This window comes from Candidatus Methanoplasma termitum, from assembly GCF_000800805.1.
GTDB classification, from domain to species: Archaea; Thermoplasmatota; Thermoplasmata; order Methanomassiliicoccales; family Methanomethylophilaceae; genus Methanoplasma; species Methanoplasma termitum.
This window is the reverse complement of sequence record NZ_CP010070.1, coordinates 518,151-575,821: the sequence shown is the minus strand read 5'-3', so window position 1 is coordinate 575,821 and position 57,671 is coordinate 518,151. Positions and strand designations below refer to the sequence as shown.

General features: G+C 51.7%; 45 protein-coding genes and 2 tRNA genes (2 of these 47 cut by a window edge). 26 read left to right on the top strand and 21 right to left on the bottom strand.

What is annotated here, in order from left to right; genetic code table 11:
- Positions 1–2,220 carry the 5' portion of an adenosylcobalamin-dependent ribonucleoside-diphosphate reductase gene (locus Mpt1_RS02650; protein WP_048111835.1) on the bottom strand. 42 nt of this gene lie to the left of the window's left edge, so 2,220 of the gene's 2,262 nt are visible here — the first part of the coding sequence; its start codon is at positions 2,218–2,220; its stop codon lies beyond the left edge, outside the window.
- A gap of 876 nt (positions 2,221–3,096) precedes the next feature.
- Here Mpt1_RS02650 and Mpt1_RS07250 point away from each other — a divergent pair.
- From Mpt1_RS07250 to Mpt1_RS02615, 7 genes are all read left to right on the top strand, one after another.
- A complete protein-coding gene (locus Mpt1_RS07250; protein ID WP_052399254.1) occupies positions 3,097–8,805 on the top strand; it encodes a beta strand repeat-containing protein in 5,709 nt (1,902 codons plus the stop codon).
- Complete coding sequence (locus tag Mpt1_RS07855; RefSeq protein ID WP_052399253.1) at positions 8,784–9,719, top strand: hypothetical protein; 936 nt, start codon at positions 8,784–8,786, stop codon at positions 9,717–9,719. The genes Mpt1_RS07250 and Mpt1_RS07855 overlap by 22 nt, the downstream gene beginning before the upstream one ends.
- Before the next feature lie 57 nt (positions 9,720–9,776).
- Positions 9,777–15,179, top strand: a complete 5,403-nt coding sequence (locus Mpt1_RS02635; RefSeq protein ID WP_048111831.1) for a beta strand repeat-containing protein — start codon at positions 9,777–9,779, stop codon at positions 15,177–15,179.
- Positions 15,180–15,243: 64 nt separating this feature from the next.
- Positions 15,244–16,968 carry a hypothetical protein gene (locus Mpt1_RS02630; RefSeq protein WP_048111829.1) on the top strand — a complete coding sequence of 575 codons (1,725 nt, stop codon included), beginning with the start codon at positions 15,244–15,246 and terminating at the stop codon, positions 16,966–16,968.
- Positions 16,969–17,383: 415 nt separating this feature from the next.
- Positions 17,384–18,082: a proteasome subunit beta gene (locus tag Mpt1_RS02625; protein WP_082007229.1), complete on the top strand. Its 699-nt coding sequence runs from the start codon at positions 17,384–17,386 to the stop codon at positions 18,080–18,082.
- A 51-nt stretch (positions 18,083–18,133) separates the two neighbouring features.
- Entirely contained in the window at positions 18,134–20,038 is a 1,905-nt protein-coding gene (locus Mpt1_RS02620) for a beta-CASP ribonuclease aCPSF1 (RefSeq protein WP_048111823.1), read from the top strand.
- A 13-nt stretch (positions 20,039–20,051) separates the two neighbouring features.
- Entirely contained in the window at positions 20,052–20,585 is a 534-nt protein-coding gene (locus Mpt1_RS02615) for a UbiX family flavin prenyltransferase (protein WP_238603157.1), read from the top strand.
- 251 nt (positions 20,586–20,836) lie between these two features.
- Here Mpt1_RS02615 and Mpt1_RS07750 read toward each other — a convergent pair whose 3' ends face one another.
- Both Mpt1_RS07750 and leuS read right to left on the bottom strand, forming a co-directional pair.
- A complete protein-coding gene (locus tag Mpt1_RS07750) occupies positions 20,837–20,968 on the bottom strand; it encodes a nucleotidyltransferase family protein (protein WP_148305806.1) in 132 nt (43 codons plus the stop codon).
- Positions 20,969–21,130: 162 nt separating this feature from the next.
- Entirely contained in the window at positions 21,131–24,001 is a 2,871-nt protein-coding gene (gene leuS / locus Mpt1_RS02610; RefSeq protein ID WP_048111819.1) for a leucine--tRNA ligase, read from the bottom strand.
- A gap of 331 nt (positions 24,002–24,332) precedes the next feature.
- On the opposite strand from leuS, the gene Mpt1_RS02605 reads away from it, so the two are divergent.
- Both Mpt1_RS02605 and Mpt1_RS02600 read left to right on the top strand, forming a co-directional pair.
- Positions 24,333–24,689, top strand: a complete 357-nt coding sequence (locus Mpt1_RS02605; protein WP_048111817.1) for a ribbon-helix-helix domain-containing protein — start codon at positions 24,333–24,335, stop codon at positions 24,687–24,689.
- An 87-nt stretch (positions 24,690–24,776) separates the two neighbouring features.
- Positions 24,777–25,490, top strand: coding sequence for a hypothetical protein (locus Mpt1_RS02600; RefSeq protein WP_052399252.1), 714 nt, complete (start codon positions 24,777–24,779; stop codon positions 25,488–25,490).
- Positions 25,491–25,729: 239 nt separating this feature from the next.
- Here Mpt1_RS02600 and Mpt1_RS02595 read toward each other — a convergent pair whose 3' ends face one another.
- The gene (locus Mpt1_RS02595; protein WP_048111815.1) at positions 25,730–26,314 is read right to left on the bottom strand and encodes an indolepyruvate oxidoreductase subunit beta; all 585 of its coding nucleotides are present in this window, start codon (positions 26,312–26,314) and stop codon (positions 25,730–25,732) included.
- Positions 26,311–28,122, bottom strand: coding sequence for an indolepyruvate ferredoxin oxidoreductase subunit alpha (gene iorA, locus Mpt1_RS02590; RefSeq protein ID WP_048111813.1), 1,812 nt, complete (start codon positions 28,120–28,122; stop codon positions 26,311–26,313). Before iorA ends, Mpt1_RS02595 begins: the two co-directional genes overlap by 4 nt.
- A gap of 494 nt (positions 28,123–28,616) precedes the next feature.
- Here iorA and Mpt1_RS02585 point away from each other — a divergent pair, with 494 nt between their 5' ends.
- The 4 genes from Mpt1_RS02585 to Mpt1_RS02570 all read left to right on the top strand — a co-directional run bounded on the left by Mpt1_RS02585 (position 28,617) and on the right by Mpt1_RS02570 (position 31,186).
- The gene (locus Mpt1_RS02585; protein WP_048113707.1) at positions 28,617–29,405 is read left to right on the top strand and encodes a KilA-N domain-containing protein; all 789 of its coding nucleotides are present in this window, start codon (positions 28,617–28,619) and stop codon (positions 29,403–29,405) included.
- Between the two features lie 125 nt (positions 29,406–29,530).
- Positions 29,531–29,613 (top strand) — tRNA-Leu (locus Mpt1_RS02580).
- A 142-nt stretch (positions 29,614–29,755) separates the two neighbouring features.
- Positions 29,756–30,700: a TDT family transporter gene (locus Mpt1_RS02575; RefSeq protein WP_052399251.1), complete on the top strand. Its 945-nt coding sequence runs from the start codon at positions 29,756–29,758 to the stop codon at positions 30,698–30,700.
- Positions 30,701–30,703: 3 nt separating this feature from the next.
- The gene (locus Mpt1_RS02570; RefSeq protein ID WP_048111811.1) at positions 30,704–31,186 is read left to right on the top strand and encodes a pyridoxamine 5'-phosphate oxidase family protein; all 483 of its coding nucleotides are present in this window, start codon (positions 30,704–30,706) and stop codon (positions 31,184–31,186) included.
- A 12-nt stretch (positions 31,187–31,198) separates the two neighbouring features.
- Here the strand turns inward: Mpt1_RS02570 and Mpt1_RS02565 are convergent, their stop codons facing one another.
- The gene (locus Mpt1_RS02565; RefSeq protein ID WP_048111809.1) at positions 31,199–31,882 is read right to left on the bottom strand and encodes an alpha/beta fold hydrolase; all 684 of its coding nucleotides are present in this window, start codon (positions 31,880–31,882) and stop codon (positions 31,199–31,201) included.
- Positions 31,883–32,069: 187 nt separating this feature from the next.
- Between Mpt1_RS02565 and Mpt1_RS02560 the strand changes: the two genes are divergently transcribed.
- Genes Mpt1_RS02560 through Mpt1_RS02550 form a run of 3 tightly spaced genes read left to right on the top strand, consistent with a single transcriptional unit; the run spans position 32,070 to position 34,892 of the window.
- Positions 32,070–33,182 carry an ABC transporter substrate-binding protein gene (locus Mpt1_RS02560; RefSeq protein ID WP_048111806.1) on the top strand — a complete coding sequence of 371 codons (1,113 nt, stop codon included), beginning with the start codon at positions 32,070–32,072 and terminating at the stop codon, positions 33,180–33,182.
- A gap of 4 nt (positions 33,183–33,186) precedes the next feature.
- Positions 33,187–34,131 (top strand): ABC transporter permease, encoded by a 945-nt coding sequence (locus tag Mpt1_RS02555; protein ID WP_238603141.1) that lies wholly within the window; start codon positions 33,187–33,189, stop codon positions 34,129–34,131.
- A complete protein-coding gene (locus Mpt1_RS02550) occupies positions 34,128–34,892 on the top strand; it encodes an ABC transporter ATP-binding protein (protein WP_048111804.1) in 765 nt (254 codons plus the stop codon). The genes Mpt1_RS02555 and Mpt1_RS02550 overlap by 4 nt, the downstream gene beginning before the upstream one ends.
- Positions 34,893–34,922: 30 nt before the next feature.
- Here the strand turns inward: Mpt1_RS02550 and Mpt1_RS02545 are convergent, their stop codons facing one another.
- Genes Mpt1_RS02545 through Mpt1_RS02535 form a run of 3 tightly spaced genes read right to left on the bottom strand, consistent with a single transcriptional unit; the run spans position 34,923 to position 37,785 of the window.
- Positions 34,923–36,554, bottom strand: a complete 1,632-nt coding sequence (locus Mpt1_RS02545; protein ID WP_048111802.1) for a methylamine methyltransferase corrinoid protein reductive activase — start codon at positions 36,552–36,554, stop codon at positions 34,923–34,925.
- Positions 36,551–37,201: a hypothetical protein gene (locus tag Mpt1_RS07240; RefSeq protein WP_052399249.1), complete on the bottom strand. Its 651-nt coding sequence runs from the start codon at positions 37,199–37,201 to the stop codon at positions 36,551–36,553. The genes Mpt1_RS02545 and Mpt1_RS07240 overlap by 4 nt, the downstream gene beginning before the upstream one ends.
- Positions 37,198–37,785 (bottom strand): CobW family GTP-binding protein, encoded by a 588-nt coding sequence (locus tag Mpt1_RS02535; protein ID WP_048111800.1) that lies wholly within the window; start codon positions 37,783–37,785, stop codon positions 37,198–37,200. The genes Mpt1_RS07240 and Mpt1_RS02535 overlap by 4 nt, the downstream gene beginning before the upstream one ends.
- 129 nt (positions 37,786–37,914) lie before the next feature.
- Here Mpt1_RS02535 and Mpt1_RS02530 point away from each other — a divergent pair, with 129 nt between their 5' ends.
- From Mpt1_RS02530 to Mpt1_RS02520, 3 genes are all read left to right on the top strand, one after another.
- Positions 37,915–39,270, top strand: a complete 1,356-nt coding sequence (locus Mpt1_RS02530; RefSeq protein ID WP_048113698.1) for a cobyrinate a,c-diamide synthase — start codon at positions 37,915–37,917, stop codon at positions 39,268–39,270.
- Between the two features lie 226 nt (positions 39,271–39,496).
- A complete protein-coding gene (locus Mpt1_RS02525) occupies positions 39,497–40,279 on the top strand; it encodes a methanol--corrinoid methyltransferase (protein WP_048111798.1) in 783 nt (260 codons plus the stop codon).
- A gap of 2 nt (positions 40,280–40,281) precedes the next feature.
- Positions 40,282–41,697: a methyltransferase MtaB domain-containing protein gene (locus tag Mpt1_RS02520; RefSeq protein ID WP_048111796.1), complete on the top strand. Its 1,416-nt coding sequence runs from the start codon at positions 40,282–40,284 to the stop codon at positions 41,695–41,697.
- Positions 41,698–41,813: 116 nt separating this feature from the next.
- On the opposite strand, the gene Mpt1_RS02515 is transcribed toward Mpt1_RS02520, so the two are convergent.
- The 4 genes from Mpt1_RS02515 to Mpt1_RS02500 all read right to left on the bottom strand — a co-directional run bounded on the left by Mpt1_RS02515 (position 41,814) and on the right by Mpt1_RS02500 (position 44,374).
- Complete coding sequence (locus Mpt1_RS02515; protein WP_052399247.1) at positions 41,814–42,365, bottom strand: epoxyqueuosine reductase; 552 nt, start codon at positions 42,363–42,365, stop codon at positions 41,814–41,816.
- A 237-nt stretch (positions 42,366–42,602) separates the two neighbouring features.
- Positions 42,603–43,691 (bottom strand): SPFH domain-containing protein, encoded by a 1,089-nt coding sequence (locus Mpt1_RS02510; protein ID WP_048111791.1) that lies wholly within the window; start codon positions 43,689–43,691, stop codon positions 42,603–42,605.
- A gap of 45 nt (positions 43,692–43,736) precedes the next feature.
- Positions 43,737–44,186 (bottom strand): NfeD family protein, encoded by a 450-nt coding sequence (locus Mpt1_RS02505; protein WP_048111788.1) that lies wholly within the window; start codon positions 44,184–44,186, stop codon positions 43,737–43,739.
- A 111-nt stretch (positions 44,187–44,297) separates the two neighbouring features.
- Positions 44,298–44,374 (bottom strand) — tRNA-Ala (locus Mpt1_RS02500).
- A 109-nt stretch (positions 44,375–44,483) separates the two neighbouring features.
- Here Mpt1_RS02500 and Mpt1_RS02495 point away from each other — a divergent pair.
- Entirely contained in the window at positions 44,484–44,768 is a 285-nt protein-coding gene (locus tag Mpt1_RS02495; RefSeq protein WP_202965158.1) for a zinc ribbon domain-containing protein, read from the top strand.
- Positions 44,769–44,777: 9 nt separating this feature from the next.
- Here Mpt1_RS02495 and Mpt1_RS02490 read toward each other — a convergent pair whose 3' ends face one another.
- The 5 genes from Mpt1_RS02490 to purB form a co-directional block, all read right to left on the bottom strand.
- Positions 44,778–45,194 carry a C-GCAxxG-C-C family protein gene (locus Mpt1_RS02490; RefSeq protein ID WP_048111786.1) on the bottom strand — a complete coding sequence of 139 codons (417 nt, stop codon included), beginning with the start codon at positions 45,192–45,194 and terminating at the stop codon, positions 44,778–44,780.
- Positions 45,195–45,602, bottom strand: coding sequence for a hypothetical protein (locus tag Mpt1_RS02485; protein ID WP_148305805.1), 408 nt, complete (start codon positions 45,600–45,602; stop codon positions 45,195–45,197).
- A 25-nt stretch (positions 45,603–45,627) separates the two neighbouring features.
- Complete coding sequence (locus Mpt1_RS02480; RefSeq protein ID WP_048111781.1) at positions 45,628–46,305, bottom strand: TetR/AcrR family transcriptional regulator; 678 nt, start codon at positions 46,303–46,305, stop codon at positions 45,628–45,630.
- An 84-nt stretch (positions 46,306–46,389) separates the two neighbouring features.
- Positions 46,390–46,572: a hypothetical protein gene (locus Mpt1_RS02475; RefSeq protein ID WP_048111780.1), complete on the bottom strand. Its 183-nt coding sequence runs from the start codon at positions 46,570–46,572 to the stop codon at positions 46,390–46,392.
- A 2-nt stretch (positions 46,573–46,574) separates the two neighbouring features.
- A complete protein-coding gene (purB, locus tag Mpt1_RS02470; protein WP_048111778.1) occupies positions 46,575–47,942 on the bottom strand; it encodes an adenylosuccinate lyase in 1,368 nt (455 codons plus the stop codon).
- Positions 47,943–48,097: 155 nt separating this feature from the next.
- Here purB and Mpt1_RS02465 point away from each other — a divergent pair, with 155 nt between their 5' ends.
- The 6 genes from Mpt1_RS02465 (at position 48,098) to yjjX (ending at position 54,286) form a co-directional block, all read left to right on the top strand.
- Positions 48,098–49,687: an ankyrin repeat domain-containing protein gene (locus Mpt1_RS02465; protein ID WP_048111777.1), complete on the top strand. Its 1,590-nt coding sequence runs from the start codon at positions 48,098–48,100 to the stop codon at positions 49,685–49,687.
- A gap of 150 nt (positions 49,688–49,837) precedes the next feature.
- Positions 49,838–50,887, top strand: a complete 1,050-nt coding sequence (locus Mpt1_RS02460) for a coiled-coil protein (RefSeq protein ID WP_052399245.1) — start codon at positions 49,838–49,840, stop codon at positions 50,885–50,887.
- A gap of 215 nt (positions 50,888–51,102) precedes the next feature.
- Complete coding sequence (locus tag Mpt1_RS02455) at positions 51,103–52,455, top strand: signal recognition particle protein Srp54 (RefSeq protein ID WP_048111775.1); 1,353 nt, start codon at positions 51,103–51,105, stop codon at positions 52,453–52,455.
- Positions 52,456–52,459: 4 nt separating this feature from the next.
- Positions 52,460–53,050, top strand: a complete 591-nt coding sequence (gene trmY, locus Mpt1_RS02450; protein WP_048111773.1) for a tRNA (pseudouridine(54)-N(1))-methyltransferase TrmY — start codon at positions 52,460–52,462, stop codon at positions 53,048–53,050.
- A 32-nt stretch (positions 53,051–53,082) separates the two neighbouring features.
- Complete coding sequence (locus Mpt1_RS02445; protein WP_048111771.1) at positions 53,083–53,289, top strand: DUF2116 family Zn-ribbon domain-containing protein; 207 nt, start codon at positions 53,083–53,085, stop codon at positions 53,287–53,289.
- Positions 53,290–53,329: 40 nt separating this feature from the next.
- Positions 53,330–54,286: an inosine/xanthosine triphosphatase gene (yjjX, locus tag Mpt1_RS07420; RefSeq protein WP_148305804.1), complete on the top strand. Its 957-nt coding sequence runs from the start codon at positions 53,330–53,332 to the stop codon at positions 54,284–54,286.
- A gap of 15 nt (positions 54,287–54,301) precedes the next feature.
- On the opposite strand, the gene Mpt1_RS02435 is transcribed toward yjjX, so the two are convergent.
- The 3 genes in view from Mpt1_RS02435 to pheT are tightly spaced (at most 60 nt apart) and all read right to left on the bottom strand, a layout consistent with a single transcriptional unit that may run on beyond the window.
- Entirely contained in the window at positions 54,302–56,551 is a 2,250-nt protein-coding gene (locus Mpt1_RS02435; protein ID WP_082007226.1) for an SEL1-like repeat protein, read from the bottom strand.
- Positions 56,552–56,611: 60 nt separating this feature from the next.
- The gene (locus tag Mpt1_RS02430; protein WP_048111763.1) at positions 56,612–57,079 is read right to left on the bottom strand and encodes a peroxiredoxin; all 468 of its coding nucleotides are present in this window, start codon (positions 57,077–57,079) and stop codon (positions 56,612–56,614) included.
- Positions 57,080–57,081: 2 nt separating this feature from the next.
- Positions 57,082–57,671 carry the final stretch of a phenylalanine--tRNA ligase subunit beta gene (gene pheT / locus Mpt1_RS02425; RefSeq protein ID WP_048111761.1) on the bottom strand. It continues 1,066 nt past the right edge of the window, so only the last 590 of its 1,656 coding nucleotides appear in the window; the start codon falls outside the window, past its right edge; its stop codon occupies positions 57,082–57,084.

The window sequence follows — 57,671 nt, the reverse complement described above, 5'->3', positions numbered from 1 at the left end:
TCCGCCCTGGAATTGCAGCTCGTCGCCGCATTTCGGGCAGGGGTTGATGACGGCCCTGGTCTTTGCTACGGTCTCTTTCTCCGCCTCAAAGGATATGCCCTTCACTTCTCTCTGCATCTCCGCGTTCATATCGAGAAGCGCCCAGCCCACCGCCATCGGGCAGCACGATCCTTTGCTGGTATCTCTTTTCGTGAATGTTCTCACGACATACGACGGACACGAGCCGCAGCTCTTCAGCTGATCCACGATAGAGTTGATGTCGCAGCCGCTCCTCGCGGCAAGCGATATCATCCTGGATAATCCGATCATGAAGTTGTTGCATCCTCCGGTGGAGCCCTTGTTCAGGTATGCCTCCAGGAGTTCGCCGCTGTGGGGGTCGAAGAACGCTGTGCAGTGTAGGCTTCCGCATCCGGTCATAAGTTTCCTCTTCTTTCCGACCACATCATCGGCAACGTTCTCAACAAATCCTCTCTTTTTCTTCTTTCCGTTGCCGTTACCGTTCTCGTGCTCGTCCGTCTTCTTCTGTTCCTTTTCCGCCTTTTCTGCGGAAAGTATGCCGAGACGCTTGCATCCGTCCCTGAACACGGTCACTCCTTTGCAGCCTATCTGCCAGGCATACAGGTATAGGTCGTATACCTCGTTCTCCGGGAAATCAGCGGGAAGGTTCACGGTCGAACTGATCGATGCGTCAATGTGCATCTGCCAGGTCCCCTGCTGATTCAGGCGCTGTTTGTAATCCAAGTTCTGAGCCGTGACGAAGAAACGCGGAAGAGCCTTTTCGTCGGTCACGCCGTGTTTGTCCATGTACTCCTTTACTACGGGAGTATACACCTTGTAATACTCATCGCGGTCCGAGAGGGAGACGGTCCTTCTTTCGTATGAGTTGGCGAATATGGGTTCGATGCCGCCGGAGATCCCGATCATCGTCGAAAGTGTTCCGGTCGGTGCGATCGTAAGCAGCTGCGAGTTCCTTACCCCGTACTGTTTTACCAGTTCTCTTGTTTCCTCGGAAGTGTTCTCCAAGAAATAAGGGGAGCTCATGATCTGCTCGATGTTGCATTTAGGGAATTTCCCTTTTTCTTTGGCGATCAGCGCGGATTCCCTTATCGCGGCATCCGCCATGATGAACCCGAGCATGTGGCAGAAATCCATCGCTTCCTTGGTCCCGTACTCCAGCTCCATCTTGATCAGCATATCAGCAAGACCCATTATCCCGAGGCCGATCTGCCTCCAATCCCTGACGGAGTCCCTCTGCTCCTGCAGCGGGTGAAGAGGCAACCCCTCTTCGAGGACATCGTTCAATCCTCTCACGCATATTCCGACGGTGCGTCTGAAGTCCTCCTCGTCGAATTCCCCCTCCTTAACGAAAACAGAAAGATTCATGCTTCCGAGAAGACAGCTTCCGCCCGCCGGCAGAGGTTCTTCCGCGCACGGGTTGGTACCCGCGAAATGGTAATCGGGGAACTCGCTCAAAAGGTTCCACGATTCGATGCGGTTCCAGAAAAGACATCCGGGCTCGCCGTAATCCCAGTTCGCATAACACAGTTTTTTGAAGAATTCATATGCGTTGAGATTCTTTTCCACCTTGTCCTTTGTCTCCGGCCTCATGAATCTCTGTACGAAGTTCTTCTTTTCCCGAACGCAATCCATGAACTCGTCGGTCACCCGGATGGACATGTTCGCTTTCGTCACTCTGTCGACATCGGTCTTGACACCGGTGAATTCTTCGAGATCGGGATGTTCGCAGGAGAGCGAGAGCATAAGCGCCCCCCTCCTTCCGTGCTGCCCGATCAGACCAGTCACCATTGAGTACAGATCGGTGAACGATACAGCACCCGATGTCTCGGATGCGGTGTTGTTGATCTTCGCACCGCGCGGAGCAAGCTTGGAAAGATCTATCCCCACGCCTCCGCCGTAGCTGAATGTTCTCGCAAGTTTCCCGGCGCATTCGAATATGGATTCTATCGAGTCCTCGGGCGGCGTCACGACGTAGCAGTTCGAGAGTGTTATCTTCAGTCCGGTCTTGTGAAGGCCTCGGTTTGCAAGTATCCTTCCCCCGAACAGGAACTTTTTCTCGACGATCATTTGTCTGATGTCAGCGTTACCGTCGCTGACGCGATCCAGCCAGTGTTCGAACGTTTCTCCGTTGTAGCAGTATTTCTTCTGCCAAATATCTATACCGAGTTGGTTATCTTCGCCCAACCATTCCCCTATTTCCATGTGGTCTAACTCCCATCTTAAAACAGGATGACGTTCACCATAATTAAACCTCCCAAAGTTGGATGGATCGATTTTTCCGTTCCCGAAAAACAGTATAAAAAGCTGTTACAAAACCAGATGTTTTCGGTAGTTATTTTTACATTTTTTTGCCGCCTTCTCCGGCTGCGGCGGCGGAGCGGAAGTACGTTATGCGGCGTCCTCAGTATGGCGGAAGCGCGGACCCAAATGTTGTTGCCGTCAATAACGACGCAGAACCGGACCGCAGCCCGCCGCAAAACCGGCCATATCGATTTCATATATGTAGGATATATATTTAATAGTATGTTTTTGATACTATGTTGACAAAGATATAGGTGTATGAGAAATGTTTATTATGGTCTACTTAATGTGCGGGTCGGAGAGAGGAGGAGACTCTGATAGGGGGTTTACAATCGGTGGAGGGGGAGCCATGCTTCTTACCTGTTTTGCGGCATAGTGACACGGCGGTCCCGCCGAGTCATAAGGCGCACAGTTATATTTCCGTAAATACGGAAGCGGGGACTGTCGGCAAAGAGGAAAATCTAAGCGTGATCAAGGAGGAACACATCGTTCCTGAACCGCTCAGGCGTACGGCTGTACGGCAGATTTTCGAATGGTTATTCTGTCTGTATGTTCTTTCCCGTCTCGCATCGGATATCTTAAGACCGTCATGCGAGCGCCGAACGGCCGCGATACTGCGGCCGGCGCACCCGCCGAAAGCAGATCATAGTATTACATTACAAAGGGTCGCGATGACCCTTTTTTTACAAAACCTTTTCCACAAAGATCTTATGCGAGACCGGCCGCGTATGCCGGTGTTTATTTCTTTAAAAACATTAAGTGGGGAGTTGTTTAATTATGGTTCAAACAGGTAGGGGAACTGGAAGTAGGATAAAGGGCCGCTCTGCCGTAAAATACGGCATGCTGGCGCTCATTGTGATGATAATGGCCGTAACGGCTGTTTATACCGTGAGTCACTCGGATGACTCGTCGGCGGCCAATTATCAGATCAACTTAGATGTTGCCGGGAACGGCACCGGTTACACATTCAACGGGTCGGCGCTTGCCTTCACTACTTTGGCGAACGGAAACACATATGAGATAACACAGACCACCACGACATCTTTGTCGCGAACCATCACTTTCGCTACCGGCGTGAACACGACCGTGACCTTCAGTAACATCACTATCACAGGAAATGTCACCTTACAGGGCAGCGCTACGGTGAATCTGCTCATCAGAGGGACAAATACAATCAGCGGATCGATCTTAGTACCTACTACGACAACTCCCGCAGCGGTAGCATCGATAATCATTGACAGCGCATCTGTGCCCGGCAGCACGAACGGCTCACTTGCGGTAACGGCAAACACCTCTAACTGTGCAGGCATCGGCGGCAGCGGCACTACTGGTACCATACCCGGCGGAAATATAACCATCAACGGCGGCACCGTGACTGCGAGGGGTATCAATTCATCAACGGGTATAGGTACCGGCGGTACCACTATAAGCAGTGCCGGGACCATTACCATCAACGGCGGCAGCGTTACAGCGTTCGCCGGCGCTAACTCCGGTGCCTACGGCATCGGCGGCAGCGCCGGTACTGTTACCATCAACGGCGGCAGTGTGACCGCCACAGGGACAGGCACCGGCGCAGGCATGAACCTCAGCGCAATCAGCATATCTAACGGCACAGTGACCTCGACCGGCGGAGCAACCGGCTACGGTATGTACAGCGGAACTGACATAACCGTCACTAACAGCACAGTGACCTCGACCGGCGGAACAAACATGATCGGTATGTATTGCGCAAGCAGCATAACCGTCACTAACAGCACAGTGACATCCAAAGGCGCAGGTATAGGCACAGGCATGCAAGCGACCAACATCAATGTTGACGGCGGCAGCAATGTTTATGCGGAATCGACAGGCACAGGTAACGGCATCTCCAACATCGGAAACGGCACCATTACCATACTTAACAGTACAGTGACCGCCATCGGGAACACAGGTATCAACAACGCAGGCCTCAGCGGCACCATATCGATAACAGGCAGCACGGTGACCGCAACGGGCAGGAGCGGCGGCGGCATCGCCAATTCAAACACTGGCGGCACAATATCGATCACCAACAGCAACGTGACCGCTACAGGAGGCGGCACAGGTAACGGCCCAGGTATCGGCACCATTCAGAGTTCCAACGGCGGAAATGTAACGATCAACGGCGGAACGATCATAGCGAAAGGCAGCGGTACGGGTGCAGGAATAGGCACTAATGGAACCGGTATCATCACTATTAACGGAGGAACTATCACAGCGACAGGCGGCGCGACATCGGGCGCAGGCATCGGCGCTAATGGGACCAACACCTCCCCGACAATAAACATTGACAGCTCGGCCAACATAACGGCCTACTCAAGTATAGCGACGAAACTCGCCATCGATGCGAACGCTTCAAGCACGATCGGTGTCTATCTTATCAATGCCCGTTTCGTGACGGGATCTGCACAACCTACGGTGCTTGACGTGTACAGAGCAGGCGACATAAGGAATTCTGCGAATATACTGAGAACGCTGAACCTGCCTGCGAACTATCTTAACTTTGCTTTCACCACAGGCAGTTCGGTACAATCTTATAACTTATATGTGCACAATGACCTATATTCCGGCGGAGAAGTGTGGCAGATATCGAATGGTACACAGGTCATCACTTCTGCAAAAGCATACACGATCCAGGATGTCAAGATAGGATTACCCGTATATGTGATAGACCTTAGCACGGTTACGGGAAACAACACCGGTTATACATTGAGCGGCACAAGCCCCAGTATGACGCTGACTTTCACAACGGCGGCTACCGGTAACAGATACCAGATAATACAGAGCACAGGCACGTGTAAAGTATCATCGATAAGCACTCAAAATACTGTGAACACGTCAATGTCGTTCGAAGGGGTCAACGCAGCAAGCACGACCGTGAGTTTAGCGGCCAACTCGACTCTCGGCATTCAGTTTAAAGGCACAAACCTGATGAAGGGCATCACAGTAAATGGCACTTCCACTCTGAACATATTATTGAGCGGTTCTACAACGATCACCGACAGTATCACACTGAAGACTGCCGGCTCAAGCATCAATATCGATAGTGCGGTCGCCGCGGGAAGCAGTGAAGGTTCGCTTACTGTCACAGCGGCAACTGCAAACGCAGCAGGTATAGGCGGCTCAGTAGCCGGCGTCAATATCACTATCAACGGCGGCACTGTGACAGCAACAGGGAACGGGGGCGGTGCAGGGATAGGAGGAAATAGCGCAGTTGCAGGCGGTAATATCACTATCAACGGCGGCACTGTGACAGCAACAGGCGGCACCGCCGGCGGTGCAGGTATAGGGGGCGGAAGCGCAGGCGGCAGCGGTACAATAAGGATCAGCAGTGCGGCCAACGTAAAGGCATATTCACAAAGCGCTGCCAAACCCGCCATCGACGCCGGTGCAGCTAACACCGGAGATGCTTACTTCGTCAATGCCTATTTCACCACAGCTCCATCGGCGACGGGGACAACGCAGATCGAGGTATACGCCAACGGCAATAATGTGGGAAGGCTGAACAGTCTGACCCTGCCTGCGAGCTACGTGGGTTTTGCTTACACAACAGGCAACGCATCACGCAGCGACAACATCTTCGCATACAACAGCACATATGCGGGACCGGTGGTGCTTGCGGCGACCAGCAGCCCCGTGATCACATCGGGCAACACTATCGCAACGCTTAATGTGATGTTAGGGACGGTCACGGACCCCGCAGCGGGTAACCCGTCAGTCAGCAACATCACTCAGAACAGTGCGGCCTTCACCAGCACCGGACACACAATGAACGGCGCCGCCTTCTCCGGCGGCGGGTTCCGATACGGCACATCCCCGACAGTCACATCAACCGGACAGCTTCAGACATCGACGTCTGTCTCATGGACACCGGCTGATGCGAACAGTCCTAAAACATTGTCGGTCGCAGGACTCATACCCAATACCAAATATTACATGCAAACATATATATCATCCAACACGGGAACATACTTCAGCCCCGTGGTCTCGTTCGTGACATCCCCCCTCATAGTGAGCGGTTCGGCAGTGGCGGGTTCGACAGGTTCAGAGGCGCGGGTGAGCGCAGCGTTCAACACAAGCAGCGGCAATGAGCCACTGACTATCAAGATTTACTACAGCGTCAATACGATCGATCCTAATAACCCATCATCTTGGTCGGCGCTTCGATCGGTAACGCTGCCGAGCGGCACATACAGCAACGCCGGATTCACGAACTTCCCGCTGACACTCGGAATGAACAATTACAACATACTGATCGTAGCCGAGAACGAAACGGGATACGGTTCTTTCAGTCTTACTTACAACGGCAGCCAAGGTTCAACGATCATCGACCTCAGCACGACTACTGCCGGAGGCATCGGCTATACTGTCGGGGGAACAAGCCCCAACCTGACGCTGAGCTTCGATACCGGTTCAGTCGGTAAGAGTTATGTGATCGTACAGAGTACGATGGGAACGAACCTATTCACAACCATACAATTCTTAAGCGGCTCGGGACCGACGATCTTTTTCGGAACCGACATACAGGTCAACAATGCCAGACCGTATGTCCAGAACGGGGCAAATGTAACCTTCCATATCTCAGATGAGGTAAAGATCTGGTTCAACCAGGGTATACGTGTAGCTAATGGGGCAACATTGGAGATCGAGAGCCGCAGCGAAGCAAAGCAGAGCGGCATGCTGTTCGCCACTGCTACAGGCAACAATGCCGGTATCGGCGGTGACGGCGGTATCGACGGCACGGCCGGTAATTATGCCACAGCTACACCCGGGACTGCCGGCACTGCAGCAGCAGATGCTGTGGCCGGAACGATCATTATCGACGGTTGTAATGTAGTTGCAGTAGGCAGCGGCAACGGCGCAGGTATAGGCGGAGGAGGAGGCGGGAACGGAGGTATCGGCGGCACTGGTAGCACAGGCGGCAACGGTACCGCAGGCGGCGCAGGCGGTATCGGCGGCGCAGACGGAACGGTCACCATAAAAGGCAGTTCGTCAGTTTCAGCCAAAGGAGGCAGCGGCGGCGCAGGCATAGGCGGCGGCGCCGGCGGCAGCGGCGGCGCCGGCGGCAGCGGTGGACTCGGTGTCAACCTCGGCGCAGGCCACGGCGGCGCAGCTGGCGGTGGAGGTTCCGGCAACGCAGGCGGCGCCGGCGGCAATATCACGATCAGAGATAACGCAACCGTTACTGCTACAGGCAACGGTAAGAGCGCCGGTATCGGAGGCGGAGGCGGAGGTATCGGCGGAGGTAGCGGAAACGGCGGCGATTCTCAACAAACATCAAGCATAGGTACAATGGGTAATGGCGGTAATTCAGCCGCCAGCGGTCTCGGGGGTGCAGGCGGAAGCGGAGGAACGATATCCATCAACAGCAGCGGAATGATCTCTGCTGTAGGCGGCGGCGCAGGCATCGGCGGCGGACAAGGCGGACAAGGCGGACAAGGCGGACAAGGCGGTAGCGCCAACGTAGGCACTACTAGCGGCGGAGGCAGCGGCGGCACAGGCGGCACAGGCAACGCAGGCGGCGCAGGCGGTACATTCACTTCGATCGAGATAGTGAACAGTAATGTGACAGCATCAGGCACCGGTGGAGCAGGCATCGGCGGCGGCGCAGGCGGGAACGGCGGGAACGGCGGGAACGGCGGGAATGGCGGCACCGGCGGCGGGAACGGCGGAAATGCAGGGGTCGGGTCTACCGGAGGTGCAGGCGGTCATGCAAACACGATAAATATCGTGAACAGTCAAATAAGCGTCCAAGGCGGCCGCGGCGCAGGCATAGGCGCAGGCGACGGCGGGAACGGGCGGGACGGCGGGAACGGCGGGAACGGCGGCGCAGACAACGGATGGAACGCCGGGCGTAATTGCTGGTACGCCCGGAACGGCGGGAACGGCGGCGCAGCTGGCGGTAATAATAATTCGATTTCAATAACAGGCAGTACAGTCGACTCGATAAGCACAAGCGGTGCCGGTATCGGCGGCGGCTCCGGCGGCTCCGGCGGCTCCGGCGGGAACGGCGGCATAGGCGGCATCGGTGATACCCGTGCAACTGCGACCGGTTTCCCAGGCTTCGATGGCGCTATAGGCGGCAACGGCGGCGCAAGCACCGCAGGCGGTGCCGGCGGGACGATCACGATCACTGATAGCAAAGTCAAGGCCATAAGCAATGCCGGCGGCGCAGGCATAGGCGGCGGCAACGGCGGTAACGGTGCAAACGGCGGCAAAGGCGGCAACGGCGGCAAAGGCGGCAACGGCGGCGGCTCCGGCGGAAATACTAATGCTGGTGCCGGCGGTAACGGTGCAAGCGGCGGCGCAGGCACCGCAGGCAATGCGGGCGGGGCTAGCGGTACGGTAAAAATCTCCAACAGCACAGTTGAGACTAGAAGCGACAGAGGGGGTGCCGGTATCGGCGGCGGCGCAGGCGGTGTGGCGGCGCAGGCGGCGCAGGCGGTGTGGGCGGCGCAGGCGGTTTAGGTCAGGGTACTGGCAGTGCCAGTTCTGCTGCAGGTGGCGCAGGCGGCGCAGGCAGAGCAGGTGGCAACGGCGGCAACGGCGGAGCCAACGGCACTATAGAGATAACCAATAGTAAAATAGACACCACAGGCAACGGCAACGGCGCAGGCATCGGGGGCGGTGTGGGCGGCGCAGGCGGCGCAGGCGGCGCAGGCGGCGCAGGCGGCGCAGGCGGCAATGGTAATGATGGTTCAGTTGTTGGCGGCAACCCCAACAACGGCGGCAACGGCGGCGCAGGCAATGCAGGCAGCAACGGCGGCAACAGTGGTGCAGGCGGCAACGGCGGCAACATCCAATTAACCGACAGTATTGTTAACTCCGTAAGCGGCAGCCACGGTGCGGGTATCGGCGGCGGCGCAGGCAGCACAGGCGGCTCCGGCGGCGCTGGCGGTAACGGCGGCTCCGGCGGATGGTCTGCAACTAGAACAGTAATGGATAAAGGAGGTAACGGCGGTGACGGTGCAAACGGCGGCGCAGGCGGCGCAGGCGGCACCGGCGGTGCGGTTAACACGGTTAATATTATTCGTTGCACGGTCAACGCCACAAGTGCCGGCAACGGCGCAGGTATAGGCGGCGGCGGTGCCGGTACAGGCGGTACAGCCGGCGGTGCCGGTGCAGGCGGTACCGGCGGAGTTGCTAGTATGGGTACAGACGGCACCAACGGCGCCCCTGGAGCCGCAGGTACAGCCGGCGGAAACGGAAACGGCGGAAACGGCGGAAACACCTTCGTGACCGGTTCAAACAGTACAGTCAAGGCACGCGGTCTCTACAACGGTATCGGCGCGGGGCCAACCCCGCCGGGACGGTCAATGCCACAGGTACGAACCACTTCGACTCCGGAAGTATCTATCCGGCGAACAGCGGAAACGCGGTAACCATTCAGCTTCCGGGACTCTCGACGGACGACGGGAAACACGAGGACGAACAACAACATGACCCCTCTGCTTACTTCGGCCCACGGCACACTGCAGGTATACTGCGTGGAAGTGACCGTTAAGACAGTGGAAGGCGCCATCGTCCCCGATCAGCTCGTAACGGTCGCGAACCTTCCCGGTGACGGCTACACCTACGAGGCATACACCGATTCCACAGGAAGGGCCTGGATATGGGTGCCCTCGGGAACGCGGACATTCGAGGCCGAGAACGAGATGTACGGATACGGAGTGGAGGACTTCAACGTACTGACCAACAACGATAACAAATTAACTATAGTTCTGGGTATAAAGATGACGTTGTCATCCGACCCGTCAGGCGTCGCGTTCATAACGGATACGGACGCAGACCCGGTGACCTTCTACGCTAAGGTGGAGAACAAGTACATCACGTATCCTCAAAGGGATATCAAGGGCATAGAGTGGTACAGAGTCGGAACGACCGACACGACCTATGGCAGGACCACCTTCACCGCAGGCTTCACCGCAGCGGCGAACAGCGACAGAGGCGCCAACTATACCAAGACCGGAATAACCGGCCTGACCAACAGCATGCCGGAACAGCCCGGCGGCACTCAGGACCTACGCAACTACAAGATGGACGTGAGCAAGAACGGGACGTATTGGGTGAGAGTGTATTACATCGACGGCAAAGGCATCGAAAGGACATATGTGAAATCCTATACGATCGACAACGTCTATACACAGGTAACCGGCGACTACAAGGGAGTGGACAGGGACAACCCCGCCATAACATACTATGACGAACCCATTCCCAACATGACCGAGAAGGCAGGCATAGCATTGGACTTCAACGGAACGACGATCCTGAAGAGCACCTCCGACGGTATCATCGAAGAGATGGGAACGAACGCTCATTTCAACGTGACGGCGAAGGCCGTATCGGGATTGACGATCGTACCTCCCGCCACTGTGTCGGTACCCCTGGACAAGCTGGTGTTGGATACGGTAGTGTTCCAATATTACTTCGACATCGCCGGCACCATCGATCTTTCAGAGACAACACTGAGCGACCCGACAGTGGGGTACACAGTAGCAGGTTCGACCCAACCGTACAGCACCGGCGGCTATGCCGGCGGCGCAGTGCCGGGCCCGGACCGCACGCTGACATTCGATTCGAACGCCGACGGTCTGGTATTCCTCATCACACAGAGCGGTCTGCGCTCGCCGGGAGATCCCAATGAGCCTAAGAACGGCACGTCCATATTCAACCAGATCATAATACAGGACGGCGTGAACGTTACTCTGGTCTTCGACAGCATAGATCTCATCGGCGACATAACGCTGCAAGGCAATGCGGACGTTACTCTGCTGCTTGCTATGGATACAACATATCTCGTAAGCAACACAACGGTGGGCAGCTTCGTCCACGGCGGCATCAACGTCGCCGAGCACGCGGGAGGAAAGACCTCTTCTCTTACTGTCAACAGCGCAGCATCCGTCGGAAAGGGCAACGGCCAGCTTACGGTCACGGCAACAAGCAGCGCCGGTGCCGGAATAGGCGGCGCGTCCGGTGAAATCGGCGGCAACATATCCGTAATCGGCGGCATATTGACCGCAACCGCTATCGGCGGCGCGGCAATTGACGGGAACATAACCATCGACAGCACAGCGACCGTAACGGCATACTCGAACGGGAACATGCCCGCGATCCATACTGGCAGATCAGGCAACAACGGCAACGGCTATTACGTCAACGCCGTTCTGAACAGAGCGATCTCCTCATCGTCGGCATCGACGCTCCGCGTCTACGGCAACGGAGACACCACCACGGTGTTGACATCACTCGAACTGCCGGCAGGCTACAGGAGTTTCGCTTTCATGCTCCCAGGCATGGCCTCTCAGGAAGATTACAACGTGTACCTGTCGAACGGAACGGTCCTGCACCCGGTGGTACGGGTGGCGGACGACCAGCCCGAGATCTATTCGATGAACGCACAGAGCGATTACGACGCCCACAGCGCAAGCCCGGGCGACGGATATCTGCCGGTGAAGCTCACGGAGGTCTCGATATCCGGTATCGTCACCGATGACACCACAGCGAAGAATCCGTTAGTAGGCGTTGTAATAACTCACACAATTGACGGAACGGCGCAGCCGACGGTCTCCACAACGGCCGGAGGGGCATACACCATATCAGGCATACCCTACGGAGCAACAGTCGCCGTCACAGACCTGACACACACAGGATACCTCGGCGTAACGTCCACGTACATCAACACGACCGTGACATCCGATCTCACCGGCCAGAACATGGAGATGACCTGGGACCCCGCTTACACAAACATAACTGTCCAAATTACCGGGACAGGCAGCGTGACGGTAGCTGGAACAGGATATTCGCAGACAGTATCTGTCACAACCTCATTGGCTGTGCCCGTATCGGCAGGCACCGGCCTGACCTTCACGGCAACGGCGGTATCACCGAACGTCTTCGTCAGCTTCCAGCAGAACTCCGGAACGTTATCGAACGTCAGCCCCGTCACATACACCGTGGCCAACGGCGACACGATCAAGGCGGTATTCGACTCGAGCGCTACGACGACATACAACATAACCGTCAATGTCACCGGAACAGGTTCAGTCAATGTCAGCGCAGGTGCGGCGTCCGTCGCAACCGTCACAACGACATCTACGGTCGCTATACCCGTAGCGTCGGGATACAGCCTGACCTTCACGGCAACGGCGGTATCACCGAACGTCTTCGTCAGCTTCCAGCAGAACTCAGGAACGTTATCGAACGTCAGCCCCGTCACATACACCGTGGCCAACGGCGACACGATCAAGGCGGTATTCGACTCGAGCGCGACAACGACATACAACATAACCGTCAACGTCACCGGAACAGGGTCCGTGAATGTCAGCGCAGGTGCGGCGTCCGTCGCGACTGTCACAACGACATCTACGGTCGCTATACCCGTAGCGTCGGGATACAGCCTGACCTTCACGGCAACGGCGGTATCACCGAACGTCTTCGTCAGCTTCCAGCAGAACTCAGGAACGTTATCGAACGTCAGCCCCGTCACATACACCGTGGCCAACGGCGACACGATCTACGCTGTGTTCGAGGGTAACGCAACGCTGACTTACAACATAACAGTTAACGTCTCCGGAGCCGGATCGGTCGGAGTAGCGGCAGGCATAACGACCATAGCGACGGTAACAACATCGTCTATTGTCTCGATACCTGTATCGTCCGGATATAATCTGACGTTTACGGCTACCCCAGGCACCGGACAGGATCTTATAAGCATAGTACAGTCCGGTTCCGCTTCGGCCACCGTGGCATACAGTCCGGCCACCCTCACAGTAGCCGCGAATGACATCCGTAACGGTAACATTCGCCGCCGAGGGACCAACCGGAACGACGATCAACTTCACCCTCGTGGTCACCGCAGGCGGTTCCGCGACCGTGTCCGGCGTCACCGGAACGTTCACGGCCGGAACTTACACCGTGGCCGCGAACGCGGAGCGACCGTGTTCACGGCGACACCCGACTCGGGATACTACTTTGGCAACATGATCCAGACGCCGGCCAACGTTATATTGGCATACAGCCCCGCTTCCCTCACAATAGCCGCGAATGACACCATCACTGTGAACTTCCTTGCCTCGTCAACGACCAAGACCTTGAGCTTGGATAAGACAGACATCACCGGCGGAGACGGTTCCATTACCGTTGCGGTAAACGGAAGCGTTACTTTCACAGCTACCCTGCCATATACGGGACACTTCGTATCCACAGATACGGTGACCGTGACCGCGGTAAGCGGATCCGCATCAGTATTCTCGTACTGGAACGGAACGACATTCCCGACAGGCTTCAACCCAGGAATAGCAAACAACTCAACCTTCACCATGGATACCGACTATACTCTGACGGCGTGCTTTGTCAAGTCTTCGACGGCGACAACCCTCACTTTGGATAAGGTCGATATCACAAACGGAGACGGTTCCATAACCGTAGCGGTGACCGGAGGACCCACCTTCACTGCGATACTCCCCTATACGGGGAAGTTCGCGCCCACCGACCAGGTGACCGTGACAGCGGTGAGCGGGTCCGCATCGGTATTCTCGTACTGGACCGGAGCGGCATTCCCAACGGGCTTCAACCCAGGAATCGCCAACAACTCGGTGTTCACCACGGACACCGACTACACCCTGACGGCGCGCTTCATAGACTCTTCGACGGCGACGACCCTGACCTTGGATAAGACGGATGTCACAGGCGGAGACGGTTCGATAACCGTAGCGGTGACAGGAGGACCCAGCTTCACGGCGATACTCCCGTACACCGGATATTTCACGCCGACTGATCAGGTGACCGTGACCGCAGTTGACGGTTCGATATCATGGTTCTATAACTGGACCGGAGCGTCGTACCCGACGGGATTCAACGTGAACGTTGCGAACAACCCCGCGTTCACCACGGACGCCGACTACACCTTGACCGCGGTCTTCGATAACACATATACTTTAACCTACGATCCGAACGGCGGAACGCTTGACTCGGCGATGGTAAGTCCTGTGAACAACCTGCCTGTGCAGACAGGATATCCCCTCGACGTCACCAACACGCCGACACACGCACAAGAGATGTACAACACCACTCTCACCGACGTTCTGTTCGTCGGATGGACCGAAGGGTCCGCCGTCGCAACGATATTGGAGAAGGGGAACGCCCTTCCCGCGACGGTGACATCCGTGGACATCGCCGGTGACGTTACCGTTTACGCCGTATGGGGATACGACCGCAACGGCAACGGCACTCCCGATGTCCTAGAAGCGTTGGACATGACCCTCAACCTTCCGAGCATCGTGATCATCCAGCAGAAGTTCGGCGCAGGCGCGAGCTACGGCACGACGGATATCAAGGAGACATTCACATCCGGCGTACAGAACCGTGTCGCACGCAGCAACTTCTTCACCCTCGCACCGACGACTGCGGACGGATTGTTGGCATACACTCTCGCAGATGTGAACATCACATTCACTGACATCGCCGGGTTCGAGAGCGTCGGAACGCTCGCCGATACCCTGACGATGAACGGTCTTGACATCCACGGCGCCAAGTCTGGAGTGGCCAAGGTGACAGTGTCACTGAAGGCAGACCCGACTGTGTTTGCGGAAGTTATCGTGGTCGTGCCAGGAGACGTAAACAGGAACGGAAGCATCACCGTGGCGGACATGTCCGCGCTTAATGCGTACATAACATCTCCGGCATTCAGCCGGGATACTTCCGGATTTGTTGTGAATGATCAGTACACGCTCTTGTTGGCCGATATCAACAGGAGCGGGAGCGTCACCGTGGCGGACTACTCGGCGATCAACGCATACATCACATCGCCGCTGTTCTCCAGGGACACGTCAGGATGGTCGTAACAGAGGTAAAGATCACACTAAGCATAAGTTGAAACATAATCAAGGAAAAGTAAAGAGAAGATCGATGAGGAAAAAAATGAATTCAAAAAAGATCCTGCCCATTGTGCTCGTAGCGGCACTGGCAGTAATACTCAGCATATCACTGGCGGGGATCATAAGCACCCACCAGTCCCAGGCGGCCCAGGGGGACGGAGGCAGTATAACATTAGAACAGGTACCGCACGCTCCGTTGTTGAATGTAGGTGACTCGGTATCGCTCATGGCAACGTTCGATGCGCCTCAAGGGGACGGCATTTATGGAATTAACATGTATGTTGTATATAACAATACACAACTGAGCTTTGCCGGCTTTGGTGCACTGACTCCCCAGGCAAACTATTCGGCTCCCTCGGGCGTTGTTTGGAATACGCCGATCACCGGATCCGATACACTGCTGCTCAACTTCGCTGTAGGGCGCAACTCTATCGGCAATCCGGCAGGTGAAGTAACGCTCATATTGAACTTCACGATCAAGCAAGGGTTCATCGACAACAACTATAGGGGCGATGCGTTCATGGGTCCAATAACATCTATTTACGATGGGACCGTCGATCTGCTGATCGCACCCATCCCCAACATTCCCGCAACCACCGAGGATTGGTCGCTGGTCGGCGCAGGGGGGAACGGCACTCTCAATTCATATGGCGGTGACTACAGGCTTCCGATTCCGTTCGCGGATATTGCCGGCATTAACCCCACGACCGGTCTGACAACCAACGGCTGGGGCATAATCAATAACGCCGGCTACGACGATCTTATCTTGAATGCGAACGGCGGTGTTTTCGGCGTCAGCGCCACCTCATACACCATAGCGAACCTGCCCGACAGCACCTACAACCTCGACGAGGCATCCCTGCAGGCGGAAGACGCGAATTACGCCGACCCGACGCACGCGCAGGTCGGCGGCGAGGACGTGCTGCTGGTGGGCTGGAGCACAACTCAGACATCGACGATACTCAGAGCGGCCGACACCCTTCCGTCGACCATGGTAACGTCGGTCACCCTGAACGGTTCCGACGTCACCGTCTACGCAGTGTGGGGATACGACACCAACGGCAGCGGGAAGCCGGACATCATACAGGCAGGCCCCGATACCTACATAATAACGGCCTCTGCCGACGGCAACTCCACCATATCGCCATCGGGAAAGGTGACGGTCAACGGAGGCATCGATAAGAAGTTCACCTTCTCTGCGAAGAGCGGTTACCGCATAATGTCGGTGACGGTGGACGTAACGCCTTTAACGCAAGCCGATATCAACTCCGGTTCGTACACGTTCCACAGCGTAGACGGGGATCATAAGATCGAGGTAAAAAGTACGGCCGCTCCGGCGGAACCCGTCGAGCCAGGCCCAGGACCTGGTCCCGGCCCAGGACCCGGACCGGGCCCCACTGACACAGAACGTGTGGGCGGCATAGGTGCATGGGTCTGGTGGGTCGCCCTGTTGCTGATAGCGCTCCTGATACTGCTCCTGATAGCGTTCTGGTTCAGAGGAGGATTGTTCCTCAACGTGACACAGGGAGACGAAGGAGTGAAGGCAGCGGCGGTCGCATACACGATAGTAAAGGACGGCAAGACCGAGTCCGGTATCGTGGAAACGAACTCGAAGGGCAAGTGCAGGATCAAGGCGAAGAAAGATGCCGTCGTGACCGTCTCGGCCGTCACGAAGGATACCGGAGTCGCCGTCGGACTCCCGATGGTCGCGGAGATGGAGAAGAGGAGAGTGCACAGGAACGTAATGTTCAAGTGATCGACCCCGACTAAACATTTTCCCTCAAACATTTTTCCGACATTTTTTTTGAACTCAAGTCTCTGTACTTTGAAGATTCCTGCTTGCCGAAACGCTTTGGTCGGAGTACGATCCATTATAACCAGACATCAATGACCTCTTCATCACTTTCGAATGTCCAGGTAAATGTCCAGGTAAATGTCCAGGTAAATGTCCGTGTAAATGTCCGTGTAGCGGCCGTTACAACGCCGTTATATCAACTCATCTCGGGCTAATATAGAAAGAGCGGTGAACTTCAGGACCGATCGGCACGGTGACGGTTTCCTATAAACCACCCTAATAAAGTATATAAGAGAGAGTATCAATGTGGTCAGCAGCATCTTTGTTATGCTGATAGATTGCATTTTGCTGCATTTCATTACATGAAGGGAAAAAAATGAGCAACGAGGAAACAATTGAACTTGGAGAGTATACAATCAGGACCTTGCCTCCGGAAGTATCCGGCAGCGAGGAGACGCTTAAGACCGGAACGACCACCATCGGTATGAAGATAAAAGACGGTGTGATCCTCGCGTCCGACCAGAGAGCGACAATGAGCCACATGATCGCACACAGCAATGTTCAAAAGGTCTACCCGCTCGCAGACAACCTCGGAATGACGATCGCCGGAGTAGTAGGCGACGCTCAGTTGATGGTAAGGTTCATTCAGAGCGAAGTTTCCATCTATTCGATGAAAAGAGGATCCCCGATGTCCGTCAAAGCGGCGGCGACACTCGTCGCCAACGTCATGCGCAACGGATTCTATCTCGGACTGATAGTGGGCGGCCACGACTCCACCGGCGGCCATGTGTTCAGCGTCGACGGTGCCGGAGGATACATCGAGGACAACTACATGTCGATAGGTTCCGGCTCTACGTTCGCAATGGGTTCCCTTGAAGCCTCGTTCAAAAAGAACATGAGTAAAAAAGAAGCAATAGATGTTGCAATTACAGCGCTAAACTCTTCCAGGAGGAGGGACAGCGGATCGGGGGACGGCATGCTCATCTCATACATCGGGCCGAAAGGCTACGAGGAGATACCCCAGGAAAGCATCAAAGCAAGATGCGAAGAACTCGGATTCGCATATCCGAACTAATTCCTTTCTTTCAAACATCTTTTAATTCCACCATAACAAGCTGGATTTCATATGAACCCGGATAGAATATTTGAGAACCTAAGGGAAGAAGTAGAGAAGCTGATACCAAAGGAAATGAACGTATCGGCGATAGCCTTCGAGGGCTCCGTGGTCGTGATCTATACAACGGAATACGACAAATTCTCCGGAAACGACGAACTGCCGAGGACCCTCGCCCAGAACCTGAGGAGAAGAGTGGACATAAGGCCGGACCCGACCACATTGGAGGACACCGAAACGGTAAGGGAGAAGATCCTCTCCATGATACCGGGATCGGCAGAGGTCTTTGACGTCAATTTCATCGAGGAGACAGGCGAAGCGATAATCGAGGCGATAAATCCCAACGAGGTTCTCGGGAAAGAAGGCCAGCTGCTGTCAGACATAAAGAAAGAATCGGGTTGGAATGTAAAGGTGATCAGGGCACCCCCCATACCGTCAAAGACCGTTTCCGATGTCAGAGGATACATACGCACATATCAGGACGACAGGCACAAGATGCTGAAATCAGTCGCAAGGAACCTCGTCAGGCCAGCTATGCTGGGGGATCAGTGGGTAAGAATAACGACCATGGGCGGATTCAGGCAGGTAGGCAGGTCCGCATCGCTTTTGACGACTAGGGACAGCAAGATCCTCATCGACTGCGGTCTCGATCCGAGCAGCGACGCCACCCCCTATTTCGGGATACCGGAAGTGCAGCCGTTGGAAAAGATTGATGCTGTGGTCGTCACACACGCGCATATGGACCACTGCGGAACGCTACCAGCACTCTATAAGTATGGATATGAAGGGCCGGTCTACTGTACACCACCAACGAGAGATCTTATGGCACTTCTCCAGCTTGACAACATCAAACTCGGGTTCGGCGAGGCGAAGAAACAGCAGTACGAGGCTCAGCACGTGCGCAAAGAGATAATGCACACCATCACACTCAAATACAACGAAACGACCGACATCGCACCCGATGTAAGGTTGACATTCCATAACGCAGGACACATCCTCGGTTCCGCGATAGCTCATTTCCACATCGGCGACGGATTGCACAACGTCGCTTTTTCCGGAGACACGAAATACGAGAAGACATGGCTTTTCAATCCCGCCAACAACAGGTTCCCGAGGTTGGAGACGTTGGTCATAGAATCGACATACGGCGGCCACAACGACGTGCAGCCGTCCAGGGTGGACGCATCGGAAGAGATGAAAGAGATCCTGAAGCAGGCCGCAGAACTCGGCGGGAAAGTACTCATCCCAGTGTTCGCGGTGGGAAGGTCCCAGGAGGTCATGCTGGTTATCGAGGAGCTCATGCGCACGGGAAAGATCCCCCAGATGAACGTCTATCTCGACGGAATGATATGGGAGGCGACGGCGATCCACACCGCATACCCGGAATATCTGAACAGTCAGCTTAGGACGCAGATATTCCAGCAGAACGAGAATCCCTTCCTGTCGCCGATATTCAAGAGGGTGGAGACCTCCATAATGAGAGAGGAGATCTGCCACTCGCCCGACTCCTGCATAGTGTTGGCGACAAGCGGTATGATGGCCGGCGGCCCCGTGATGGAATACTTCAAAGAATGGGCGGATGACGCAAAGAACACCCTGATATTCGTCGGATACCAATCGGAAGGAAGTCTGGGAAGAACGATACAGAGAGGGCGTCAGGACATAACTCTAAACAGCAAGGGCAAGCAGATAGACCTGGACATAAAGATGAACCGCGTCACGGTCGACGGATTCTCGGGACATTCCGACCGTAAGCAGTTGATGAAGTATATCCAATCCCTCGAACCTAAGCCGAGCAAGATAATAATCGGCCACGGGGAGGACAGGAAATGTACGGATCTGGCATCATCCATATACAAGAAATTCAACATCGAGACGAAAGCGCCGCTGAACCTTGAGACAATAAGATTAAGGTGATGATTTGAGGTCGGTGGTAGCGATCACAGGCGCCTCGGGCAGTATCTATGGGGTACGCCTCCTCCGAGAGCTTCCCGGAGAGAAGATATTGGTGATGTCCAAGGCCGCAAAGATGATCCTTCCCGAAGAGATGGGGATGTCCGTCGAACAAGCGGAAGCGATGGCTGACAAGGTCTTCGATGACGATGATCTATTCGCTTCCATTTCCTCCGGATCTTACCATTACGATTGTTTGTTCGTTGCTCCGTGCAGCGAGTCCTCTGTGGCAAAATTCGCATCCGGGATATCCGATACTCTGATATCCAGGGCGGTAGCGGTCAGCATCAAGGAAGGCAGAAAGGTCATTCTGGTCGTAAGAGAGACGCCGAAGAGTGCGATTATGCTGGAAAATGAGTTGAAACTTGCAAGGTGCGGCGTAGTGATAATGGATGCCAATCCGGGATTCTATCCCAAGCCTGGGTCTGTGGAAGATATGGTCGACTTCGTCGTTGGGAAATGTTTGGACAGGGTCGGGATAGATCATAACCTATACAAGAGATGGGAATGAACCCTTTCGGGGCACATCCAGAAACACCCAACAGACTGAAGATTTCCCCTATTTTCTCGAAGTCACGCTTCGAAGACGACTTTCCTGTCGCGCAGCATTTCCTCCATGAGGTGTGGTCTTCTCTTTACGCCTTCTTCGCAGACAACATCCACCTCCGACCCGAGAGCGTCCCTTAAGTCATAAAGAAACCCACCGAGGTCAAAGAGAGTGCATCCTTCAGGAGCGACAACACAAAAATCAAAATCGCTTTTCTAATTGCAGTCCCCGCGTGCTCTCGACCCAAATAAATATACGCGGATCATGTCGTATTTTTCGGCGATAGGTGCGATTATCTCCTTTAATTCATCGAGAGTGACATTACAGCCTGTGTCTGCGGAGCTCATATATTACTGTATCAAGTGGAAACCTATAATAATTATGCAATATCGGCTCTGGTGAAACCTTGTGTGTTCAAAGTTTTCAGATTACTCTGAACACACAAAGATTTATCGCAGAGATCAAGGGAAAGGCCGAAGCATTCAACGTGACATTAAGGTAAGGGGGCATCATTCAAGATAAATCGCCGGTCTCCCAGGTACAGCGGCCCTTGACTTGTTCTGCGGATCGTACGCTTTTTCATCGTCTGCCGAGAACACGTCGACCTCCGCACCGAGCTCTTCTTTCAGGAAATCCTTCGCCGAGGTCAGCAATGAGTACTCATCCATTTCGATCATATCCCTCTTCGATGAGGAAGACGATCTGGATAGATCTGTAACAACTTTCTTAACGAATTCCGTTACGGCCTTGCCGTTCTTTCTGAGCTCCTCGTCCGCCATGCACTTCTTTGTCAGTGTGGGTATGTCGAGTTTACCTTCCTCCGTCATTTCCAGACCCATCTTCATGACATTCGTTTTCCATGAAGGGGTAGTGTAGAGGAATATCCTCTTCGGTTCCGCGGACGTGACCTTTTTGATCTGGGTAATGTCTGACATTACATCTCTGATCAATCCTTCGCCGTATTCGGCGGAGCTCGACGTCATGCCCGGCTCGGGAAGCTGCGAGGATGAGACCAATCCTTTGAATCCCGCCCTGCTCCACATCTCTTCTGCGGTGTGGGGGGTGATCGGCGTCATCATGGAGATCCAGATCCTCAACGCCTCAGAAATGGTCTCTTTATTCTTCCCGCCTCTCCTGCCGTACCATTTTATGTCGTTCAGCATTTCAAAGTAGACTGCGGTGGCCATCTGCCTGAGGTCGTATTTTTCCATCGCCGCCCTTGCGGAAGCGGAATAGCCGTTGAATCTGGATATCAGCCATCTGTCGATCTCCTTCTTATCACCGGTGCCCGATGAGAGCAGCTCTTCAACGGTGCCCATTATCCTGTCCAGCCTTTGTCTGTACGTGATGACGATGTCCTCGCTCCACTCGACATCCACGAACATGGACGCAACATGCGCATAGTACAGTCTGAGCGCATCGACGCCGAACTGCTCTACGGCTCCCGGTATCGGCTGCGCACCGCCCTTGGATTTGGAGATCTTGTTCTTTTTTCCGGTGATGTACCAATTGACAATGATACCCTTCGGCAGCATATCATCGGGAAGTATCGCACTGTGGTTGAACAGATAAACGGGGAAATGCACAGTCATATGTTCTTTCCCGCCGAGGTTGATGTCCAGCGGGTACCAGTATTTCACGTCCCTGCGTATCTTTTTCAATAGGTCTTCGGAAACGCCGGTGTTCTTTGATACGGTCCTTACATCTCCCTTGCCCAGTACCACATGATCGAAGAATTCTTCAGTCATGTTCTCTGGAACTATCTTTTTCTCATTCGCATAGATCGAGATGATATAATACAGAGGATAAAGCGTCGAATCCGATATTGCTTCGATGATCCATTTCTCATCATAGGGGAACTTCGTCCCCAGCCAGTTGCCTTGTCTCACGCACGCGCGTTCCCTGAACCATTTGAGAGTGGAATGAACATTCTCGTAGAATTCCGGAGGATAGATCTCCATGTCATAGCAGTGTTTGTCGGTCCTTTCCGTAAGGCTCTCGTCACCGTAGTTGATGAACCATTGATCGTCGATCCTTTTCACTCTTACGGGCTGTCCGCACCTGCAGACCACCTCCTCGGTGAGATCGAAGAACAATTCCGCCTCCCCGGAATCGATCATCGCCTGCTTCATCTTGTCCTTGGCCTCCTCGACCCTCATCCCTCCGTATTTCCCGCAGATGTCCTTCATGCGGCCCATATGGTAGCCGTCCTTGTACACCTGCTTTTTAGCTTCGTCGAGTCTCGGATCCCCCGGCTGAGTTATCCCCATCTTTTTTATGATGTCCTGAGCGGGGAATTCTCCGTAACCTTCGATCGATATTATGGAAACGGGAATAACAGAATCGAGAAGTTCTTTGGACAGGCCGTATCTCTTTGCGAGAGCGGTATCGGTCTTCAAAGCTTCCAGCGATATCCAGTCGTCGGGGGCGTCGGAAGGTACCGATGTCACCAGCCCGCTTCCCACGTTCGGATCGGAGAACGATGCGGGAAGTACCGGAACTTTCTTATGCAGCATAGGCGCCTCGCACGTCCATCCGATCATGTCCTTTCCGGATATGGGAGACAATATCGTCACGCCGTCCTTCTGCAGCTGAAGTTTCTCCGCCGCCGGTTTGGAAACGATCCAGGTCTCGCCGCCTTTCTTTATCCTGGTGTATTCCACGTCGGGGTTCACCCAGAAACATACCTGACCGTAAACGGTCTCCGGCCTGAGCGTGGCAGCGACCAAGTACTCTTTTCCGTGTTTGAACTTTAAAAGGGTATATTCCTGGACCTCGGCGTTGCCGCCTTTCGAGATGTCCGTTTCGGAAGCATCCACCGCGACAGGTCCGTGTACCGGGCAGGTCGGGGAGTAATACGGTTTTTGGATCAGTAGATTCTGTTCATTCAGCTTTTTGAACTGCCACTGAATGAATTTTGTGTAATCGGGATACAAAGTGCACGTGAACCTTCTCCAGTCGGCAAGGAATCCGAATCTCTTCCAGTAATCGTTCACATAGACCTCGTTGAAATAATCGACCACTTTCATCGGGTCCTTCAGATCGTTCAGTTTCTCCTTCGGGCAGCCGTTCCTTAAAAGATATTCTATGAAATCCTCATCTTTGTTCGCGACCCTTGAAGCAAGAGTTATGGCGCCGTTACCGGTCGCGTGAGTGCCCACCGGGAACATGACGTTGTATCCGGTCATGCGCTTGTATCTGCCGATGGCATCAACGTATGTGTAACCTCTGAGGTGTCCGACATGAAGGAATCCCGTAACTCCGGGATAAGCGAATATGAGCATGAATTTGGGTTTTCCGAGTTCCGTGTTCGCCCGGTCGAGTTTGTTCTTTGACCATTCCGCTTGCCATTTTCCTTCCATTTCACTGTAACCGGACATCTGAGCCCTCTGGGGTGTTTACGCTTTAATATCACTCTTAATTAAATAATATACTATAAAAGAATATGAGCGTGCCCTTAAAGAATGATCTTCGAATTGTCTTACTATTTTCATGATATTATTGTGGAAACATTTTTATTGCGTTACACGATGTATGACCAAGACGAATTGACATCAAATCTTTGAATAATTATCAAAGAAATGATAGATAAGTCTTACAAAACCTGATTATTGTCTTACAATTGTAAGAAGTTTTATATATGTAATATTACATTGGCAGTAATACACAAGTGCGAAGGGATGGGACTCTACAACACTTGGAGATGATGAAATGGGAGAGATGGAAGAATCGATCACGATCAGGATGGGAAAAGAAGACACCCAAACAATGGATGACTTCATGGTCGAGATAGGAGTAAAAAGTCGCTCCCGTTTCATCAGGGACGCGATCATTGGCTACATAAACCTGAAAAAGGAGGGTGCCAACGGTGCGGGAAACGGGATCTTCGTCCGTTTCAAAGAGGTACAGATGGAAGCCATCAGACTGATGGTGGAACAAGGCGTTGCCTTCGATGAAGAGGAGTTCGTCAGGAAATGCACGATGGACAGAATTGTCACAAAGGAGTCCGAAGTGGAAGCTGCGAACCGCGCTTTGGCGATGGCGCAAAAGACCTCAGCGATGAAATGAAGAAAAGGATGGGAAAAACGATCCGGTGAAGGATGGGAAGGTGCTTCGGCACCTCTTCGCCGGTAAAAACATGGGGATGCACGAAATATGGACGCAAACACAACAGAAGCTGATATCCAGATCGAGCCTCGCGTGGCAGTGGTCGGTCTCGGAGGCGCGGGATGCAATGTAGTAAGCACATTCTACAAGGCGCTCGCACCGGTAGATACGATTGCCATTAACACAGACAGGAAGGCCCTGGACGAAACAGCCGCAGATAAGAAGATATACATATGCAAAGCGGTCACGCAGGGAAAGGGTACGAACGGAGATGCGGGACTCGGCAGAAAGTGCGCTCAGGTCCATGAGACAGAGATCGAAAAGGAGCTGATCGGATACGACATAGTATTCCTGATCACCGGACTCGGCGGCGGAACTGGAACCGGCGCAACGTCCGAAGTGGCAAAGATCTGCAACCGCCATGACATAATGACATTCACGATCGGGATCAACCCGTTCTCATTCGAGACGAGCAAGATCCCCGTCGCAAGAGAGGGCCTCAGACACATAAGGGCGGTATGCCCCAACACGTTCACAATAGAGAACGACAAGATCCTCCAGATAATGCCGAACGCAACAATGAGCGAGGCATTGAACGCAGTCAACAAAACGATAATGCCTTTCGTTGATGAGACCGTAGCGAAGATCGTCTCCGGAATAAAGAGCGAGATCGAGATGGTCCAGAGCAAATACACGAAGAGGAACAGCTCGGGCAAGATGCCGGAGATCCGTGTACGCAACGGAATCAGGATAACAACTTAAGATCAACAAAAAACAGCGGGGAGTCTCCCCTATTGCTCCCCGCTAAGTTCTTCCTGATAAGAACAGAAAACACCTTAAGAACTCAAGATCAACAAAAAACAGCGGGGAGTCTCCCCCCTATTGCTCCCCGCTAAGTTCTTCCTGATAAGAACAGAAAACACCTTAAGAACTCAAGATCAACAAAAAACAGCGGGGAGTCTCCCCCCTATTGCTCCCCGCTAAGTTCTTCTCTTAAGTTTTCAGATAAGTTCGTAACCCATATCGAAGGCTTTCGAATTCAGATCCTTAGATTTCTCCGGCACGGTCTCCAGCAGGACCTCTTTCAGGAGTTCCTTCTTCAGCGGGAATCCTTTCACCGCCGCGACGGCGCCGATCATCACCGCATTTGCCGCGATCGCTTTACCGGCTGATACAGCAACTTTCGTTGCTTCGATCGTTTTGAGATTCGGAGTGATCTTCTTCACCGAGTCCACAAGTCCCTGAATGGCAGGGTACTCTTCGAATCCGGCCGCGACCATCGATGGGTACGTCGGATCCAGGTTCATAAGAACGAATGTCTTCTTGTTCCCGAGACTGAGATATCTGCATGTCTCCACCGGCTCGAATCCCATGATTAGATCCGCCCCGCCCGTCGATTCGAGAGGACTGATCACATCATCGCCGAAACGAAGTGTGGATATCACGCTGCCTCCTCTTTGGGCCATCCCGTGGATCTCGCTCATGGATACTTCGTGTCCGCCCCTCATTGCCGCTGTGCCAAGCACCATGGATGCCAGAAGCACACCCTGCCCGCCGACTCCTACGATCTGCACTGTGTATCTCATTTTCCCACCTCTATCGCACCCTTGGGGCACACATTCGCGCACATACCGCATCCTATGCATTGCGTCGGATCGGTCGTGATTGTCTCCCCTTTCTTGAAAAGAGCCGGACATGATATTGTTTTCACACAGGTGAAACAATGGATGCATTTATCCTGGTTGACGTGACACTCCCTTGTTACCAGGGTCTTGCTCTTCTTAAGCTCCAGAGGACACGGGCACTTGGATATGACGACGGCGATGCCGTCATGGTCCAGAGCCTCCCTCATCACTTTCTCTGCTGCCTTTACGTCATATGGGTTAACGGTCCTTATGAATTCGATACCGAGTCCTCTGACCATATTCTCAAGGTCGATAGGTCCGGTGCGGTTCGTACCGAAGTCCCTTCCGGTGCCCGGGTTTGGCTGATGGCCGGTCATCGCGGTCGTCCTGTTATCCAGTATGACAAGTACGATCTTGTGGCCGTTGAAAAGCGCGGATGTAAGCGGTCCGATGCCTGCGTGGAAGAATGTCGAATCTCCTATGAAAGATACAACTTTCTGATCGGTGGCCTTTTCGAACCCTCCCGCGGCTCCGGTCCCGCCTCCCATGCAAAGTACGAAGTCGGCGGCGTTGAACGGCGGCTGCACCCCGAGAGTATAACAGCCGATATCCGAGCAATAGACCACATCTCTTTTTCCCACGGCCTTCTTTGAAGCTGCGTACATGCCTCTGTGGGGGCATCCAACGCACAATGTCGCGGGGCGGTTGGGAAGCTTTATGTCAGGCTGGGCAAGAGGCGTAGGCATTTCTCTTACCTTGAGAAGGTCCTTGAGCTTCTTCATCGTGTCCGGAGAGAATTCCCACTCTCTGGGCAGATGTCCGGACCTCTTTCCGTAAATGGGAACGTTTATGCCGTTCTGTGCGCAGATACGGAATACCTGGTCCTCCAGGAAAGGCTCCAGCTCCTCGGCGACGATAATGTATTTTTTTCCCCTAACGAAATCGGCGATCTTCTTTTCCGGAAGAGGATTAGTGAACCCGATCTTGAGGATCGATGCGCCTGATGTGTATTCTTTGATGTATGTGTAGCTTACTCCGGATGTGATCACACCCACATCGCCTCTGCCTTCGATGCGGTTGAGCGGCGATATTTCCGACAGTTCCTGCGCCTTTTTGTTCTGCTCAAGCAGTTTCAATCTGTTGAATTTAGCAAAGGCAGGTATGCATACGAACCTTCTGTCGTCCTTGACGAAGTGTCCTTTCGCGGGTGTGTCCGCTCTCGGTCCTAACTCCACGATCGATCTTGCGTGGTTGACCCTGGTCGTTGTCCTGTATATCACCGGCAGGCTGAGCTTCTCCGATACTTCGTACGCATAGCTTATCATCTCTTTTGCCTCGGCCGGGGTCGAGGGCTCGATCATCGGCAGCAAGGACAGCAAAGAGAAGTATCTGTTATCCTGTTCGTTCTGAGAACTGTGCGCAGAAGGGTCGTCGGCACTGAGTACGAGCATCCCGCTCCTTACTCCGGAGTACGCCAACGTCATCAAAGAATCGGCGGCCACGTTCACGCCGACATGTTTCATGAAAGCGAAGGATCTTACACCCGAGCAGGCTGCCGCAGCGGAGGCTTCGAGCGCCACTTTCTCATTGGTGGAGAACTCGAAGTACATCCCGATCTTCTCCGAGATCTCCGACAATATGTTGCCGATCTCAGAGGAAGGGGTACCTGGATATGTGGATGCGAACTTCACTCCGGACTCTATCAGGCCCCTTACGATGGCCTCATTACCGAGCAAAAGGCCTTTGCCGCTGTTATCAAGAATGTTCATTATCTTGGCTCCTCTTTCTCAATGTATATCTGTTTTTTATTTAATTGGGTTTCGTTAGTAACAGACCGTGTTGGATAAACCCTACACCGCACCCGTTACATGTCGCCTTGTATGAAATGTACTCCCCCCGCATCTCACTTTCGGTTTCTTATTTGTGCCGAAAACAAGTTCGGATGGATGCGCACGGCATCTGGAACGAACGGATCCATCTTTATGTCTGGATATCCCTCCCGCAAATGATTTTTCTGTGGTTGTTTGTTGGCACTACATCATAGGAGGATCACTGTTTTATATGGATCAGTTTCGGATACCCCCCTGGAGACTTTATACTCGTTTCACACTCATATTTTCGGTAAGGAAAACAAGGCTCGGCCCGTAGCGATAACGGATAAAGGAAGCATTTTGTCGCTACTGAGGACCTAGAGTACAATACGGCCTGCGACCCCGAATATTGTCCTCTGTGAAGGAACACCTTGCATAAAGGAGAAGCAGAGATGACAGAAGATAAGTTAACTGTTAAAGGCATTGATGTTCGATACAAACGCATCGCACAAGAATATTATATCTCGCTGACAGATATAGCCAGATTTAAGAACGAGAGCACAAAAGACGTGATCAAGAATCGGCTAAGAAAAAAAGAGACTATTGCCTTTCTCGGATTGTGGGAAACATTGAACAACCCCGATTTTAAAGGGGTCGAATTCGACCTCTTTAGAAACGAGGCGGGATATAACGCATTCACACTGTCAGTCGAACAGTGGGTGGGAAAAACAAACGCTATTGGCATAACGGCCAGCCGCGGGCGTTATAGCCAAGGAACATTTGCGCACAAGGACATTGCTTTCGAATTCGCATCCTGGGTATCGGTAGAGTTCAAACTGTATATGATACGTGAATATCAGCGCCTCAGAGAAGAAGAACAGAAAACACTGGAATGGAATGCAAAACGCGAACTTGCAAAAGTGAACTATCTTTTTCACACAAATGCAATAAAGGAGATACCCAACACAATTCTCAACGTCCTTGGTTTCTCTCCAGATGTAAGAGAAACAAATGATTCTGAAATGGCATTTATGAATACATTGAACATGACAGAAACCGAGTCGGAGGTCTATAAGCTGATCTATGAAGGAACAGTACGGAAAACTGCAGATATACCCAAAATAATGGATATTAATCCCAGAACAGCACAGAGGACTCTGGCAAAGCTGGCAGATAAAGGATATATTCAGAAAGAAGGTGGAAAGAATTCTGGAATATTGGTTCCTGTAAAACAAAAATGAAAAGCCAAGACGACACTCGGCGTCGTCTTGGTGTCGCATCCGTGTAAATTGCGGTCAAAATCCTCCATAACACATTATTCGAGAGGAAAATGATAATAAAGAAAACGGTCGTCAGGTCTAAGTAAGCAGGGGTAGCCAAGCACGGAAACGGCGCAGGACTTAGGATCCTGTTCTTAGTGATACAAGGGTTCAAATCCCTTCTCCTGCACTAAACCATCCTGCACAAGGGTTTTGTTCAGAATGCGCCGATAGTGTGCGCATGCCCTTTATGAGAACGCAGACTATGCCAGAACGCACAGAACGTAAGCTTATATTCAGCAGAGTGCGTACAGAGTAAAGAGGACATCATTGTGAACGCAAGACAATTCATTTCCAAGGTACCGGTACCGATATGCGGCCTGGCATTGGCGCTCGCATCCCTCGATATCTTTCTTTCCCAGAGGTATGATCTCTATTCGTACAGCATACTTGCGGCACTGTCGGCAATAATAATGGCATTGTTCACGATCAGGATAGTTGTAGATTGGCGGGGGATAATCAAGGACATAGAGAATCCCGCCGCTTTCGCAGTTCTGCCGACGTATACGATGACGCTCATGCTCCTTTCCACATACATAAAAAACTTCGCCTTCGATGTCGCACTTGCGGTCTGGCTCGGAGCGATCATAATGAGTTTTGTGTTCATGTTCTTCTTTGTAAAAAAATTCATGCTCAAATTCAACATGATGACGGTATTCCCGAGCTGGGTCATCGTATTTGTCGGATACGTGGTGGCAAGCGTAACCTCTCCGACGTTCGGGATGCAGGATCTCGGAAAGATATTATTCTGGTGCGGACTCATAGGGTATTTGATCATTTTACCGCTGGCGGCCTACCGTACGCTGAAGGTCAGGAAGATCCCGGAACCGCTGACCCCTCAGATCGCGATATTCGCCGCCCCTGCCAACCTCTGCATAGTCGGCGGTCTCTCGGCGTTCGGCGGTTCGCCGCCCGAGTTCGTCCTTATTTTGCTGATCATATTGAGTGTTGTCAGCTACATTGCCGTTATGGCATACATGCCGAAAATGCTCAACAGTAAGTTCTATCCCAGTTATGCGGCGCTCACTTTCCCTCTTGTGATAAGCGCAGTGTCGTTCTACAGGTTCGGCGAATACTATGGGCTCTCGTCCGTCGAGATATTCGTGATACTAAGAGAGATAACCGTGGCCGCGGCGATACTTATGGTCGTATACGTGTTCATAAGATATGTCATATATCTGTACCGGACCGCAAAGGGTCCGGGGACGACGGCGTGAAAAATGAGACGAAAGGACAGGGAAGTAAAAGATAGGGATGAAATAGAGAAGATCATCCTTCGGTGCAAGACCTGCCATGTGGCGATGGTCGACGACGGCGCACCGTATGTGGTCCCCCTGAGCTTCGGTTACAAATTCCTTGAGAACGGTGTTTTAGAACTGTACTTTCACAGTGCGCATGAAGGGAAGAAGATTGACATTCTCAGAAAGAATAACAAGGTCTGCTTTGAAATGGCGAGCGAAGGCGAGCCGATGTTCACGGATACTCCGTGCAACTCAGGCTATTACTTTGCAAGCATGATCGGATACGGCGAGGTGTTCTTCATTCAGGACGCAGTTGAAAAATGCGAAGCGTTATCGATAATGTTCAAACATCAGTCAGGGAAGGAAGCTGTTTTTACCGCCGATCAGGCAAAAGCAGTCTGTGTGTACAAGATAGTCTCCGCCGAGTTCACCGGAAAGAGGAAACCGAGGCCGAAAGCATGATCATTGCTTCGGTCAGATCTGCCGGTCTGCGACAGAGACTCGTTCAACGAAGTCCGATATAAGCGGGAACAACCTGTCCGAATGCACAATGTAGCTCGCATGATCCTCATAAGGAACGATGATAAGACTTCCGTTCCCGACCGTGTTTGCGATATGTTCCGCATGCGATATGGGGATGATGTCCTTTTCCGCGACCGTGATCAACACCGGAATCTTGATCCTCATGAGATCCTCATCGGTGATGTTCGGTTCTTCGATCATCATTTTTACTTTAGGGTCCCTCTTAAAGATGTTCACGATCCGCATCGGCAGACGTTCCTTCAGTATGACGTCCTTGGGGGTGAGGTTCGGGCCGCTTGCGATGAGCCCTGACAGGACATCCGGATATTTCGAAGCGAGCATGAGCCCCACGATACCGCCGTCGCTGAAGCCGTATACGATCGGTCTTTCGATCCTTAGCTCACGAATGAAGGCGGCGACATCTTCTACCATATCCGAATAATGGAACGAGTCCACCTTTTCGCTTTCTCCGTGGCCGCGCGTGTCCATCGAGAACACCTTATGGTTCTTTTTCAAGTCGTCGACAAGACGGTCGAATATGCGGTGGTGCTCGCCGTTGCCGTGCAGAAGTATGATAGGCGAGCCGTCACCATCTATCTCATAATAGATTTCCACTCCGTTGACGTGAACGAACATGATTGCAGCATCCTTTGTAGGTTCATATTTTTTATCCAGAAACCAACAATAATGTTTTTGAAGATACAGCAATTATTAAGATACGTTCCATTAATGGCAATGGTACAAAAATATTATCCTAAATAGGATAAAATATCCTAAAAAGGTTATATATATTGTGTCAGTTCTTTTTTTTGGATGTGAGTCGTTGAACGTTAAAGTTTGGACAGTCGTAGTGATTCTTATTGTTGTCCTTGCCGGAAGCGCAATATATCTCTCTAAAAATGCTGAACAGAAAGATCGTGTTGTTATAGTGGCAATGGTGAACGAGGAAGGATCTGGAATATTCGCCAGTAATTCTGTAATAGGGTTAACATTTGATCCGAATACAACAACTAATTGGGGCGGGCATGTTTTTGCTACCCCGGGCCCCTCATCTATCCAGCACATGATTTTGATGGATTTTGTTGTTAACACACTCGGTTTAAAGTTCGAACTTTACAATGACGTCAGGAACAGCGATACAGTCTATTGGACGGCAGTCGCTCCAGGGAATATGGGAACATCGTTGCTTGGGGGGCAGATCGATGGGGGAATACCGTGGGAAGCACACTACAGTAACATCACAGTGCAATCCGGAGTTTATAACGCATACGGTGTGGGGACAACAAGCGAACTGTGGGAGGGACATCCGTGTTGTGTAGTGGCCGCAAGCAGAGCGTTCGTATATGACAACCCTAACGCAGTATTGAGATTCCTGTCTGCATATTCGGCATCTGTGGTGTGGCTGCAAGATGCCGTTAATGTCAGCAGTCCGAACCATGCTAAACTTGTCGAGTACGTAAAGAGCATCGCCGGAGTAAGCAACGAAATGGTCATTAACGCAGCACTTCAAAACGTCGTTTACACATACTCACTGGATAATCTGAGGGCCGGTATCGAGACGATGGTGGATACATACTCAAGCCTGGGGCTTCTTAAGAACACAATCAATAAAATTGGATTCGACTCATCTACCGCTTTCGCTAATTGGCTGGTGGATGACAGTTACATCTCACTCGCAGCGGGTCGCCCGTCGACATATTACTCGGATCTTTCAAACATTAATATCAATGTAGGTGTGTTAGCGCAAGATATTCACCAAATAGCACTGCATATAGGGATAAGAGAAGGAATATTCGCCGAATACGGGTTGACCCTCAACCTCGGCACACCTTTCGGCGCTGGTGGAGATGTGATGAATGCCCTAATGTCGGGAGTGGTCCAGATCGGTTTCGTTGGATCTCCTCCTGTTGTGTTGAACACAGTCAATATGTGGTGATATTATGAGAACAAAGTCAAATCATAGCAGTGAGGGTAACGGTTTCAAAAGATCAATCACAACTTTTAACGGCGGACTGAAGAGAGTAGGTAACGGTTTCAAAAGATCAATCACAACTTTTAACGGCGGAATGAACAGAGTAGGTAAAAAAATTCCTTACGACAAGGAGAATATTTTTCACAGATTGATAAGGACCGTCCTGATCATTATCGCATCTTTGACGATCTTCGTTCTGATCTGGTGGAACGTTTCGTATATTGTCAATTCGGCTGCGATCCCTCTGCCTACACAGGTCTGGACCGCATTTGTTAACTTGTTTTCATATGGGGATCCAATATCTGGAATGACGATGTGGGCGCACATCGGAATAAGCTTAGAGCGATTCCTCGGCGGGTTCGTCCTTGCAATGCTGGTTGCCGTGCCAATGGGACTTCTGATGGGTTCATCGAAGACACTTAGCGAATTCATGAATCCTATGTTGGAGATACTGAGACCGATAGCACCTATCGCATGGGCCCCTGTACTTCTCTTTGCAACAGGATACACTTGGGGTCCGATGTTAGTGGTGTTCATAGGAATATTCTTCCCGCTGCTTTCGAACACCACGTTCGGTGTTACAAAGATAGACAGGAACCTCATCGATGCGTCCAAAACTCTCGGTGCATCGAAGGCCCAGATCTTCTATAAGGTAATGTTCCCCTGTGCTCTTCCGTATATAATGTACGGAGTAAAAATCGGCTCCGGTATAGGGTGGATGTGTATCGTCGCATCCGAACTGTACGCTTCTTACGGCGGAGGAATAGGTTATTTCGTAGGAATACAAGCATCTATCGGATTCTGGCCGAATGTGTTCGTCGGAATAGGCATTATCGCAGTGCTTGGAATACTTACGACCGGAATGTTTGAGTATGTTCACAAGGTGCTTACAAAGAGGATGGGGATTGAATGAGCGGAGAAATCAAGTTAGAATATCTGTCTAAGGTCTTCAAGGCAGAAGACAAAGAAGTGGTGGCGTTGCAAGACTTCAATCTCGAGATAAAGAAGGGGGAGATCGTAACTCTCGTCGGCCCATCCGGCAGCGGCAAGACCACCATCCTCAGACTGATCGCGGGGTTGGAAGAACCCACATCAGGGCACATCCTTCTGAACGATGTGCCTATAACTCAGCCAGGAGCGGATAGAGGCATGGTGTTCCAAGACTTTGCGTTGTTCCCATGGAGAACCGTAAGGAAGAATGTAGAGTTTGGGATGGAGATATCGAAGGTCCCCAAAGCAGAACGTCGCGAGAGGGCAGAGAAATACATTAAGCTGGCAGGTCTGGAGAATTTCATCGATTCGAGAGTAAGCGAGCTGTCTGGAGGCATGAAGCAGCGTGTTGGCATTGCGAGAGCACTTGTCGGACATCCGGAGGTGATACTCATGGATGAACCGTTTGGTTCTTTGGATGCCCAGACAAGGAACATCATGCAGGTCCAACTCCTCAAGATAATAGAGAATGACGATCAAACAATAGTGTTCGTCACCCACTCGGTCGATGAGGCAGTATTCCTTTCTGACAGGATCGTTATCCTTTCCAAGCGCCCCGCAACCATAAAGGAAATAATCGAGATCCCTTGGCCGCGCCCGAGGGATCGCGCCACGCCTGAGTTCACGGCTCTTCGTAAGAAGATATTGACCGAACTCGAAAAAGAGAACGTAATGGAAAATTAAAAAAATGTTTGGTGGGGCGGAATGCCCCACTTATTTTTTCTTGTTTTCGATCTTCAGAGTGTCGTACAAGTAGACCTTTTCGGGGCATGAGAACTGACATCTCAGGCAGGCGGTGCCGAGACAGTTCTTCGTTCTCACAACGATCTGCTTGTCCTTCATCACGGTGAGCGCCTTCTCGGGACACTCCTTCTCGCACTTCTTGCAGCCGGTGCATCCCTTCATGTATCCTTTCAGCTCTGTTCCGATGTCGTTTATGATGCGGAGTCCTCTGGCACCGAGATCGGGGATGTCACGCTTGACCACCCTGATGACCTCGGGGTTCCCTTTGACGGGCGGCAGTTCCTGGATGCCTTCGATCTCGTTGAACATGTTGTACATGTCCATGCTCATTCCCTCGTCCCAGTACGCAAGCTCCATGATGTAGATCTGTTCGAATGTCTTATCCGAAGCGAACATCACGTGGTTGGCCCTGATCCCGTCTGCTATGGTCTGAAGCTCGTCAAGGAGCTCGGGGTTCTTCAGGATGTCCGTGGCCATTGCAAGCGATGTGTTACCGTACTGGTAGATCTTCTTGCAGGAAGGAGGCAGGAGGCCCACTTCTCTCGCTTTGACGGCATCCACATAGGTCCCGGAGGCACCTGCCATGTACATGATGTTGAGTTCGTCGAATTTTATTCCTGCTTTCTCAAGAAGTGTGAAGTGACCCGCCCTCATTGCACCGATAGCTTTGCACGCTTCGCCAATGTCATGAGAATCAATATATACTCCATCCTGGAAGTACATCTTCCCGTCCTTTGTGTTGAGTTTTCCTTTCTCCCAGAGGTTGTCGTGAAGGGCGGCGGCGACCGCGGCGACAACGCCGGTCCCGGTGATGCCTTTTGCCTTACCGTGCATAGGCCCTTCTTCGATGACCATATTCAGGTTGAAGTCGACCTTGTCTCCGGGCTGTGCCATGATGCTCTCGTCCAGTACCATGTTCCTCCAATTGAAGTCGTACTCGAGGTCGCTGATGGCGCCCGGGCCTGCCAGCATACCGTATTTTATCGATTGGCCTTCCATCGCGGGACCGGCGGCGGCCGAACCGGTAAAGATGTCGTCACCCACTTTCAGGGCCATCTCCGCATTTGTCCCGTAATCAGTTACAAGGCAGTTCTCTTTCTGCTCAAGGAATCCGCTCTTGTACATCATTGCGAGGGCATCAGCACCGATCTCATGCCTTATCGAAGGCGGAACAAAGAGTTCGCAGCCGTCAGGTACTTCCATTCCCACGTCAACGGCCGAGAAAACACCGGCGTTCCTGTCCACGGGTTTTATGCCTCTTGCTTTGTGAGCGTTCTCTCCCGCAAAGGCGAGATCGTCCACACGCAACCCTTGGAACAGCGAAAGCTGTATGGGGTTGCCGCAGATCGCGGCCCTCTCGACCTTCTTCAGATCGATACCGAGGGTCTTGATTACCTTGTTCACGGTATCTATTACTATCTCGTGCGCGAGATCTGTCCCCACATTGATGCAGAATGTCAGGTGATCCATTATGTTAGCACCCGGCAGCGGGTGGCATTCCGTAACAGATGTTGACAATATCTTTCCGCTGGAAAGATCCACAGCATGCGCTCTCGTACCACTGGTACCCATATCCAGAGATATTCCGTATCCCTTTGTCATTTGTTCTTCCTCCTCAATTTATCCCAAATGGTTCCTTTTTCGGCCCTTTCGGCCACTTCGATCCTGCGGTCCTCACATGCTTTGCAGCTGCAGACCTCTTTCTCGCCCTTCTCACCATCGTGATGGTGGTGATGGTTGTGATCATGATCGTGGTGATGATGATCGTGTTCGTGATGATGACCATGGTTGTGATCATGGTGGTGATGATGTTTTTCCAGATAGTAGTCGATCCCGCTGTCCACCAAAGCATCCAGCATCACATGTTCCAGATCATGAGGGTCCACATCGACCACGGCCGACATGAAATTAAAATTGACGATCTCCTGCGGCGGGAGCGTACCGTGCTGCTCGACGCCGTTCTTTACGTTGATAAGGTTGAATGTCAATCCTTTCCCGTCTGAATTGTATATCGCGGCTTTGATGTGTCCGAGCAGCGAACCCGATTCTTTCTCGACCCATTTGCCTGTTGTCAGCAATACGTTCGAGAAACGCGCGCCCACATCTGCGTTGTATCCGTGTATGTGGCCGGTAAGGCCTACTGCGACCCCTCCCGCTTCTTCTATCGAGGTCTTCTCTTCATCGTGCCTTTCCGTCTCGCATTCTTTGCAGTGGCATTCTTTATCGTGATCGTGGTGGTGTCCGCTCATTTCATCATCTCGTATATTTTATCCAGATTCTCCCCGGTCTTGGTGGATACCGGGATCATCGGTTTGTCGGGATACTCTGCTTTGAGCCATTGGATCGCCGCCTTCATTTTCTCGGGCGTGGCGAGGTCGCTCTTGTTGATCAGAATGAAATCCGCGGCGAACATCTGGCGTTTAAAGAACTCCTCTTTCCTTTTTATCAGGTCGTCGAACCTCTGAATGTCCGCTATGCCGATGATATACATCTCATCGGGATCTATCATCGATATATTCACCAATTCCCTTACCTTGTGGGGAAGAGCGAGGCCGGTAGGCTCGATTATGAGGATATCCGGATCAATATCTCTTTTTATGTTTTTAAGAGCGCTCTGCAGTGTTCCCGAAAGGGAGCAGCATATGCAGCCGTCAGGCAATTCTACCGCGTCGTACCCCTCCGCTTTGAGGGTGGCGCCGTCGACGCCGATCTCTCCGGATTCGTTCACCAATATCGCTACTTTAACGCCTCTTTTACTGTACATGGAAGCAAGTTTCATTAAAAGTGTGGTTTTCCCGCTCCCAAGGAATCCGCCGATGATATAAACATACATATTGGCGGTGTAATTGTTCAAGTTGATATATTATTCTTTCAATCAGACGCAAAAGCATACATATTCTCAGAGGGGTCGTGCCAGCAATATTATTTATAGTTTGAATCTCAATTGGACTATACATCCAACATGCCTAAAAACATCCCCAGAGTAGTTATTGCGGCCACCCACAGCGGAGCCGGAAAGTCGACAATAACCATGGGGCTGTTGATGACCCTCCAGAAAAAAGGACTGGACCCTCAATCGTTCAAGACCGGGCCGGATTATCTCGATCCTATGCATCACACCATGGTACTGGGAAAAGAATGCAGGAACCTTGACACATGGATGTTCGGCAGCGAGGCGGAAAGACTCTTCGTCAATGGTTCGGAAGGGTCCGGGATTTCGGTCATCGAAGGAGTGATGGGGCTTTACGACGGTGTCGACGGCATCAACGAAGAGGGTTCGACCGCCCATCTTTCAAAGATATTGAAGGCCCCGGTGATATTAGTGATAGATGCCAGATCAATGGCCAGAAGCGCGGGTGCGATCGCGGCCGGGTTCAAAGATTACGACAAAGATGTTTTCCTTGCCGGAGTGATATTCAACCGCGTCGGGAGCGCGAACCATATGAGGATACTCGAGAGCTCCCTGAAGGGGATACCATGCCTGGGCGGGGTGTTCAGGGATGACTGCATGAAGCTGGAAAGCAGACATCTCGGCCTCATTCCCGCAGCGGAGAACTACGACCGCGAAAAGTATGAGAAGATCGCCGAGCATGTGGAGAAATGCGTCGATATAGAGAAGATCTTAAACATCGCAAGATCGGCACCACCGATATCAAGGGAGTACAGGCAAACTACTCCACCAAAAAAGAAGGTCAGGATCGGTGTCGCAAAGGACAAAGCGTTTAATTTTTATTACATACATAACATAGAATCTCTGGAGGAGGCGGGTGCGGAGATAGTACCTTTCTCTCCGATCGATGACGACCTTCCAGACGTCGACGGCCTATATTTCGGAGGCGGATTCCCGGAGTTGTTCTCGGCCGATCTGGAAAGGAATTCTTCGATGATGGCTGCCGTGAAAAAAGCATCCGATGACGGGATGCCCATATATGCCGAATGCGGGGGCATGATGTATCTTTCCGAGTCCCTGATAGATCTGGATGGAAAGGAGCACAAGATGTGCGGTGTTTTCGATTCGGTGTCGAATATGACCGACAGCAGGGCGACCCTCGGTTATGTCGAGATGACCGCCGCGGAAGACAATATGCTCTGTGAGAAAGGTTGGTCGGTCAGAGGACACGAGTTCCATTATTCAAAGACGTCAGCTAAACAGGAAAAGTATGCGTTCCGTCTCAGCAGAGGGTTCGGAATCGAGAACGGCAGGGACGGTATGGTGGTCGGGAATACCGTCGCGGGATATACACACATTCACTTCGCTTCCAACCCAAAAATACCCGGGAGATTTGTCGGGAACTGTTACAAATACGCAAAGAATTAATTTTTGAAATTATACGAATATCGTAAATATTCTGCTGAAAAAATTATTTTATTCAAATATGGCTGTGCAATTCCCAAAAGTTTCTACTATTATTTATAAACGTTTCGTCCAGACTTATATGTATGGATATATTAGCCAGCCATAAAACCTATTATATAGAAACGGCCCAATTAAATATGCAGTGTAAGCCGAGCATATCGGCTGCACACAAAGGAGGAAAAAAATTATGGTTAGCTCAAAAGGAGTAGACTACGCAAAGATCCTCACAAGGTATGACATTAAAGCTCAGAACGAAGCTTCCCCCGAGAAGATCGCTGAGAAAATGCTGCCGAAGGATCCCGCGCTCAAGAAAGTAGCAGAGACCGTCGTTTGGATGAAATTCAAGGACGTAGGCCCTGCCACAACTGACGCGCTGAAAACACAGAAACCCCTCGACGTTATCAACAAAGGTCTCGTCGTCGGAATGGAAATCGTTTCAAAGCTCTACGCAGACCACATTTACTACCTGCCTGAGATCATGATGGCCGCAAAGACGATGGAAATCGGAATTGCGATCGCAGAGAAAAAGATCGAGGGTGGAAGAGAGACAAAAGGTCTCGTAGTAATGCACGTTGCAGAGGGAGACCCCCACGACATCGGCAAGAACATCGCCGCAGTCATGCTGAGATCCAGCGGATACTCGGTCATCGACATGGGAAAAGATGTGCCTGTTGACGAGGTCGTCGCAGAGGTAATAAAAGCAAAGCCCCTGATGGTCACCGGAACAGCACTCATGACCACGACAATGACGGCATTCCCCAGGGCAGCCGAGAAACTGAAAGCCAAGAAAGTTGACATTCCGTTCATGGCAGCCGGTGGCGCAGTCAACAGAGACTTTGCCGAGTCATTCGACATGGGAATATTCTCTCAGAAAGCCCCGCAGACACCGCCCATCGCAGACAAGATCAAAGCCGGATACGGCTGGAAGAAGATCAGGGCAGAGTGGGATGAGATCACCGGAGGTGCTTAAACATGGCAGCAACAAGATTCACAAAAATGGCATACTCAAGCCCGGACGAGATCGTTTTCGGAACAGCAAAATCCCCCGTCTCCTATGGATTCGGAATAAAAGCAGGTGCCGGAAGGGTCATACCCGAACTGAACTATGCACCCAGGCCCGGAACTGAGAAAGACCCGGCCAGGCTCAGAAAAGAGTACGTTGACTACATCTCCAAAGATGCACTCAACAGAGCGATCACACTCGGATTCCCCGACCTCCAGTTGGAGACAGAGTGGGTTTCCCAGATGGGTGACAAGAAATTCGCAGTACCCGTTGTAGAGGGACAGGCAGAGATCGCAGAGAAATTCCACAAAGACTTCGGCATAAACACTGCAGTCAGGCACACAATCCCTGACCAGCGTGAGGCAGAAGAGGGACTCCGCACTGGAGCAAAGAAGGCAAAAGGAGTAGGCGGAAAAGCATACCCCGAGGCACTCTTCCAGGCAGCAGAGGTCGCTTGTGAGAACGGCGCGAACGTCCTGTCTTGTGAGACAATGGGCGGAAAAGAACTCGCTGACTACGCAGTCACGAGCCAGGACATAACTGCGTTCCTGTACGGTGTAGGATACCTCGGAGCCATCGACATGGAGTACGTATGGTCTGAGTTCGTCAGCATCGCAAAGAAGAACAAAGTCACACCCGGCGGAGACACCAACTGTTCCGGAGCGAACGTTTCGATGTTCATGGCCGGCGGAATGATGGACCAGGATGTTCAGAAGACCTTCTCTGCAGTAACAAGGGCAATCTCGGCCGCAAGGACCATGGTTGCAATGGAGTGCGGAGCAACAGGACCGGACAAAGACTGCGGATACGAGGGACCGATAATAAAGACGATCACCGGAAGGCCGGCTGCCCAAGAGGGTAAGAACTGCCAGTGCGCACACGCGGACCTGCAGGGTAACCTGATGGCACAGATCACCGACCTGTGGTCCAACGAGTCCGTTGAGTACCACCCTGAGTTCGGAGGATCATCTGTACAGTGCTGGCTCGGATCACTGGGTTACGAAGTAGCCCTGATGAACACCGCCATCGCGACCGGACAGGAGAAAACCCTCAGAGACCTGTACATGATAACGGACAGGACAAGAGGACCCGAGGGATACATGCTCGCCTACGACAACGCATTCAAGGTTGGAGAGGCAATTGCGAAAGAGGGAAAGAACATTTACCTCAGGGCAAAAGCAGCAGGTCTCGCGGCAGCAAAGGTCGTAAAAGCAGGCAACGATGCAAAAGAGCTCGGATTGACCACGAAACAGAGAGATGTTCTCAACGCGATCATCAAAGAACTCGAGGCACTGCCCGCGGATGAGGCCAAGTTCGCCGAGTACTGCGACAAGAAGTACAAAGAGCTTGTTCCGAACTACAACAAGAAGAACTACGGCCTGTAAGCTCGCAGCTGTTCTTGAAAGAGTCTTTAAACCTTTTACCAAACTTCCCTTAATTTTTACTTATTATGAAATTATAAGCGGATTAACACTTCATTCAAAAAATTGTGCCCGAGGGGTCATTCGTACCCAAGTCCCTGTTTTGTAAAGGGGCAGTTGGACATGCACAGGCCGCAAATGGTCGCGTCAATATTCAGTTCGGTTCTTGCTCGGGCTCGGGCGCCCGCGTAGCAGTCTTCCGCGTGGAAGAAACGCTCCCTATCCATTCCTACCTTCCACAATATCGTTCCCTGAATTGCACTTCCGGGGCATACATAGGCACATATCGCACACTCCGGGCTGCATTGCGATTTCTTAATGGGTGTGCCGCATTCAAGCGGCGCATCTGTCAGAACAACTATCAACCTGAGTGCCGAACCGACCTCGTTCGTGACGAGCATTGCACTCTTCCCTATCCAACCGATGCCTGCCATCGTTGCCACAGTTTTGTGGGGCAGGACCGTACGCCTGTCTTTATCCTGTACGATTGTCGTCGGCAGCTTTGAAAGGACCTTGTAGCCATTGCTGATGAGAAGGCCCTCTACCTTGCGCGCAAGCATGGGAAGACGTTCATTCATGGCAAGATACTCGTCATAGTATCTGTGCGGATCACCATCTTTATTCTCCTTCATTGCATCTCTCGAAAACGACAGACCGATGACGATGCCGCGATCGAAATTCTGCCTTGATTCTTTTGACAGAGAGCTTATGTCGGCAAAACCGACGATGCTACAGCCTTCTTTACTTAACAGATCTGTGATCTCGTCGTTGATCGTTTATCTCACCGCCGTTCCGAACATCATTTCGATATTACTCCAAATAGACTTTCATATTAAAGTAAGGTTAGAAAAAAGGGAAGAAGAAATGGTTTATTTCGGCTGAGCCTTTGAGATCGTGTTTGCCAGGTCGGCTGTTTCAGCGACTTCCGCCGCGGCGATCTTATCGGCTCTTTCAAGCCTTTCCTTGATCTCTGTATCTTTTGGAATTGGGCCGAGGATATCGTCGACATCTCCGAACATCTTCTCCATGTCCTTCATTGTAGAGACCTGTCTGTCGGGAACGTTCTTTGCGCTTCCCACATATTCGGATATCCCTTCCATCAGTCTTGTGACCTCCATCGGGAAGAATATCTTAGTGGCCTGCCCCTTTCCTACGCTCTTCATTGTCTCCATCTGAAGCACGGAGAGCGCCTTGGAATCAAGCGCCGCAGCGCCTACCGACATGATCCTGAGCTTCTGAGCCTCTCCCTGACTCTCCAGTATAAGGGCGACCTTTTTACCCTCTGCCTCCAGGACCATGGACTGCTGAAGACCTTCCGCTTCAAGTATCCTTGATTTCTTTTTACCCTCGGCTTCCATGATGGCGGCCCTCTTGAGACCGTCGGCCTGAAGTATCGCGGCACGCCTTCTCCTTTCGGCGGATGTCTGCTCTTCCATCGAGTCCTTGACCTTCTTTGCCGGGTCCACTTCTCTTATCTCGACGCTCTCGACCTTTACACCCCACTTGTCGGTGTTCTCATCCAGTATGTCCCTGAGCTGTGTGTTGATCCTTTCCCTGTTCGAAAGTATCTCGTCAAGCTCCATCTCACCCACGATCGACCTCAAAGTGGTCTGTGCAAGGTTCATTGTCGCAAACCTGTAATCGACTATCTCGAAGAACGCGTTGCGGGGGTCGGTGACCTTTATATACACGATAGCGTCGACGCCGACAGGAGAGTTATCTTTTGTGATGACCTCCTGTTTAGGAACATCCAGCACTTGTGTACGAAGATCAATCTTCACTACAACGTTAATCAGCGGCACGACAAAGTTCAATCCCTGGTTCAGGACTCTTATGAACTTTCCGAGTCTCATATAGACTCCTTGTTCGTAAGGCTGGATGATCTTGACGCCGCTCATCACTATTGCGATGAGAGCGACGACGATAACTATTACCAGCCCGTAGATCCAATCTTCCATAATGTCACCATAGGGGTATCGGATGAACAATATAAAAAATATAAGTTATGGATCTGAGGTTTTTCTGACCTTGACATGAACCCCTTCCGCATCGTAAACGATAACGTCGGTTCCAACTTTTATGTGATCCTCGGATGTTGCGCTCCAGCTTTCGGAACCGATCTTCACTTTTCCTTTTAGGTTACCGGGCCTTACGTCAACTGTGACCACTCCGCCCCTTCCGATCAATGAGCTGGCAACGGTCGTTGTGGGGGGTTCCGGTTTGGCCAATTTCTGATACCCCTTTATGGTTATGAACGAAACGACCAATGTAACGATGATCGCGGATCCAACCAAAAGAAGAACATTTTCGAAGAAACCGTCGATGAAGTAACCGAGTATTCCCAGAACAACAAGGACCGCCCCCGGTATAACAGCGAAGAACCCCGGCGTGAGTGCTTCTATCGTCAGCAGGACAAGCCCGATTATTATTAGGACTATCGCTATCGGTTCCATGAGACACCGTATATTTTATGAGTGTATAAAAATTATTGAATGGATTGTGGAAGTTCCTATGATGCCGGGACGGAAATTGGACAGAAACTTACCAACTTTTGATGTGAAGAGTGGTGGACAAGGCGAGATTCGAACTCGCGGCCTCTACCTTGCGAAGGTAGCAATCTACCGGGCTGATTTACTTGCCCATTTGGGTATATGTTCATTGTCGCAATGGATATAAATCTTTCATAAAAAAACAAAGGCGGGCAACAGATACTTATGCGCCGAGGCCGATATTATATCGGTGAGTTATAAATGGACGAGATGGACGATCTTCCTGTTTGTCAAAGCTGCGGGATGCCGCTGGAAGACGATGAGATGAAAGGTACTAACAAGGACGGAAGTAGGTCCGATGACTATTGCTTCTACTGTTTTGCGGACGGAGCATTCACAAGAAAGATGACATTGGAAGAGATGATCCAAAGCAACATCCGATTTCTGGATGAGTGGATAAGGAGCACTGGCATCGAAATGACGGAAGAGGAAGCGATAGAACAGCTGAGAGAATACCTGCCGACCCTGAAAAGATGGAAAAGCTGAACTGTATTATCAATAGCCCAATTCATCTAATGCCTTTGCGGCACCGGCAACGGCACTTACGCATACAGTGCCGAACAGCCCCTCTCTTTTTGCCTTGTCCCTGCCTTCCTCGGTTGATATGTCGCACCCCAGAATGTCGCGGCAGAGTATCCCGCTCGTCTTATCTTTAAAGCTTCTCAAGAACTCTTCCGTCTTCGCGTTGCATATTTCTTTGGAACCGCCGTGTTTGAGACCGATCACCAGTATCGCTCCGGAGGCGGCCCCGCAAATGTCCGCGCATCTGGCGCCGCTGTTCAGCCCGCAGGATATCTTAAAAGCGGTGTCCTTATCCAGACCATATCTTTCGCAAAAGGTCATCAATACGGCCTGGGAGCAGTAAAGCCCGTTGCGGAAATAGTCCTGCGCCTGTTTCACGTCGTTTCCCATTTATGTCGCCTCTTTTATCGAAAAGTACTTTCTGGTAAATAAAAGCGGAACAATGATCGCAGCGAATAGAACGGCATTGAAAGCGGCATTGAAATAGACCGAGAAGTACAAAGAGACGGACAGATCGATGAGCATCCAAGCTGCCAGCCCCAATAACAGGCAGTTCCATGCCCAGCGCTCTTTGTTCCTGTACGAATTGTCCACAATGAAAAAGATCATTATCCCGACAAGGACGCAGGTCGCTCCCAAGACGCCGTAGATCCACTGTTGGAAACGTATCATCTCCCCGGAAAGTTCGGAACCGCCAAAGAATGCGGGGTCGATCTGACTGCTGAACATTATATCGAACACATGCGTTCGGTTGAACAAGGCCATGAAGACCCCGAACGCCGCGAACACCAAACTCACGATTTTTAACCAAACGATCCAATTATCAAACTTTATCATGTATGCCTCTCCTTTGATTGTTCTTTATTATTTCGCAGAAATCCGACAGTTGGTCCAGACTGCCCCTCTCAAGCCCAAGCATATTTTCCAGCAATGACTGATACGCGGAGATCTTCCGCAAATACTGCTCATCGCCGCATTCGAACATAGGGTATTTGAAAACGAACTCCTCGACGATGAGCGCAAATTCTATGGTCTCGGCGGGATGGTCGGTCTTGAAGAACCCCTCATCGACCCCTTTCCGAATTATCGGTTCAAGAAGAAGGATGCTCCTCTCGATATACATTTTGGCGATCCTGTATGAGAGTGTGATGTTCCTGCTGCGGTATATCTCGGCTTCCAGACCGTATAGCTGTCGGTTCCTGCCGAGACATGCCGCCAAGAAAAGATTAAGCATTTCGAGCGTGCCGAACTCGTTCTCGGAAAGGATATCCCTTATGCGTTCCTCCTCGTTTTCAACGAGCGTCTGCACAACGGCATCCAATATCTCTTCTTTGGACTTGAAGTAGTAATACAGGCTGCCCTTTGATCCTCCCCACTCTCTCAGAATATCTTCTATTGTAGTGTATTCATAACCGTTCCGGGCGAACAGGTCCGTAGCGGCTCTGATGATCTCCGTCTTTGTGCGGTCGCTCTTTTTATTCTGCGTAGTCCCGGTCACCATTAATTAAACCGAACGTCGGTTTAATTATTTAGAGTTATTTCTATTTCTCAAAATATGCTCATAACACTCTTGGTGTATCGATCTTTACTCGAAGTCGTCGTCTTTGACGTACTGCGTTGCCCAGCCCATGGCCGCCGCGATGGGTATGAAGATAAGATACACCAGATTGTTGTTCACAGTATACGTAGCTGCGAATATCGCCACACCGACAACGGCACCGATGATCAAACCATATCTCATATTCTTCTGCTTTCTCTCCGATGCCATTATCACACCTTCCTGCCAAGTGCTTCTTCTGCTGCCAAGACCATTTTGTCCGTGATATCTTTCGCACTTCCGGTATAATTCTCCGGATCCATGACGGAAGTTATCTCTTTCACGGACAGGACACCCCTTATATCATCTCTTTCCAACAGGACATCCTTTAAGTCGACATCTCTTTCTATTGCGGTCATAGATGCGTCCCTCAGGATCTCGTGGGCATCCTGTCTGCCTATGCCTTTCTCAACAAGCTTCATCATCACCGGCTCGGCCATGATGAGGCCGCGGGACAGCTCGATGTTCTTCCGCATCCTGTCCGCATTTATCTCCAATCCCGCGAAGATCTTGTCCATCTTCACAAGCATCTCATCCAGAAGAACGAAGACATGCGGTATTGTGAACCTCTCCGCGGATGAGTTCGAAAGGTCCCTCTCGTGCCAAAGCACCTGATTCTCGAACGTCGGTATCACAAACCCCCTTATTATCCTGGCCAACCCGGTAATGTTCTCTGAATTGATAGGATTCCTTTTCTGCGCCATGGTCGAGCTTCCGACCTGCCGCTCTGCGTCGAACATTTCCGAGACCTCGCCGATCTCCGTTCTCTGCAGGTTCCTGATCTCGGTGCTGTACCTCTCAAGTGAGGTTGCGATATTCGCTAAAAGACAAATAAGCTCGGTATATCTGTCGCGTCCGACGACCTGTGTTGCCGCAGGCTCATATGTCAGAGAGAGTTCCTGCATTGTGAGTATCTGGATCTTTACAAAGTTCTTACCCAGGGCGGCACCCGTTCCAACTGCGCCGGCCATCTTCCCCGCACAGGCTCGCGGTATGATCTCGAACAGCCTTTCCCTGTGTCTGAGGACCTCCGCTATGTACCCTGCCATCTTGAAGCCGAACGTTATGGGAATGGCGAATTGCGCATGCGTCCTTCCGACCTCCAGCGTGTTCCGTTCTCTTTTGGCGATCTTTGCCAAGGTACAGAGCAATTCGTCCATATCTTGCTGTATTATCTCCAGCGCATCTTTGATCTGGAGAGCGGTCGCCGTGTCTATTATGTCATTTGACGTTGCGCCGAGGTGCACGTATTTCCCCGCGTCTCCTCTGCATTGTTCGGTCATCGCTCTGACCATTGCCATCGTATCGTGGTTGATCTCCTTCTCGATCTCCTTTATGCGGCTCATCTTCACAATATCCAGCGAAGCGACCCTGGCTATCTCGTCGGCATCGTTTTTACCGATAATGCCCAATGATGCGTTCGCTTTTGCAAGCGCGGCCTCAACCTTCATCCTGTACAGTATGCGGCTTTCTTCGGAGAAGATGGCCTTCATCTCGTTGCGGCCGTACCTATAATCGAGAGGGCATATCGAGCCTTTCATTTAAATCGAATGTCGGATTGAATAACATTATTTATATCTTTTATAGGAAGTGATTTTTGTAGCAGCACAGTATATAAAAAATAGCATGAGCGTGTTTGTGTTAGCTATTACCATATGACGATGATGTCCGGTAATGAAAAACAGTGGGAATTAACATGGAGTTCATGAAAATAGTGATGGCATACAACGAGATCCAATACGGAAAGGAAACTCTCGACAACGTTCTCGAAATGATCAAACAGATGCCGGACAAGAAAGCATCTTTCGACAACGGCAGAACTCTTCTTCACTTAGCATCTCAAATGCTGCATCCCTCTGCGGTGAAATACCTGCTGGCGGAAGGATGCGACCCGAACTCAAAGAACAGTTCGGGCGACACCCCGCTCATACTTGTCGCCAGACAGAAACAGCTGTTGTATATCCGCCCCGAGAACTCCGCATACGAAGTGACATGCGCGCTTATCGACGGCGGAGCAAACGCGGCATTGAAAGACAACAGGGGAGAGATGATCTACCTCATCGCCGCGAAGAACGGCAACGGCGAAATGATCAAGGCGCTCCATGACAAAGGAGTTCGTATAACACGCGCCGACGATTCCGGGAACAACGGCATTCATTACCTTATCGAATCCCTATACAACCCATTGAACGATTTCCGCCTTGCGGAGAAAAGATATAATGACGAGGCGCCGGGCGGCGTTCTGCCCGCAGGACGGGAGTTCGTCAAAAAGAACATGGAAGACTCCAAGAGATCAATGGAGTTCTATCTCAACGAGGCCTTCGTAGGCGCAAAGGCGTTCCTTGACTCGGGCGTCGACCCGGAGGACAAGAATAACATGGGCGAGACCGCCCATGTGCTGGCAGAGCGGCGCGGCACCAAGAAGATCGGAGCGCTCCTGAAAGGCGAACTCGGCGATGCGGGAGCGAATTCGGAACTTGCGGCAAAGGCGGGAGGCCTGACGATCGTCAAAGCGGCATTGAAGGGAGATCGTGAAGCCATACTAGCATTGATCGAACTCGGGTCGGACGTGAATGCGGTCGAGGACATATACGGCTACGGCGAAGGCACGCCGCTTGCCGGGGCCTGCCGCAACTGCGATGCGGAAACGGTAAAGCTTCTTCTGGGTCTCGGCGCGGATCCCAACCTGAAGACGGGCGACGGCAGGACCGCTATCACTTGGCTCAAAGGAGGGGAGATGCACTCGGTCTCTCAAAATTTCGAGAAGAAGAATCCGACCAGGATCATCGATGCCATGGTAGCTTCCGGAATGGACATCAACGCTTTCGTGAATGATCGATCCGATACTTTATTGATGTGGGCCCTTCGCGACAGCAACGGCGACATGGAGATGTTCGTGACTCGCGAGACCCTCCGCTGGTATGTCGTCAACAGTGCGATAAGCCACGGTGCCGATGTCAACAGATCCAATATCGACGGTCAGACCCCGCTGATGCTATCATGCATCGGGGACCCTAATTACAGTATGCGCATGGCGGATGAGATACAGATGCTGCTTCTCCAGAAAGGCGCCAACATTGCCGCGAGAGACAAGAACGGGAACACTCCCCTCATTTACGTTGCGAATAATTCCAACGCGAAGGCCGCAAAGGAGATGGCGGAGAACCTCTTCGACTTTGGCGACCCGCAGGCCGGCGCGGTCAACAACGCAGGGAAGTCCGCATTGGACATCGCCACGGAAAAGAACAACGAGATGCTCGTCAAGCTCCTGCTGAAAAATATGTGAGGCGGACGGCAAATATCAAGGCCATGCCGGCAGAGATACGGACATGACGAAGGTTAATCAGAAATCTTTATAAAGGATACCCTTATATAACGGCTCGAAAGTGGGCCATACTTTTGCTTATGGCTAAGTCGAACGATTGAGTGATGAATTATGGATAAATTTGTGGAGGAAACACAGCAATTTGATTCTCAGGAAGCACAGGAGTCGGCGTCCAAAGACGTTGACGCTCTTGAAGAACAGGAAGCTAAGATCGATGAGCCCTCGGCCAAAACGGCCGGGAAAGATGCGGAGACAGATGAACCTTCTGAGGAAGGCAAGCAGATGTCCCCCGAAGAGCTCGCCGACCTTGAACAGAAGCGCAGCATTCTGAACAATGATGCGGAAAGGCACAGGCGCCTCAGGGACGAACTGAACAACCAGACCAAAGAGTGGAAGGCAAAGAGAGATTCTTTGAACAACAAGGTCCGCGAATTGGTGGACGAGGCTGGTAAGTGCAGAGAGGAGCGCGACTCTTTCAACCAGAAGGTCAGAGAGACCAAGGTTGTAAGGGATGAGCGCAACCAAAAGGTCACCGCCCTGAAAGAGCAGATAGCCCAGCTGAAGCCGGAAAGGCCCAGCGAGGACAAGAACGAAGTGCCCGTAAAACAGCTCAAGAAGCAGCTTCAGGATCTGGAGTACACACAGCAGACGAAATCTCTCGGAAAAGAAAAAGAGAACGAGATCGTCAAGCAGATATCCGTAATCGCAAAACAAATACAGGAAAGAGAGAAATCCTTTGAGCAGAACGGGGAGATCAGAGAGGTCATCCAGCAGCTCAAAGATGCAAAAGTGCAGGCAGAGGCCGCGCACAAACAAGTATCCGAATACGCAGAAGCGGCGCAGGCTTCACACGACAAGATGATGAAGCTCTACGAAGAGGCCGACGCACTCAGGAAAGAGGCCGACGCGGCGCAGGCGAAGTTCATCGAAAGCAAACAGGCCGCCGATGAAGAGCACAAAAAGCACATCGAGCAGATCAAGTCCGTTCACGAGATGGACAAAGATGTGGCCGGCGCCAGGAGCAAGAAGACAGCCGCCAAGAAGAAGAAGGTCGACAACGAGTCCAAGAAAGAGGCAAAGGAGATCTTCGAGCGCTTCAAGGCGGGCGAGAAGCTCAGCACTGACAACCTGATGGCACTTCAGAAGTCCGGTTACCTTTAAAACTCCCGCTTTTGCGGGGTCCAAACCCCTTCTATATATCTTATCTTTATTTTATTGATTGAAAACGTTTATATAGCATCTCCGCCAATCACTATTTACGGGGAAAAAGGCCGGCTCTGTAGAGTGCATCCCATCCCTTCTGACTGGCTGGCCTGTTCCCGCACCTTTATTACCATATTCTAAAATACGATTGAAACAATAGCAGGTATGATCTCATGGTTCTGGAAGGATTGGGAAAGTCGCTCAGGGACGTTATAGCGCGCATCGGAAGCTCATCTGTGGTCGATGAAGAGCTGGTCAGAGAGATATCTAAAGAATTGCAGAGAGCTTTATTGCAAGCCGATGTCAACGTTCAGCTGGTCTTGGAGATAACGAACAGGATCCAAGAACGCGCACTGAACGAAAAACCTCCCGCGGGGAAGAGTTCCAAGGATCATGTCGTTCGCATCATTCACGATGAAATGGTATCCCTTCTTGACAACGGCGAAGGGCTGGTCCTGAAGCCGCAGACCATCATGATGGTCGGTCTTTACGGTCAGGGCAAGACGACGACCACGGGAAAACTTGCGCTGTTCCTCTCAAAAAAAGGATTCAGCGTCGGCCTTATCGGGGCTGACGTCTACAGGCCCGCGGCGCTCGATCAGCTTCAGCAGCTCGGAGCGAAGATCAATGTCGAGGTCTACGGCGAGCCCGGCAATAAGAACGCCGCGGAGATTGTGAAAAACGGAAAGAAGAAATTCTCCGACAAGAAGATAGTTATTATCGATACGTCCGGACGCCATGCGCTTGAAGAGGACCTGATACAGGAACTCAAAGATATAGCGGAAGCGTCAAAACCCGACGAAAGGGTGCTGGTCCTGGATTCGCAGGTCGGACAGCAGGCCGGCCCCCAGGCGGACGCTTTCAACAAAGCGGTCGGAGTGACCGCCGTCATACTGACAAAGATGGACGGCACGGCAAAGGGAGGCGGTGCGTTGTCGGCGGTAGCAAGGACCAAAGCGAGGATAATATTCATCGGTACGGGAGAGCACATACGCGACTTCGAACCGTTCAATGCTGGGAGATTCATCTCCAGGTTGTTGGGGATGGGCGATCTCGCCACGTTGGTGGAGATGGCCAAGGACGAGATGGATGACGAGGCGGCGATGGAACAGCTCGCAAAGAACATGATGTCCGGAAGGTTCACGCTTACCGACATGTATCATCAGATGGCCGCCGTGAGCAAAATGGGCCCTCTCCAGAAGGTCATGTCCATGATCCCAGGTTTCAGCAACATGGAAGGCAAGATCGACTATGAAGAGTCGCAGAAGAGACTTATCAAATTCAGAGTGATAATGGACTCCATGACAGTCGAGGAGAAGGACGAACCCAATGTCATAAAGGGGAAGCGCATAGAACGTATCGCAAAAGGTGCCGGTGTGACCCCGCAGGATGTAAGGGGGTTGCTCAAGCAGTACAACCAGAGCAAGAAGATGCTCGGTTCCATGGGTAAAGACCGCAAAGTGCGCAAAAAGATGATGCAGCAGATGGAAAAGATGGATATGGACGGCCTGCAGGACCTCCAGTGATCCGATGAGATATTTCGTTATCGTCGGACATAAAGCCGTTACCACCGGTGACTTCAAACTTGACGATATCGCCGGAGGGGCGGGGAGATTGGACATACTGATCAGATGCGTCAATTCCGCATTCTTCCTCAGCCACGACCTGAGAAAGGATACGGAACTGTTCCTTGTGTTGCAGGGAGGAGAGGACCCCCCGAAGACGGTAAGGATGTCGGGAGCGGAACTCAGGTACCTCAACCCTGACGAAAGGAGCACATCCTCGCTGATCAGGAACGCCCTGATAAAAAAGTTGGACACGGGCGAAAAAAGATCGTCACCCGGGATATATGTATCGAGGATGTCGTTCAGCGATGTCATTTCGATGCTTTCGGAAAAGGGGGAGCTGATCTACCTGAAAGAGGACGGTTCCGATATCAGAGAAACGGAGATACCGGACGATACGGTATTTGTGATAAGCGACAACAGGGACCTTACCGAAGATGAGGAGGGTCTGCTTTTGAGCTTCGATCCCCATAAGGTGTCGATAGGGCCGCACAGCCTTCATGCCGACCACTGCATCATCGTCGTACACAACGAGATCGACAGAAAAGTCCACTGAACCTTTTTATGCTGAACAGGAGATGAGGGAACATGGCAGACCAACCTGAAAAGATACCTCAGCACAAACATTGCCACAAATGCGGCAAGGCCTTCACCGGCGACGGATTGTTCTGCGGTGACGAATGTAAGGAGTCGACCGGCAAAGAGGCGAAGAGCAAACTGAAAAAGCTCGGCCTGATATGGTTGGTGATCGTTGCGGTGACGCTCGTTCTGGTCGCAATATACATGTTTGTGTAAGGCGTAGTGTAATCTTTTTTTAACGCAGACGAATATTATAGTGACCAGTGAAAAAATGATATCTATTGCCGCCGGTACTTTCAACATACTGCACGAAGGCCACAAAAGGCTTATCGAGAAGGCCTTCGAGGTCGGCGACAGCGTCATTATCGGATTGACATCGGACAGTATGGCATCCGCATCGAAGAAAGAGACGATCCCATACTATCTCAGAAAAAAGGAACTGGAAGCATTCCTTGAAAAAATGGACAAGCCGTGGGAAATAGAAGAAATAGTCGATATATACGGGCCCAAAAAGAAAGTTGACAGAGCAGACATCCTCGTTGTTTCCGAAGAGACGGCCCCCAACGCAGAGAAGGTCAACATCGAGAGAATGTCAAGAGGCGTACGGCCTCTGAAGATCGTCGTTATCCCCATAGTAGATGCGTACAACGACGAAAAGATCAGTTCGACGGGGATAATGAACGGAGAATATGCCAGGGACGGCAGCGGAGATTCCATTAAAATAGCCGTAGGATCAACTAACAGGGTAAAACTGGAAGCGGTAAGATCGGTCATGGAAAAGATCTTCGGCAGCGTGATAATAATGCCGGTCGATGTGGAGAGCGGGGTCCCCGAACAGCCGATGGAACTCCAAACACGCACAGGGGCCGTAAACCGCGCGAGGTCCGCAATAGGCGATAACGATCTCGCTGTAGGAATAGAAGCGGGCGTATTCCGAACGGAGGACGGACTGTATGACTTCCAGTACTGTGCGATACTTGATAAGAATGGAGAAATGACCGTGGGGGTCGGTCCCGGTTTCAAATACCCGGATGATGTGGCCGAGCTCGTATTGAACGGAATGACGGTGAGCGAAGCGATGCATAAGCTCTATGGGGACCCGGAAATAGGAAGAAAACAGGGCGCGGTCGGTCTTCTGAGCAAGGGACTGCTTGACAGGAAAACATTGACGGAACAGTCTGTCGTTGCGGCAATGATACCGAGAATGAAATAATACGATGGGTGATAATCACATTTTCTGTTTCATTCTGGCAATATGCTGTTGTGCTTTTGCATGCCCCTGTTCTGCGGAGCGACGATACCATTTTACGGCTTCGGCGAGGTTGGCGGGCGTACCGATCCCTTTTTCGTACATCACGCCGAGATTGCATTGTGCATCCGCATCTCCTTGTTCAGCTGAGAGTTTGAACCATTTGAATGATTCGGAAAGGTTCTGTCTTACTCCCATCCCGTTCAGATACATTGCCCCAAGGTTATATTGACCCCAAGCATGGCCCTGCTCGGCAGCCAGAAGATACAATCTGGCCGCCTCGGGACCGTTCGCATTGACACCGAACCCGTTCTCGTACATATTCCCGAGGTTGTACTGTCCCCACGCATTGCCCTGTTCCGCCGACAGTCTGAACCACTTCATCGCTTCCGCATAATCTTTCTTAACACCTTGGCCATTCAGATACATGGTCCCGAGATTGTATTGTGCGTCCGCATCTCCTTGTTCTGCGGATAGCTTGAACCATTTGAATGCTTCGGCATCATTCTCTTTGACCCCTCTGCCGTTCTGATACATAATCCCAACATTATACTGTCCCAGAGGATTGCCTTGCTCAGCGGTCAATCTGTACCATTTTAGTGCTTCCGCATAATCTTGCTTGACACCTGAACCGCTTTCGTACATATTCCCGAGGTTATACTGCGCCCACATGTCACCCTCTTCGGCGGCAGATCTGAACAACCTGAGTGCTTCGGCATGATTTTGCTTGACGCCTTTACCGTCAAGATACATGCGGCCGAGGTCGTTCACTGCCTCGATGTTCCCGTTTTCGGCGGCCATCCTGTACCATTTCACCGCTTCGGCATGATCCTCTTTGACGCCGAGGCCGCTTTCGTACATCCACCCAATACTGTACTGTGCATCCTCATCACCCTGTTCGGCGGCCATTCTGTACCATTTTACCGCTTCGGCATGATCCTGCTCAACACCTATTCCGTCTTCGAATATGCATCCGAGGTTGTATTGTCCTTTAACATCGCCTTGTTCGGCGGCAAGCAGATACCATCTGGCCGCTTCTTCATGATCTTGGGGTACCCCTTTCCCCCCGCTGTACAGGAAGCCGAGATTGCTCTGCGCTTCGGCATACCCCTGTTCCGCGGCAAGCCTGTACAATCTTGCGGCTTCCTCGTGATCCTGAGGAACACCCAAGCCCTTCTCGTATTGTACGCCCAAGTTGAACTGTGCGATCGCTTCACCCTGTTCTGCGGCAAGCCGATACCACTTGGCCGCCTCTTCGTGGTCCTGTTCCACGCCGGCTCCGATCTCGTACATCCACCCGATGTTGTTTTGCGCATCAGCGAGCCCGTCTTCGGCTGCCGCCGAATACCATTCATAGGCTTTGGTATAGTCCTCTTTGAAATGTATGCCATTAAAATGCATGTGTCCCAGATTATATTTAGCCCAGGAGTTGCCCCCTTCTGCGGCAATGGTGTATAATCTTACGGCCTCTTCGTGATCCTGAGGAACGCCCATCCCCTCGCTGTACATCTGACCGAGATTGTAGAATGCATCCTCATTCCCTTGTTCGGCGGAGAGTTTGAACCACCTGAGCGCTTCCGTCTCATTCTTTGGGACGCTTTGACCGTTCAGATACATCCACCCGATGTTATACTGCCCCCACGAATAGCCCTGCTCCGCCGACAACATATACCATTTGAATGCTTCATCGTCATCCTGAGGCACGCCGAACCCGGTGTCGTATGACCATCCCAAATTATATTGCGCTACTTCATCTCCCTGAACGGCCGCTAATCTGAGCCACTTGACCCCCGTCTCCGTATCCTTCTCTACCCCGATCCCATTCATATACATGTCCCAGATGATGAGCTGTGCGTCCGCGTCTCCTTGTTCGGCGACGGGCATGATCCATTTGAACGCTTCTTTCTCATCTTTTTCAAAGGCTTTGCCGTCGAGGTACATCAATCCGACGTTGAACTGTCCTCTTATATCGCCCCGTTCGGCCGAAAGTCTGAACCATTTGAACGCTTCCTGATAATTCTGATCGGTACCGATCCCGCTGAAATACAACCATCCGACCCCGATCAATGCATCATCGTCTCCTTGCTCGGCGGCAAGCATTATCCATTTGAACGCTTCTTTCTCATCTACTTCACCAATGTCGCCGTTAAGGTATATCCAGCCTAATGTTCTCTGCGCCTCCGGATCTCCTTTTTCCGCAAGAGCCTTGATCTCCTCAAAGTCGGACATGGTGTCATCATACCGCTTGTTGATTATATATATAACTAAGTACCTTTAAACCAGAATATTTCACGTTTTTGTCAGCGATATCGCTTTTTCAAGAACTTTCTCAACATGCCCGTCTACCTTTACATTCTTCCAGGCAGCCTCAACTATGCCGGTTTTCCCGATGATGAAAGTAGAACGTATCGTTCCCCGGACCTCTTTGCCGTACATCATCTTGGTGCCCCAGGCGCCTGCTTCTTCTGTCAGGGTGTGTTCCGGGTCGCTCAGGAGCTTGACCTTAAGCGAGTACTTCTCTCTGAACTTCCGGTGAGAATCGACCGTATCTTTGCTAACACCTATGATGGGGATGTTCCTGAGCATGAACTTTGCATACGCCGCAGTGAAATCCTGCGCCTCCTTTGTACATCCGGATGTGCCGTCCTTCGGGTAGAAGTAAATGACGTATCTTAATCCGTTCAGAGAGTCGCTGTTGAACACCTCGCCGTTCTCGTCCTTGAGAGCGAACTTAGGAAAACGGTCGCCGACCTCCATTTTCAGAACAATCTCCCTGCTTTTTCATCTATTACTTTTGAAACGTCGATCTCGAACATCATCACCGGATGGGTCATTTCGTAATCGGTTATCACTTTCGGCGACAATTCACCGAAGAACCCGATGTTCTCTCCTTTCGAGAAGATGAATGCGCCTCTTCCGTCAATGAACGTTCTGTATGCGCAGGGGGAGACTTTGTATTCGATGCCCATCTCTCTTGCAACGGCTTCTGTAATGGATTTTATTTCGGTGAAGGATGTTCTCGATGCTGCGACCATGCCGCAAAGGTGCGGTGTAGTTATGTGGCTATCGGAAACAAAGCCTATCTCGAATATCTTCTGAGGCAGGTCCCTATGTTTGTTATGTCTGAGGATCCTCATCAGACTGGGCATAAGGTACGATCTCAAGCACGTATGGTCCTCAGTAATTGGGTTTTTGACACTAGTAGAAACCTTCTCCGGAAGCCCCGATCTTTCGAACTCATCCTTCGGGTTGCTCAGCGTGAGGGTCGTGACCTCTGTGAATCCAAGACCTATCATCACCGTCCTCATTTTATCTGAGAATGATGAGTTCGAGTCCAGCTTTCCGGACG

What these genes read in the sequence shown, in the direction of transcription:
- Mpt1_RS07250 (WP_052399254.1), top strand. Translation starts at nt 3,097, where the DNA reads ATGGTTCAAACAGGTAGGGGAACTGGAAGTAGGATAAAGGGCCGCTCT.
- Mpt1_RS02635 (WP_048111831.1), top strand. Translation starts at nt 9,777, where the DNA reads ATGACCCCTCTGCTTACTTCGGCCCACGGCACACTGCAGGTATACTGC.
- Mpt1_RS02630 (WP_048111829.1), top strand. Translation starts at nt 15,244, where the DNA reads ATGAGGAAAAAAATGAATTCAAAAAAGATCCTGCCCATTGTGCTCGTA.
- Mpt1_RS02625 (WP_082007229.1), top strand. Translation starts at nt 17,384, where the DNA reads ATGAGCAACGAGGAAACAATTGAACTTGGAGAGTATACAATCAGGACC.
- Mpt1_RS02620 (WP_048111823.1), top strand. Translation starts at nt 18,134, where the DNA reads ATGAACCCGGATAGAATATTTGAGAACCTAAGGGAAGAAGTAGAGAAG.
- Mpt1_RS07750 (WP_148305806.1), bottom strand. Translation starts at nt 20,968, where the DNA reads ATGAGCTCCGCAGACACAGGCTGTAATGTCACTCTCGATGAATTAAAG.
- leuS (WP_048111819.1), bottom strand. Translation starts at nt 24,001, where the DNA reads ATGTCCGGTTACAGTGAAATGGAAGGAAAATGGCAAGCGGAATGGTCA.
- Mpt1_RS02605 (WP_048111817.1), top strand. Translation starts at nt 24,333, where the DNA reads ATGGGAGAGATGGAAGAATCGATCACGATCAGGATGGGAAAAGAAGAC.
- Mpt1_RS02600 (WP_052399252.1), top strand. Translation starts at nt 24,777, where the DNA reads ATGGACGCAAACACAACAGAAGCTGATATCCAGATCGAGCCTCGCGTG.
- Mpt1_RS02595 (WP_048111815.1), bottom strand. Translation starts at nt 26,314, where the DNA reads ATGAGATACACAGTGCAGATCGTAGGAGTCGGCGGGCAGGGTGTGCTT.
- iorA (WP_048111813.1), bottom strand. Translation starts at nt 28,122, where the DNA reads ATGAACATTCTTGATAACAGCGGCAAAGGCCTTTTGCTCGGTAATGAG.
- Mpt1_RS02585 (WP_048113707.1), top strand. Translation starts at nt 28,617, where the DNA reads ATGACAGAAGATAAGTTAACTGTTAAAGGCATTGATGTTCGATACAAA.
- Mpt1_RS02570 (WP_048111811.1), top strand. Translation starts at nt 30,704, where the DNA reads ATGAGACGAAAGGACAGGGAAGTAAAAGATAGGGATGAAATAGAGAAG.
- Mpt1_RS02565 (WP_048111809.1), bottom strand. Translation starts at nt 31,882, where the DNA reads ATGTTCGTTCACGTCAACGGAGTGGAAATCTATTATGAGATAGATGGT.
- Mpt1_RS02555 (WP_238603141.1), top strand. Translation starts at nt 33,187, where the DNA reads ATGAGAACAAAGTCAAATCATAGCAGTGAGGGTAACGGTTTCAAAAGA.
- Mpt1_RS02550 (WP_048111804.1), top strand. Translation starts at nt 34,128, where the DNA reads ATGAGCGGAGAAATCAAGTTAGAATATCTGTCTAAGGTCTTCAAGGCA.
- Mpt1_RS02545 (WP_048111802.1), bottom strand. Translation starts at nt 36,554, where the DNA reads ATGACAAAGGGATACGGAATATCTCTGGATATGGGTACCAGTGGTACG.
- Mpt1_RS07240 (WP_052399249.1), bottom strand. Translation starts at nt 37,201, where the DNA reads ATGAGCGGACACCACCACGATCACGATAAAGAATGCCACTGCAAAGAA.
- Mpt1_RS02535 (WP_048111800.1), bottom strand. Translation starts at nt 37,785, where the DNA reads ATGTATGTTTATATCATCGGCGGATTCCTTGGGAGCGGGAAAACCACA.
- Mpt1_RS02530 (WP_048113698.1), top strand. Translation starts at nt 37,915, where the DNA reads ATGCCTAAAAACATCCCCAGAGTAGTTATTGCGGCCACCCACAGCGGA.
- Mpt1_RS02525 (WP_048111798.1), top strand. Translation starts at nt 39,497, where the DNA reads ATGGTTAGCTCAAAAGGAGTAGACTACGCAAAGATCCTCACAAGGTAT.
- Mpt1_RS02520 (WP_048111796.1), top strand. Translation starts at nt 40,282, where the DNA reads ATGGCAGCAACAAGATTCACAAAAATGGCATACTCAAGCCCGGACGAG.
- Mpt1_RS02515 (WP_052399247.1), bottom strand. Translation starts at nt 42,365, where the DNA reads ATGAAGGAGAATAAAGATGGTGATCCGCACAGATACTATGACGAGTAT.
- Mpt1_RS02510 (WP_048111791.1), bottom strand. Translation starts at nt 43,691, where the DNA reads ATGGAAGATTGGATCTACGGGCTGGTAATAGTTATCGTCGTCGCTCTC.
- Mpt1_RS02505 (WP_048111788.1), bottom strand. Translation starts at nt 44,186, where the DNA reads ATGGAACCGATAGCGATAGTCCTAATAATAATCGGGCTTGTCCTGCTG.
- Mpt1_RS02495 (WP_202965158.1), top strand. Translation starts at nt 44,484, where the DNA reads ATGGACGAGATGGACGATCTTCCTGTTTGTCAAAGCTGCGGGATGCCG.
- Mpt1_RS02490 (WP_048111786.1), bottom strand. Translation starts at nt 45,194, where the DNA reads ATGGGAAACGACGTGAAACAGGCGCAGGACTATTTCCGCAACGGGCTT.
- Mpt1_RS02480 (WP_048111781.1), bottom strand. Translation starts at nt 46,305, where the DNA reads ATGGTGACCGGGACTACGCAGAATAAAAAGAGCGACCGCACAAAGACG.
- Mpt1_RS02475 (WP_048111780.1), bottom strand. Translation starts at nt 46,572, where the DNA reads ATGGCATCGGAGAGAAAGCAGAAGAATATGAGATATGGTTTGATCATC.
- purB (WP_048111778.1), bottom strand. Translation starts at nt 47,942, where the DNA reads ATGAAAGGCTCGATATGCCCTCTCGATTATAGGTACGGCCGCAACGAG.
- Mpt1_RS02465 (WP_048111777.1), top strand. Translation starts at nt 48,098, where the DNA reads ATGGAGTTCATGAAAATAGTGATGGCATACAACGAGATCCAATACGGA.
- Mpt1_RS02460 (WP_052399245.1), top strand. Translation starts at nt 49,838, where the DNA reads ATGGATAAATTTGTGGAGGAAACACAGCAATTTGATTCTCAGGAAGCA.
- Mpt1_RS02455 (WP_048111775.1), top strand. Translation starts at nt 51,103, where the DNA reads ATGGTTCTGGAAGGATTGGGAAAGTCGCTCAGGGACGTTATAGCGCGC.
- trmY (WP_048111773.1), top strand. Translation starts at nt 52,460, where the DNA reads ATGAGATATTTCGTTATCGTCGGACATAAAGCCGTTACCACCGGTGAC.
- Mpt1_RS02445 (WP_048111771.1), top strand. Translation starts at nt 53,083, where the DNA reads ATGGCAGACCAACCTGAAAAGATACCTCAGCACAAACATTGCCACAAA.
- Mpt1_RS02435 (WP_082007226.1), bottom strand. Translation starts at nt 56,551, where the DNA reads ATGTCCGACTTTGAGGAGATCAAGGCTCTTGCGGAAAAAGGAGATCCG.
- Mpt1_RS02430 (WP_048111763.1), bottom strand. Translation starts at nt 57,079, where the DNA reads ATGGAGGTCGGCGACCGTTTTCCTAAGTTCGCTCTCAAGGACGAGAAC.